The 47,313-nt window shown below is 63.7% G+C and carries 46 protein-coding genes; 35 read left to right on the top strand and 11 right to left on the bottom strand.

Annotation, left to right across the window (positions count from 1 at the left end; translation table 11 throughout):
* The 9 genes from AC2FL1_RS16920 to AC2FL1_RS16880 form a co-directional block, all read left to right on the top strand.
* Window positions 1-545, top strand: a 545-nt coding sequence (locus tag AC2FL1_RS16920; protein ID WP_496877723.1) for an enolase C-terminal domain-like protein, incomplete at its 5' end; no start/stop codon positions are given.
* A 109-nt stretch (window positions 546-654) separates the two neighbouring features.
* Window positions 655-1,920: an NAD(P)/FAD-dependent oxidoreductase gene (locus AC2FL1_RS16915; RefSeq protein WP_496877722.1), complete on the top strand. Its 1,266-nt coding sequence runs from the start codon at window positions 655-657 to the stop codon at window positions 1,918-1,920.
* Between the two features lie 37 nt (window positions 1,921-1,957).
* Window positions 1,958-2,932, top strand: coding sequence for a TRAP transporter substrate-binding protein (locus AC2FL1_RS16910; protein WP_234165550.1), 975 nt, complete (start codon window positions 1,958-1,960; stop codon window positions 2,930-2,932).
* An 81-nt stretch (window positions 2,933-3,013) separates the two neighbouring features.
* On the top strand, window positions 3,014-3,547 hold the full coding sequence (locus tag AC2FL1_RS16905; RefSeq protein WP_234137140.1) for a TRAP transporter small permease: 534 nt from the start codon (window positions 3,014-3,016) through the stop codon (window positions 3,545-3,547).
* Between the two features lie 6 nt (window positions 3,548-3,553).
* The gene (locus AC2FL1_RS16900) at window positions 3,554-4,867 is read left to right on the top strand and encodes a TRAP transporter large permease subunit (protein WP_234216134.1); all 1,314 of its coding nucleotides are present in this window, start codon (window positions 3,554-3,556) and stop codon (window positions 4,865-4,867) included.
* Window positions 4,868-4,894: 27 nt separating this feature from the next.
* A complete protein-coding gene (locus AC2FL1_RS16895; protein WP_496877721.1) occupies window positions 4,895-5,815 on the top strand; it encodes a hypothetical protein in 921 nt (306 codons plus the stop codon).
* Window positions 5,802-6,551 (top strand): 5-oxoprolinase subunit B family protein, encoded by a 750-nt coding sequence (locus tag AC2FL1_RS16890; protein ID WP_496877720.1) that lies wholly within the window; start codon window positions 5,802-5,804, stop codon window positions 6,549-6,551. Before AC2FL1_RS16895 ends, AC2FL1_RS16890 begins: the two co-directional genes overlap by 14 nt.
* Entirely contained in the window at window positions 6,548-7,546 is a 999-nt protein-coding gene (locus tag AC2FL1_RS16885; RefSeq protein WP_496877719.1) for a 5-oxoprolinase subunit C family protein, read from the top strand. The genes AC2FL1_RS16890 and AC2FL1_RS16885 overlap by 4 nt, the downstream gene beginning before the upstream one ends.
* Before the next feature lie 10 nt (window positions 7,547-7,556).
* Complete coding sequence (locus AC2FL1_RS16880) at window positions 7,557-8,318, top strand: LamB/YcsF family protein (RefSeq protein ID WP_496877718.1); 762 nt, start codon at window positions 7,557-7,559, stop codon at window positions 8,316-8,318.
* Between the two features lie 71 nt (window positions 8,319-8,389).
* On the opposite strand, the gene AC2FL1_RS16875 is transcribed toward AC2FL1_RS16880, so the two are convergent.
* Window positions 8,390-9,823, bottom strand: coding sequence for a D-alanyl-D-alanine carboxypeptidase family protein (locus AC2FL1_RS16875; RefSeq protein ID WP_496877717.1), 1,434 nt, complete (start codon window positions 9,821-9,823; stop codon window positions 8,390-8,392).
* A gap of 258 nt (window positions 9,824-10,081) precedes the next feature.
* Window positions 10,082-10,783 carry an HAD family hydrolase gene (locus tag AC2FL1_RS16870; RefSeq protein ID WP_496825300.1) on the bottom strand — a complete coding sequence of 234 codons (702 nt, stop codon included), beginning with the start codon at window positions 10,781-10,783 and terminating at the stop codon, window positions 10,082-10,084.
* Between the two features lie 90 nt (window positions 10,784-10,873).
* Here AC2FL1_RS16870 and clpS point away from each other — a divergent pair, with 90 nt between their 5' ends.
* The 4 genes from clpS to hemF are packed head-to-tail and all read left to right on the top strand — an operon-like array spanning window position 10,874 to window position 13,960.
* A complete protein-coding gene (gene clpS, locus AC2FL1_RS16865; protein ID WP_496825299.1) occupies window positions 10,874-11,215 on the top strand; it encodes an ATP-dependent Clp protease adapter ClpS in 342 nt (113 codons plus the stop codon).
* A 45-nt stretch (window positions 11,216-11,260) separates the two neighbouring features.
* A complete protein-coding gene (locus AC2FL1_RS16860; RefSeq protein ID WP_496877716.1) occupies window positions 11,261-12,226 on the top strand; it encodes a class I SAM-dependent methyltransferase in 966 nt (321 codons plus the stop codon).
* Window positions 12,227-12,263: 37 nt separating this feature from the next.
* Window positions 12,264-13,064: an SDR family NAD(P)-dependent oxidoreductase gene (locus AC2FL1_RS16855; RefSeq protein WP_496825297.1), complete on the top strand. Its 801-nt coding sequence runs from the start codon at window positions 12,264-12,266 to the stop codon at window positions 13,062-13,064.
* An 11-nt stretch (window positions 13,065-13,075) separates the two neighbouring features.
* Window positions 13,076-13,960: an oxygen-dependent coproporphyrinogen oxidase gene (gene hemF, locus AC2FL1_RS16850; RefSeq protein ID WP_496825296.1), complete on the top strand. Its 885-nt coding sequence runs from the start codon at window positions 13,076-13,078 to the stop codon at window positions 13,958-13,960.
* A gap of 90 nt (window positions 13,961-14,050) precedes the next feature.
* Here the strand turns inward: hemF and AC2FL1_RS16845 are convergent, their stop codons facing one another.
* The 4 genes from AC2FL1_RS16845 to hemC all read right to left on the bottom strand — a co-directional run bounded on the left by AC2FL1_RS16845 (window position 14,051) and on the right by hemC (window position 18,387).
* Window positions 14,051-14,470 carry a hypothetical protein gene (locus AC2FL1_RS16845; RefSeq protein WP_496825295.1) on the bottom strand — a complete coding sequence of 140 codons (420 nt, stop codon included), beginning with the start codon at window positions 14,468-14,470 and terminating at the stop codon, window positions 14,051-14,053.
* An 86-nt stretch (window positions 14,471-14,556) separates the two neighbouring features.
* Window positions 14,557-15,501 (bottom strand): fatty acid desaturase family protein, encoded by a 945-nt coding sequence (locus tag AC2FL1_RS16840; RefSeq protein ID WP_496877715.1) that lies wholly within the window; start codon window positions 15,499-15,501, stop codon window positions 14,557-14,559.
* Between the two features lie 64 nt (window positions 15,502-15,565).
* Window positions 15,566-17,338, bottom strand: coding sequence for an adenylate/guanylate cyclase domain-containing protein (locus AC2FL1_RS16835; RefSeq protein ID WP_496877714.1), 1,773 nt, complete (start codon window positions 17,336-17,338; stop codon window positions 15,566-15,568).
* A gap of 89 nt (window positions 17,339-17,427) precedes the next feature.
* Complete coding sequence (hemC, locus tag AC2FL1_RS16830) at window positions 17,428-18,387, bottom strand: hydroxymethylbilane synthase (RefSeq protein WP_496877713.1); 960 nt, start codon at window positions 18,385-18,387, stop codon at window positions 17,428-17,430.
* 106 nt (window positions 18,388-18,493) lie between these two features.
* On the opposite strand from hemC, the gene hemE reads away from it, so the two are divergent.
* A complete protein-coding gene (gene hemE / locus AC2FL1_RS16825) occupies window positions 18,494-19,528 on the top strand; it encodes a uroporphyrinogen decarboxylase (RefSeq protein ID WP_496877712.1) in 1,035 nt (344 codons plus the stop codon).
* A 64-nt stretch (window positions 19,529-19,592) separates the two neighbouring features.
* On the opposite strand, the gene AC2FL1_RS16820 is transcribed toward hemE, so the two are convergent.
* Window positions 19,593-20,687 (bottom strand): CaiB/BaiF CoA transferase family protein, encoded by a 1,095-nt coding sequence (locus tag AC2FL1_RS16820; RefSeq protein WP_496877711.1) that lies wholly within the window; start codon window positions 20,685-20,687, stop codon window positions 19,593-19,595.
* 136 nt (window positions 20,688-20,823) lie between these two features.
* Here AC2FL1_RS16820 and AC2FL1_RS16815 point away from each other — a divergent pair, with 136 nt between their 5' ends.
* Window positions 20,824-21,684, top strand: coding sequence for a crotonase/enoyl-CoA hydratase family protein (locus AC2FL1_RS16815; protein WP_496877710.1), 861 nt, complete (start codon window positions 20,824-20,826; stop codon window positions 21,682-21,684).
* A 2-nt stretch (window positions 21,685-21,686) separates the two neighbouring features.
* Here the strand turns inward: AC2FL1_RS16815 and AC2FL1_RS16810 are convergent, their stop codons facing one another.
* Complete coding sequence (locus AC2FL1_RS16810; protein WP_496877709.1) at window positions 21,687-22,670, bottom strand: DMT family transporter; 984 nt, start codon at window positions 22,668-22,670, stop codon at window positions 21,687-21,689.
* Between the two features lie 144 nt (window positions 22,671-22,814).
* Between AC2FL1_RS16810 and AC2FL1_RS16805 the strand changes: the two genes are divergently transcribed.
* The 11 genes from AC2FL1_RS16805 to AC2FL1_RS16755 all read left to right on the top strand — a co-directional run bounded on the left by AC2FL1_RS16805 (window position 22,815) and on the right by AC2FL1_RS16755 (window position 32,728).
* On the top strand, window positions 22,815-23,327 hold the full coding sequence (locus AC2FL1_RS16805; RefSeq protein WP_496877708.1) for an SRPBCC family protein: 513 nt from the start codon (window positions 22,815-22,817) through the stop codon (window positions 23,325-23,327).
* A 72-nt stretch (window positions 23,328-23,399) separates the two neighbouring features.
* A complete protein-coding gene (locus AC2FL1_RS16800; protein WP_496877707.1) occupies window positions 23,400-24,329 on the top strand; it encodes an ABC transporter ATP-binding protein in 930 nt (309 codons plus the stop codon).
* Complete coding sequence (locus AC2FL1_RS16795) at window positions 24,326-25,087, top strand: ABC transporter permease (protein WP_496825285.1); 762 nt, start codon at window positions 24,326-24,328, stop codon at window positions 25,085-25,087. The genes AC2FL1_RS16800 and AC2FL1_RS16795 overlap by 4 nt, the downstream gene beginning before the upstream one ends.
* Window positions 25,088-25,200: 113 nt before the next feature.
* Window positions 25,201-25,998 carry a S49 family peptidase gene (locus AC2FL1_RS16790; RefSeq protein ID WP_496825284.1) on the top strand — a complete coding sequence of 266 codons (798 nt, stop codon included), beginning with the start codon at window positions 25,201-25,203 and terminating at the stop codon, window positions 25,996-25,998.
* Between the two features lie 168 nt (window positions 25,999-26,166).
* Window positions 26,167-27,126 (top strand): calcium/sodium antiporter, encoded by a 960-nt coding sequence (locus AC2FL1_RS16785; RefSeq protein WP_496825283.1) that lies wholly within the window; start codon window positions 26,167-26,169, stop codon window positions 27,124-27,126.
* On the top strand, window positions 27,069-27,932 hold the full coding sequence (locus AC2FL1_RS16780; RefSeq protein ID WP_496877724.1) for an SDR family oxidoreductase: 864 nt from the start codon (window positions 27,069-27,071) through the stop codon (window positions 27,930-27,932). The genes AC2FL1_RS16785 and AC2FL1_RS16780 overlap by 58 nt, the downstream gene beginning before the upstream one ends.
* Window positions 27,933-28,222: 290 nt before the next feature.
* The gene (gene uvrC / locus AC2FL1_RS16775) at window positions 28,223-30,094 is read left to right on the top strand and encodes an excinuclease ABC subunit UvrC (protein ID WP_496877706.1); all 1,872 of its coding nucleotides are present in this window, start codon (window positions 28,223-28,225) and stop codon (window positions 30,092-30,094) included.
* Between the two features lie 50 nt (window positions 30,095-30,144).
* On the top strand, window positions 30,145-31,305 hold the full coding sequence (locus AC2FL1_RS16770) for a serine hydrolase domain-containing protein (protein ID WP_496825280.1): 1,161 nt from the start codon (window positions 30,145-30,147) through the stop codon (window positions 31,303-31,305).
* Window positions 31,306-31,362: 57 nt separating this feature from the next.
* Entirely contained in the window at window positions 31,363-32,034 is a 672-nt protein-coding gene (gene pgsA / locus AC2FL1_RS16765; protein WP_496825279.1) for a CDP-diacylglycerol--glycerol-3-phosphate 3-phosphatidyltransferase, read from the top strand.
* Window positions 32,034-32,279: a molybdopterin converting factor subunit 1 gene (gene moaD, locus AC2FL1_RS16760; RefSeq protein WP_496877705.1), complete on the top strand. Its 246-nt coding sequence runs from the start codon at window positions 32,034-32,036 to the stop codon at window positions 32,277-32,279. Before pgsA ends, moaD begins: the two co-directional genes overlap by 1 nt.
* 5 nt (window positions 32,280-32,284) lie before the next feature.
* Window positions 32,285-32,728 carry a molybdenum cofactor biosynthesis protein MoaE gene (locus AC2FL1_RS16755; protein ID WP_496825277.1) on the top strand — a complete coding sequence of 148 codons (444 nt, stop codon included), beginning with the start codon at window positions 32,285-32,287 and terminating at the stop codon, window positions 32,726-32,728.
* An 18-nt stretch (window positions 32,729-32,746) separates the two neighbouring features.
* On the opposite strand, the gene AC2FL1_RS16750 is transcribed toward AC2FL1_RS16755, so the two are convergent.
* From AC2FL1_RS16750 to ubiA, 3 genes are all read right to left on the bottom strand, one after another.
* Window positions 32,747-33,058 (bottom strand): hypothetical protein, encoded by a 312-nt coding sequence (locus tag AC2FL1_RS16750; protein ID WP_234142427.1) that lies wholly within the window; start codon window positions 33,056-33,058, stop codon window positions 32,747-32,749.
* The gene (locus tag AC2FL1_RS16745; RefSeq protein ID WP_496877704.1) at window positions 33,059-34,972 is read right to left on the bottom strand and encodes an OmpA family protein; all 1,914 of its coding nucleotides are present in this window, start codon (window positions 34,970-34,972) and stop codon (window positions 33,059-33,061) included.
* Between the two features lie 62 nt (window positions 34,973-35,034).
* Entirely contained in the window at window positions 35,035-35,997 is a 963-nt protein-coding gene (ubiA, locus tag AC2FL1_RS16740) for a 4-hydroxybenzoate octaprenyltransferase (protein WP_496877703.1), read from the bottom strand.
* Window positions 35,998-36,009: 12 nt separating this feature from the next.
* Between ubiA and AC2FL1_RS16735 the strand changes: the two genes are divergently transcribed.
* From AC2FL1_RS16735 to AC2FL1_RS16695, 9 genes are all read left to right on the top strand, one after another.
* Complete coding sequence (locus AC2FL1_RS16735) at window positions 36,010-36,735, top strand: 16S rRNA (uracil(1498)-N(3))-methyltransferase (RefSeq protein ID WP_496877702.1); 726 nt, start codon at window positions 36,010-36,012, stop codon at window positions 36,733-36,735.
* The gene (locus tag AC2FL1_RS16730; protein ID WP_496877701.1) at window positions 36,732-37,259 is read left to right on the top strand and encodes a hypothetical protein; all 528 of its coding nucleotides are present in this window, start codon (window positions 36,732-36,734) and stop codon (window positions 37,257-37,259) included. The genes AC2FL1_RS16735 and AC2FL1_RS16730 overlap by 4 nt, the downstream gene beginning before the upstream one ends.
* Window positions 37,260-37,398: 139 nt before the next feature.
* A complete protein-coding gene (locus AC2FL1_RS16725) occupies window positions 37,399-38,769 on the top strand; it encodes a glutamate--cysteine ligase (RefSeq protein ID WP_496877700.1) in 1,371 nt (456 codons plus the stop codon).
* Window positions 38,770-39,526: 757 nt separating this feature from the next.
* Window positions 39,527-42,982, top strand: coding sequence for an indolepyruvate ferredoxin oxidoreductase family protein (locus AC2FL1_RS16720; protein WP_496877699.1), 3,456 nt, complete (start codon window positions 39,527-39,529; stop codon window positions 42,980-42,982).
* A 393-nt stretch (window positions 42,983-43,375) separates the two neighbouring features.
* Window positions 43,376-43,867 (top strand): Lrp/AsnC family transcriptional regulator, encoded by a 492-nt coding sequence (locus AC2FL1_RS16715; RefSeq protein ID WP_496828383.1) that lies wholly within the window; start codon window positions 43,376-43,378, stop codon window positions 43,865-43,867.
* 161 nt (window positions 43,868-44,028) lie between these two features.
* A complete protein-coding gene (locus tag AC2FL1_RS16710) occupies window positions 44,029-45,171 on the top strand; it encodes a glycine cleavage T C-terminal barrel domain-containing protein (protein ID WP_496877698.1) in 1,143 nt (380 codons plus the stop codon).
* Window positions 45,172-45,200: 29 nt separating this feature from the next.
* A complete protein-coding gene (locus AC2FL1_RS16705) occupies window positions 45,201-45,650 on the top strand; it encodes an OsmC family protein (protein ID WP_496828387.1) in 450 nt (149 codons plus the stop codon).
* A 21-nt stretch (window positions 45,651-45,671) separates the two neighbouring features.
* On the top strand, window positions 45,672-46,472 hold the full coding sequence (locus AC2FL1_RS16700) for an enoyl-CoA hydratase (protein ID WP_496877697.1): 801 nt from the start codon (window positions 45,672-45,674) through the stop codon (window positions 46,470-46,472).
* 4 nt (window positions 46,473-46,476) lie between these two features.
* The coding region (locus tag AC2FL1_RS16695; protein WP_496877696.1) for an AMP-binding protein at window positions 46,477-47,313 on the top strand (837 nt) is incomplete at its 3' end.

Genomic DNA, 47,313 nt, shown 5'->3' with positions numbered 1-47,313 from the left:
TCGACTACAATCAGGGGCTGGAGATCGAAGAGGCGGTGCCGCGTGTGCTGGATGTGGCGCGGTTCCGGCCCGATTTCATCGAACAGCCGGTGCGCGCGCATCAGTTCGAGCTGATGGCCCGGCTGCGTGGGATGAGCGATGTGCCCCTGTTGGCGGATGAGAGCGTCTATGGCCCCGAGGACATGGTGCGGGCCGCACGCGAAGGGATCTGCGACGGCGTCTCGATCAAGATCATGAAATCCGGTGGGCTGACGCGGGCCCAGACAGTGGCCCGGATCGCCGCAGCCAATGGGCTTATGGCCTATGGCGGTGACATGTTCGAGGCCGGGCTGGCGCATCTGGCCGGCACCCATATGATCGCCGCCACTCCGGAAATCACCTTGGGATGCGAGTTCTATCAGGCCAGCTATTTCCTAAAGGAGGACATCCTTGAAACCCCGTTCCGGGTTGATGCGGGACAGGTCATCGTGCCTGACGGGCCGGGTCTGGGCGCCCGGGCTGATCCCGACAAGCTTGATTACCATGCCGTCAGGAAATCGGAATGACTTATTCGATGGCAACTTATCGACATTTTGTTGACGTTTTGGAAATGTGTGGCATGCTGACACTTAGGGAATCGGATATGGCCCGTGCTTTTGCCGGTTGGGGAGAAACATGACGGATACCGCAAAGACCATTGCGATCATCGGCGCTGGTATCGTCGGGGTGTCCACCGCGATCTGGTTGCAGCGCGACGGGCACAAGGTGGTGCTGATCGACCGCGCCGGTCCCGCCGAAGGCACGTCATACGGAAATGGTGGCGTGCTGGCCTCTTGTGCGATCGTACCGGTGAGCACGCCGGGCCTGATCGGCAAGGCGCCCAAGATGCTGTTCAACCCGAACGAACCCTTGTTTCTGCGGTGGGGATATCTGCCCAAGCTGACACCTTGGTTATTGCGGTTCCTTCGCCGGGCCAATGCAAGCGACGCGGCGCATACAGCAGCGGCGATGGCGCCCATCATCGGCGACAGTCAGGCCGACCATCTGGCGCTGGCACAAGGAACCGGCGCCGAGAAATGGGTGGTGCCGTCTGACTATCTGTTCCTCTACAACGACCGCGCCCACTATCAGGGGGATGCGTTCACCTGGGACCTGCGGCGGCAGAACGGCTTTGCGTGGGATGAGATGGAGGCCGAGGAGTTCCGTGGATATGATCCGGTCTTCTCCTCCGATCTGCGCTTTGCCATCCGCCTCAAGGATCACGGCCGCATCACCGATCCGGGCCAATACGTCAAGGATCTGGCCGCGCATGTGGTCGCCTCGGGTGGGCAGCTGATTCAGGCCGATGTCGAGGATATCGCGCGGGAAAACGGCCGTGTCACCGGGGTGCGCGCCGGTGGCCAGACCATTCCCTGCGACGCTGCAGTTGTCGCCACCGGGGTCTGGTCCGGGCCACTGGCCAAGAAATTGGGGCTCGAAGTGCCGCTCGAGGCTGAGCGCGGCTATCATATAGAGTTCTGGAACCCAAATTTCATGCCGAAATCGCCGGTCATGGTGGCAGCGCGCAAGTTTGTCGCCACCCCGATGGAGGGTCGCTTGCGCCTGGCCGGGGTGGTCGAGTTCGGCGGGCTCGAGGCGGGGCCGTCCCGTGCCCCGATCGAGTTGCTCAAGCGCAGCGCGGCGGCGGTGTTTCCCGGCCTCAAGGCCGACGAGGTGACCGAATGGCTGGGCCACCGTCCGGCGCCTGCGGATTCGATCCCGGTGATCGGCGAACTGCCGCATCTCAAGGGCGCCTATACCGGCTTTGGTCATCACCATGTCGGCCTGACCGGCGGCCCGAAAACCGGCCGCATCCTGGCACAGCTCATCTCGGGGCGGCAGCCCAACATTGACCTGAGCGTCTATTCACCGGCACGCTACACGAAGGCCGGGCAAAACTGAGAACCATAAAACGAACCAACCAACTAGGGAGACTACGATGAAAAAACTGACAACTCTTCTTGCGGCGACGGCGCTGACCTCGGTTGCGGCCCTGTCCGCCACTGCTGAAACGTGGGACATGCCGCTGGCCTATTCCGGCTCGAACTTCCATTCGGTGACCGCGGCAGAGTTCGGCAATTGCGTCACCACCGGCACCGGCGGCGAGATCGAGATCGTCACCCATCCGTCGGGCTCGCTGTTCAAGGGCGCCGATATCAAGCGCGCCGTGCAGACCGGTCAGGCGCCGATCGGCGAGCGTCTGCTGTCGGGCCACCAGAACGAGAACGCGCTGTTCGGTTTTGACTCGGTGCCCTTCCTCGCCACCTCGTTTGACGATGCCGACAAGCTGTGGAAGGCCGCCAAGGAACCGCTGTCCGCGCTTCTGGCCGAGCAGAACCTGACCCTGCTCTATTCGGTGCCGTGGCCGCCGCAGGGCCTGTATTTCAAGAACGAGGTGAATTCGGTCGCCGATATGAAAGGCATCAAGTTCCGCTCGTACAACAACGCCACCTCGCGGCTGGCGGAACTGACCGGCATGCTGCCGGTGACCATCGAGGCGGCCGAAATCAGCCAGGCCTTTGCCACCGGTGTGGCGGATTCGATGATTTCGTCCGGTTCCACCGGCTATGACCGCAAGGTCTGGGAATCGCTGAACTATTTCTACGAGGTCGATGCCTGGCTGCCGCGCAACTACGTGTTCGTGAACTCGGATGTCTGGTCGGGCGTGAGCGATCAGAACAAGAACGTGATCCAGGCCTGTGCCGGGCTGGCCGAGTATGCGGGCAACTGGCGGTCCAAGGAATACACGGGCTTTACCCTTCAGGGTCTGCGCGATGGCGGCATGACCGTCGGTCCGGCTTCGGATCAGCTGGTGGCCGAGCTGAAAGAGATCGGTGTGACCATGACCAGCGAGTGGCTTGAAGCTGCCGGTGATCAGGGCCAGGCCATCGTCGACGCCTTCAAGGCCGACTGAGCGACGGGATACGGCGCGGGCGGCGGATCAACCCGCCGCCCGCACTGATCCGGCTGATTTTTCCGAAACGGAGGATGTGTCATGGCGCTACTGAGAGGTTTGCGCAGCGGACTGGATTTGCTCTATCTCATCGCAGGCGTTCTGGCCGCGATGTGCCTGGTCGGCATATTGGGGCTGATCGTGGTGCAGATGCTGGCCCGCTGGACCGGCGAAGTGTTTCCGGGTGCGCCCGACTATGCGGGTTACGCCATGGCAGCGGCCTCGTTCCTGGCCTTTGCCAACGCGCTGAACCGGGGCAGTCATATCCGCGTTTCGATCCTGCTCAACGCGGTGCCCGACGGGCTGCGCCGCTGGATCGAGGTCTGGTGTTTCGGCATCGGCACGGCGGTGATGTGGTACTTCGTCTGGTACGCCTATCGCTTTGTCTATTGGAGCTGGAAGTTCAACGACATCAGCCAGGGACAGGACCGCACTCCGCTGTGGATCCCGCAGTCGGCGATGCTCTTGGGCGCCGTGATCCTGGCCATCGCGCTGACCGACCACCTGATCCACGTCATCTTCAAGGGCGATCACCGCATCACGCGTGACCTCGCCGACCAGAGCCACGGGGAGTAGGCGGCGATGGAAAACCTTTCGGTCATCATTCTGTTTCTCTTCGTCCTCTTCACCCTTCTGGGCACTGGCGTCTGGGTCGGGCTTGCGCTGATGGGTGTGGCCTGGGTCGGGATGGAGCTGTTCACCACCCGCCCCGTGGGCGATGTCATGCTGACCACGATCTGGTCGGCCTCCTCCAGCTGGACTCTGACAGCGCTACCGATGTTCATCTGGATGGGAGAGATCCTGTATCGAACGCGCTTGTCCGAGGACATGTTCAAGGGTCTTTCCCCATGGATGGCACCGCTGCCCGGTGGGCTGGTGCACACCAATATCGTCGGCTGTACCGTCTTTGCCGCCGTGTCGGGTTCGTCCGCGGCCACGCTGACCACCGTGGGCAAGATGTCGATCCCTGAATTGCGCAAGCGCAAATACCCCGAGCGAATGATCATCGGCACGCTGGCCGGGGCGGCAACGCTGGGCCTGATGATCCCGCCCTCGCTGACGCTGATCGTCTACGGCGTCACCATCAACGAGTCGATTACCAAGCTGTTCTTTGCCGGTATCCTGCCGGGGCTGGTGCTGGCGGCGATGTTCATGGGCTATGTCGCGATCTATTCCCGGATCGGCAAGGACTGGAGCCCCAATCCCGAACCCAAGCTGAGCTTTGCCGACAAGATCCGCAACTCGCGGTTTCTGGCGCCGGTGATAACGCTGATCGTGGTGGTGATCGGGTCAATGTATCTGGGCTATGCCACCGCGACCGAGGCTGCTGCATTCGGTGTCATCGGTTCGCTGCTCTTGGCGCTGGGACAGGGATCGCTGAGCTGGAAGACCTTTGCCGAAAGCCTGATGGGCGCCACCCGCACCAGCGCGATGATTGCGCTGATCCTTGCAGGCGCTGCCTTTCTGTCGCTGTCGATGGGCTTTACCGGCCTGCCGCGCGGGCTGGCCAACCTGATCGCCGCCTGGGATCTGTCACGGTTCGAGCTGCTGATGGTGCTTCTGGTCTTTTACGTCATCCTTGGCTGTTTCCTTGACGGCATCTCCTCCGTGGTGCTGACCATGGCGGTAGTCGAGCCGATGATCCGCGATGCGGGCATCGACCTGATCTGGTTCGGCATCTTCATCGTGGTGGTGGTCGAGATGGCGCAGATCACGCCGCCGATCGGCTTCAACCTCTTCGTTTTGCAGGGGATGACCAATCACGAGATGAGTTACATCGCCCGCGCCGCCATTCCGATGTTCCTGATCATGGTGCTGATGGTGTTCGTACTGATCCTGTTCCCCGATCTGGCCACCTGGTTGCCGGACAATCTGAGGGCGGGTCCGGGGCAATAGCGCCCAGACGGCGAGGGAGCAGGGACGATGCAACAGGCGCTGGCCTTTGTTGCCCGGCATGGCAGGCTGGGCCTGATGGTGGGGCTGGCCGCTGGCCTGGCGCTGCCCGGGCTGGCGGCGCTGATGCGGCCCTGGATCCCGCAACTGGTGGCGCTGTTGCTGTTCCTGACTGCCTTTCGCATCGGCCCGGTCGATGCGGCGGGCTCGCTGGCGGACCTGACCCGCACCGCCCGCCGGGTTCTGGTGCTCCAACTGGCACTGCCAATCCTGTTCCTGTTGGGTCTGCGCCTGCTTGGCCTGCCGGTTACGCCGCTTGCGCTGGTAGCGGCGCTGGTGCTGGCTGCGCCCTCGGTCACTGGCTCGGCCAATTTCACCATCCTGCTGGGGCATGACCCGGCGCCGGCGCTGCGGCTCTTGATTCTGGGCACGGCGCTGTTGCCGCTGACCGCGATCCCGGTGTTCTGGCTGTTGCCCGCCTTTGGCGACCCGGCCGAGGTGTTTGGCGCCGCCCTGCGCCTGCTGGCGGTCATCCTTGCGGCGGCGGGCTGCGGTTTTGCCCTGCGCCATTGGGGTGCGCGGCATCTGAGTGACCTCAACCGCCGCGCGATGGATGGGCTGACAGTGATCGCGCTGGCGGTGATCGTGATTGCGCTGATGTCTGCGGTCCGCCCTGCCATGACCGAGCGCCCGGTCGAACTGGCCTTTTGGCTGCTGGCAGCCTTTGCCATCAATCTGGGCGGGCAGACCCTGTGTTATCTGACCCTGCGCGCCAGAGGCGGGGCCGATCCGGTGCCCACCTCGATCGTTGCGGGCAACCGCAACTTCGCTCTGTTCTTTGTTGCGCTGCCCAGCGAAGTGACCGAGCCGCTCTTGATCTTTCTGGGATGCTACCAGTTTCCCATGTACCTGACCCCGACCCTGATGCGGAGGCTATATGACCCGCGCTGATCCCTTTCCCCTGATACGGACCGTTGGTCTGGATGGTGTGCTCGTCACCTTTGCCGACACCATGACCGAACCGTCGAACCGGGCCGCGCTGGCCTTTCGCGGCGCGCTACACGAGGCTGGGTGGGAGGGCGTAGTGGAAAGTTCGACCTCGCTCGCCTCGGCCTATCTGCGCTTTGACCCGCTGCGGCTGAGCCATGCCGAGGTGCAGGCCCGGCTGGCTGCCCTGCTGGCCGAACGCGACTGGTATGCCGCGCCGCTGCCCTCGGGCCGCAAACTGTGGCGGGTGCCCACGGTCTATGGCACCGATCTGGCGCCGCAGCTTGAAGATGCCGCAGCCGCAGCTAGTCTGGACGTGGACGAGGCGGTCCGCCGTCTAGGCAAATCGCGCGTGCGGGTGCTGACCATCGGTTTTGCCCCCGGCCAGCCCTATCTCGGTCCGCTCGCGCCCGAGTTCGACATTCCGCGCCTGCAACAACTGACCCCGATGGTGCCCGAGGGCGCGCTGGTCTGCGCCATCCGCCAGCTCATCGTCTTTGCCGGGCCCACACCCACCGGCTGGCGTCATATCGGACAGACCGCGTTCCGCTGTTTCCGACCGGGGATGGAGCCGACATTTGCCCTCAACCCCGGCGACGAGATGGTGTTCGAACCGATCGAGCGGGCCGAGCTGGACCATATCCGCGCCCAAAACGAGGACGGCACCGGCGGCGCCAAGGTCGAGGAGATCGCGGTATGAGCCTGATTGTCCGCCGCATCGGCCCCGCCTGCACCATTCAGGACCAGGGGCGCGAAGGCTACCTGGATCAGGGCCTGTCGCGCTCGGGCGCGGCCGATCTGCGCGCACTGCATGAAGGGGCCGCGCTCTTGCGTCAGAAACCCGACCTGGCGGCGCTGGAGATGGCTGGCATGGGCGGCGAGTTTGAAGCCACCGCACCTGTGCGCATCGCGCTCACCGGCGCGCCCATGCAGGCCAGCATCGACGGCAGCCCGGTCGCCTGGAACGCCTCGCACGCGCTGGCCAAGGGGCAGCGGCTGAGCATCGGCGCGGTGCTGCGCGGCGGCTATGGATATCTGCATCTGGGTGGCGGCATTGCGAGCGAGCCGTTCCTCGGCTCACGCTCGGCCCATCTGGCGGCGCGGGTCGGTCGCGCGGTGGCGGTGGGCGATACGCTGGAAAACGGGCCGGACAAGGGCGAGGCGGGCATGAAGATTGCCGCCGAAGACCGGTTCGGTGGCGGCACCCTGCGGGTGGTGGCCAGTTTCCAGACCGCGCTGTTCGATACAGAGACGCTGGCCCGGTTCGAGGCGACCGAGTTCCGCCGTGGCCCGCGCGCCAACCGGATGGGCATGCAGCTGGACAGCGACGGGCCGGGCTTTGCCGCCAAGGGGCAGCTCAACATCCTGTCCGAGGTGATCTCGCCCGGTGACATCCAGATGACCGGCACCGGCAACCCGTTCATCCTGCTGCCCGAATGTCAGACCACCGGTGGTTATCCCCGCATCGCCACCGTGCTGCCCTGCGACCTGCCGCGCGCGGCGCAGACGCCGCCGGGGGGCGCGGTCCGCTTTCAGTTCGTGTCGCTGGACGAGGCCGTAAGCTTGCATGCGGCCTGGCTCAAGGATCTTGCGCGTCTTTCCTCGCGGGTCGAACCGCTGGTGCGCGACCCGCATGACATTCCCGACCTTCTGTCCTACCAACTGATCAGCGGCGTCGTGTCCGCCACCGACTGAGGAGCATACCATGACCCAAGTGGACCTTAACGCCGACATGGGCGAAAGCTTTGGCCCCTGGAAAATGGGCGACGATGACAGCCTGTTGAAAATCATCACCTCGGCCAATATCGCCTGTGGCTTTCATGCCGGTGACCCGGACGTGATGGCGAAAACCATGGCGCTCGCGGCGGAAAACGGCGTGGGTATCGGTGCGCATCCGGGTTTTCCCGACCTGCAAGGCTTTGGCCGCCGCAACATGAAGGTGCCCCATGACAGCCTGCGAAACCTTGTGCGCTATCAACTGGGCGCGGCGTTGGGCATGGCGCGGGCGGTGGGCACGCAGGTCCGGCATCTGAAACTGCACGGGGCGCTGGCCAACATGTGCTCGGTCGATCAGGACATGGCGCGTGCCTGTTATCAGGGCGCGCTGGATGTGGACCCCGATATCATCATCATGGTGCTGGCGGTCACCAAACAGGAACAGGCGGTGCGCGAACTGGGCTGCAAATGGGTGGGCGAGATCTTTGCCGACCGCGCCTATAACGATGACGGCACGCTGGTCGACCGGTCGCTGCCCGGCGCGGTGATCCATGACCCGGGCGTGGCCGGGCCGCGCATGCTCGAAATGGTGCGCGCGGGTGCCATCATCACCGAAAGCGGCAAGCATCTGGAGACCTCGGTCGACACGATCTGCCTGCATGGCGATGGGTCGACCGCCGTCCAGATCGCCCGCTCGGTGCGCCGGTGTCTTGAAGCGGGCGGCGTCAGCGTCACGGCGTTCGAACGCTGAGCGAGCGGGCAAAGAAAAGGCCGCAGCTTGGGACTGCGGCCAATATTCACGAGGTCGTCGTGTGCCGGGCCTTATGACGGCCCGATCATGAAACAGGTGACGTTGCGGGCCTGAAGCCGACGGCAGGCGCGGTCGGCCTGATCGCGGGTCATGCCCTGGAACGTCGCTTCGAACCCTTTCGAGGACTGGTGCACCTTGCGCAGCGAACCGTCCAGTGTCGACACTTCGGCCAGCGCGGTGCGCAGCAATACCTTTTCCGCGTCATATCGGTTGGGATAGCGCCCGATATTGATGCCCCAAAGATGCCCGCCCGAGGTCGACAGGCGGGTAACCACCTCGCGCTCGGGTTCTGGTTCGACATCGGGTTCCGACACGGCCAGGATCAGGTTCTCGGGCCGCATGCTGGGCCGAACGCCAGGATCCGGTGTGTCCGGCGCCTGTCGTGTCACGACATCGGCCTCGGCCATGGCGGCGTTGATGCCAGCCTGAATGCGGTCTTCGTCCTGGCGTGCGGTTTCGGCAACCGCCTGTGCCACCACGGTGGCGATCGCGCCGCCCGGCCGCTGATTGGGGCGCAGGCTGCTGGTGGGGGCACCGGCCACGCGAACGGTTTTCGACGTTTCCCCGACTTCGCCTGCATATAGCGGCATGTCGGGGCGGCGGATTGGCGCACGCGACGGCGCCTTGCGGAAACCGAGATCAAGCAACTCGGCGACCTTGGCGTTACGCGCGGTGCTCGATTTGCCACCAAAAACGGTGGCGATCACCCGTTCGTCGCCGCGCTTGGCCGAGGCGACAAGGTTGAAGCCAGCCGCCTGAGTATAGCCCGTCTTGATCCCGTCGGCACCCTGATAGGCGTCCAGCAAGCGGCGGTTGGTATTGGCAACGGTCTTGATCCCGGCGCTGGTCTGCCGCCGCGAGAACAGGTTGTAATATTGCGGGTAATCATAAAGCAGATGCCGCCCCAGCGTGGTCATGTCACGCGCGGTGCTGAGATGGCCGGATTCCGTCAACCCATGGGCGTTCTTGAACGTGGTGCGCGTCATCCCCAGCGCCTTGGCGGTGCGATTCATGCGCCGGGCAAAGGCCGCCTCGGACCCGGAGATCGCAATCCCGATAGAGGTGGCGGCATCATTTGCCGATTTCACCGCCGCGGCCCGCACCAGATAGCGAAAGGCGATTTTCTGACCCGCACGCAGGCCCAGTTTCGAGGGCGGCTCCTTGGCGGCGAAAGGGTCGATCCGCACCTGGGTATCCATGGTCAACTCGCCATTCCGGACCGCTTCGAAGGCGATGTAGAGCGTCATCATCTTGGTGAGAGAGGCCGGGTGCAGGCGGGTGTCGGCATTGGTGGCATGCAGCACCTCTCCGGTGCGGGCGTCTATCACCATCGCGGCATAGGGGGCTGCCCTGACCACGCCGGCTAGAGCCGCGATCATCCAGACCGCGAAGAAAAAAATCAGGCCCAAACGGGCCGGCATTGTTTGCCGAACCTGCACGATCATTGCCTCTGTCTGCCTCAGGCCGCCGGTTTCCGGCTGGCTCGGTTATTCTTCTTGGAGCAAGGCTAACACAGTGGATTCCCGAAATAAACCCGCTGGCTGCACGCTTGGGCGGAAATTCCTCCTCTCTGATTAACTACATTTAGGGTAGGATGTCCTGCCTGCCCCAACACCGGCGATCATGGCATTTTTATGGCGCCTGAAGCCGCGATTCGAACCCGACGGTTTCGTGACTCAGATCACGCTGGCCCCGGTTTCGGCTCAGCCCAGCTGCGCCACAAACTCTGCCAGAGCGCCCAGGTCGGGAAGGCTGTGAAACCGGGACCGATCCGACGGCGGATCGGCTTTCTCGATCTCCCATTCCAGCCCGTGTGGCACAAAAACACCCCAGGCCCCGGCCTGGATTGGCGCGATAACGTCCGACCGCATGGAGTTGCCCACCATCATCGCCCGCCCGGCCCCATCACCATGGCGAGCAAAGACGGTCTGATAGGTGCGGGCCGTCTTTTCCGAGACGATCTCGACCCCGTGGAACAGCTCACCCAGCCCTGACTGCGCCAGCTTGCGTTCCTGATCGATCAGATCACCCTTGGTAATCAATAGAACGCGATGGGTTTCGGCCACTGCCTCGACTGCGGCGCGGGCATGCGGCAACAGCTCGATCGGGTGCGCCAGCATCTCTTGCCCGGCCTCGATCAACTGCCGGATCACGGCTGCGGGCACCCGGTCGTCGGTCACCTCAATTGCTGTTTCGATCATCGACAGGGTGAACCCTTTTACCCCGTAGCCGTAGTGACGGATGTTGCGCTTCTCAGCGGCCAACAGCCGCTCCATCAAGTGGTCGGCCTCAGCGAAATCGGCCAGCAAACCGGCGAAATGCGCCTGTGTCATCTGAAAGAAGCGCTCGTTATGCCAGAGCGTATCGTCCGCGTCGAACCCCACCGTTGTCAGATTCTGCGCCATCTGTCGCGTTTGCTTTCTCTTTTCCATTTCCACGCTAAGGTTATATAAGCTTGCGACCAAACCGAACCCGGAATCGGATACGCGCACCCCATGAACGCACAACTGCACATGATGTCGGACAAGCATGACCAGGACAACGATGCCTCGGTCCTGTTGCAGACGCGCCCCAGGACCAAGCGCCCGCCGCTGTACAAGGTGCTGCTGTTGAACGACGACTACACGCCGATGGAATTCGTCGTGCATGTGCTGGAACGGTTCTTTGGCATGAATCACGCCCAGGCGTTCGAAATAATGCTCACCGTGCACAAGAAGGGGGTCGCGGTTGTCGGTGTGTTCAGTCACGAGATCGCCGAGACCAAGGTTAGCCTGGTGATGGATTTCGCCCGCCGTCATCAGCACCCGCTGCAATGCACCATGGAAAAAGAGGACTGATGCCGCGCCATTTGCGCCGCTGCGTCCCGGAACGGATATCCGAACATGTCTTCGCGACTTGAGCTTGCACTGGCCTCGGGGCTGGACCTGACCGCGCCTGTTTCGGTGCTGGGTCCGACGCCCGAGCATGACCTGTCGGCTTTGCCACCCGATACCGAGGTGGTGCAACCCTATCGCCCATGGCACGACCATTTCGCCGCGCGCGGGTTTCGCACCGTAGCGCAGTCGGATGCGCCCTGTGCTGATGCGGTGGTATTCCTGCCGCGCGCCAAGGCGCTGGCGCGCGCGATGGTGGCCGAGGCCTGCCGCCGCGCCTCCGGGCGGGTGGTGGTGGACGGGACCAAGACCGACGGGGTCGACAGCCTGCTGAAAGACATCCGCAAGCGGGTCGTGGTCGAAGGGCCGCTGTCCAAGGCGCATGGCAAGATCTTCTGGTTCCGCGCCGATGCGGCGGATTTTTCAGACTGGACCCCGCCCGGCGATCAGCGGGTCGCGGGGTTCCGCACCGCGCCCGGCGTGTTTTCCGCCGATGGGGTCGATCCCGCCTCGGCCATGCTTTTGGCCGCGCTGCCGGCCAAGCCGGGTAAGGTGATCGCCGATCTGGGCGCGGGCTGGGGATTTCTGTCGGCGGGGATCCTCTCGCGCGAGGGCGTGCGCGCGCTGTATCTGGTCGAGGCCGACCATGTCGCGCTGGCCTGTGCACGCGAAAACATCGACGATCCGCGCGCCAGCTTTCATTGGACCGACGTGCTGAACTGGCAAGCACCCGAGCGGCTGGATTGCGTTGTGATGAACCCGCCGTTTCACACCGGGCGCGCCGCCGAACCATCGCTTGGCCAGGGCTTCATCGCTGCGGCCGCGCGCAATCTGACCGGGTCGGGGCAGCTGTGGATGGTGGCCAACCGGCACCTGCCCTACGAGGCAGCATTGAACGAACGGTTCCAGCAGGTGGCCGAGGTCGCCGGCGACAACCGGTTCAAGGTTTTCCACGCCTCTCGCCCCCGGCGTTGAACCCGGCTAAGTTGCGCCCAAAGTCAGGAGACAGCCCATGTCCTTTTCCATCGCAGGCAAGACCGCCATCGTCACCGGCGCGGCCAACGGTATCGGCCTTGCCATCGCGCGCCAGTTCGCCTCGGCCGGGGCCAATGTCATGTTCGCTGACATGGACGACAAAGGGCTGGAGGAGCAGCTGGGTGATTTCGCCGAGGATGGCAACATCCGCTATTTCGCCGGTGACCTGCGCGAGCGGCTGACAGTCGCCAACCTGCTGTCCGCCACGATCGATGCGTTCGACCAGATCGACATTCTGGTGAACGGTGCGCGGCAGGTGATCCCGACCGATCCGCTGGACACGGAGGACGATTCGGTGCGCGTCGCCCTGAACCAGAACCTGTTCCCGGCCTATCGCCTTAGCCAGGCGGTGGCAAAACGGATGATCAAGCAGGCTGGCGAGAATGGCGAAGGGCAGGCCGGTGCGATCATCAACCTGAGTTCGGTCGCCGCCCGGCGGACTCACCCCGACCTGTTGGCTTATTCGGTCTCGACCGCCGCGCTGGACCAGATGACCCGCGCCATGGCGGTGGCGCTGGCGCCGCAGCGGATCCGGGTCAATGCCATTGCCATCGGCTCGGTGATGAGCGCCTCGCTACAAGTGGCGCTGAAGGACAACCGTGACTTTCGCAAGGATATCGAGCGGCACACCCCCCTGGGCCGGGTCGCCGCCGCGAACGAATTGGTGCTGACCGCGCAATATCTGGCCTCGGATGCCTCCAGCTTCATGACCGGACAGATCCTGACGGTCGATGGCGGTCGAACCCTGCTGGACCCGGTGGCAGCACCCGCGCATTGAAGGAAGACCATATGTTCGAGACCGAGAAATCCACCGCTTCGGCATGGTTCCGCGATCTGCGCGACCAGATCGTTGCCGCCTTTGAGGGGCTGGAGGACAGCCATGCCGAAGGGCCGTTCAGTGACATGGCGCCGGGCCGGTTCGAGGTGACCGAGACCACGCGGCAATCCGACGACGGCTCGGACGCGGGCGGCGGGCTGATGAGCGTGATGCGCGGCGGCCGGGTGTTTGAAAAGGTCGGCGTCAATATCTCGACCGTCTACGGTACGCTGGGCGAGCGGGCGCAGGCGGCGATGGCCGCGCGCAAGGGCATTCCCGGCATGGCGGACGATCCGCGTTTCTGGGCCTCGGGCATCAGCTTGGTGGCGCATATGCAGAACCCGAATGTACCGGCGGTGCATATGAACACGCGGATGTTCTGGACCCCGCATGCCTGGTGGTTCGGCGGCGGATCGGACCTGAACCCCTGTATCGAATACGCCGAGGACACGGCGCATTTCCACGCTACGCAAAAGGCGCATCTGGATCCGCACGGGAGCGAGCATTACCCGCGTCTCAAGGCCTGGGCGGACGAGTATTTCTATATCCCGCACCGCAAGCGGGCGCGAGGTGTCGGCGGTATCTTCATGGATGATCTCTGCACACATGACTGGCAGGCGGATTTCGCGCTGACGCAGGATATCGGTCGCGCCTTCCTGCCCGCCTATCTGCCGCTGGTGGAACGCCGCCGGGTGCAGCCGTTCGATGAGGCCGAGAAGGAGGCTCAGCTGGTGCATCGTGGGCTCTATGCCGAATACAACCTGGTCTATGACCGGGGCACCAAGTTCGGGCTGGAGACCGGGCATGACGCCAACGCAGTGCTGATGAGCCTGCCGCCGATGGCGAAATGGATCTGACCGGGTTCAGGGGGCTCTGCCCCCGTCACCTGCGGTGACTCCCCCTGAGTATTTTCGGCAAAGTGAAGGGGCGGGCCGGTTTCCCCTTTGTCAGGGACGGAGCCAGAAATCGTCGGTCAGCCGGTCGTAGCAATAGTTCTGTGCCATCGACGCCGTCATGTTGTCGCCGACCTTTTTGACGCTGATCGAATAGCCCGGGTTGGTATCGGCGCCTTGGGGTGGTTGCAGTGAGAACTGCACGCCCTTGCGGCCCTTGACCGTAACCGCCGGTCCCACCGCCTGCCACAGATAGATGCGCTGGGTCGCGCTGGTACGCAGCACGCGGATGGCATAATCGCCAGCGCCGCACCAGAAATCCTTGGGCGCCGATCCATGCCGGTTGACCACTTCGAACACGCCCTTGCTGACGGGATAGACCTCGAACCGGTTGAAGGCCTGAAACCCCATCGCCATGCCGGGCAGCAACAGCGCCGCGGTTAAGAGGGTCCAGCCTGTCCTGCGCCGTGTCATGATATTACTCCTGCGCGACAATGGGTTGGCTCTTGCAGGATAGAGGGATTCGCGGCGTACGCCAATGCGTGCCCTGTGGTGTGCCCTCAGGCGCTGCGCCAGCCGGCCTCGCGCAGGGCGGCGCCATAGCTGGGGGCGGTTTTCATCCGGGCGCCGAGCCCCTTTTCCAGCAAGAGCGCGTGCATCCGGGGCAGGTTGTAGCAGGGCACATGCATGATCATGTGGTGTTCGAGGTGGTAGTTCACCCAATAGGGCGCCACCAGAAGGCGGGCGATGGGCCCGGCAAGGGTGGTGCGGACGTTCCGGAACGGATCCTCGGATTGTTCGGTGGCGCCGTGCTCGGCGATATTGCGGATGCGCAGGACGAACTGGAACCAGGTGAGATAGGGCAGCACCCAGAAGGCCAGCCCCCACCACCAGTCGCCGACAAGGCTGATCAAGAGTGCCACGCCAAGGAAAACCGGCAGCGATTTCCACAATTGCGGCGCCTTGAAGCTTTGCGCGAAATCCGAAGCCGCGGCCTTGATCGCCTCGTCATCGCCAGCGAGGCGGAAGGACATCAGGATCTGGCCGGTCAGTTGCTTTATTCCGGTACGCCCGGTCAGGTCGCGGGCGAACTTGCGTTGCATCGAGGCATGCGAGGTGGGGAATTTCGAAGACAGGACAAGGTCGGGGTCCTTGTCGGTCTGGGTAAAGCGGTGGTGGGTCAGGTGGTAATGGCGATAGGCCGCCAGTTCCGCCAGGATCGGGCGACCGCAGAGCCATTCGCCCACCAGATCGTTGAGCCGCCGGTTGCGGAACAGCGCGTTATGCGCCGCCTCGTGCATCAGGATGGCAAGGCCCAGCTGGCGCGAGCCGATCACGATCACCGCCAGCACAAAGGTCAGCGGATTGGGCCAGAGACCGAAGAGCGACACCGCCAGCGCTATGGTGCCCCAGCAATGGGCGACCAGCCAGACGCCCATCAGGTTCGACCGTTCCGCCAGCGGACGGATTTCCTCGGTGTTGAGATAGGCCTTTCCCGGTGTCATGCGTGGTCCTCCATGGCGGAAAGGGTCTCAGGTCGGGGACGGGCCTGTCAAACAGAGCGCCACGTCATTCCGGGGGCAGGCCGAGATCGATCAGGATCTGGAGATTGGCTTCGTCGGCCGCAACCCAGCGCGCCCAGATCGGAAAGCGGAAGGCGCGGCGCCAGAATTCAGCTGTCAGGGCCGGGTATCTTTCGCGCGCTTGGGCAAGATAGTGGGCGGCCTTGTCCCGGTTGCCAAGCTTGGCGTGTTTCAGCGCGGTGGCCATGAAGACGAAGTAATCCGCGTTTGCGAACCGGCAGGCGGTTTCATAGGCGGCCAGCGCCTCGGGATCGGCGGCGTCGATGTCGCGAAAGGTGAAGGCATTGCCAAGCTGGAACCAGAAGCCCCAGGCCATCGGGTCCTTGGGGTTCAGGCGCAGTGCGGTGCGGGCGGCCCGTTCCAGCCGGTCGCAATCGAGCCTTTGCATGAACAGGCAGGCGTGGCAGCGACCGAAATGCAGCACCGCGTTGTTGGGATTGAGCGACTCGGCCTTGTCCAGCGCGTCGGCGGCATCCTGTTCCCGCCCGGTTATGGCCAGCAGGACGCCCAGCGCGACATAACCGATTTCAAGGCGATCGTCGCGCTCGATGGCTTGCGCAGCATGGTCTAACCCAGTCGAGATTTCGGCGGCCGGGTCGCGCGTCCGCCCGGTAATGACCTTCACCCAGGCGAGGCGCGCCAGCAGCGCGTGCGGCAAGGCGAAATCCGGATCGGCGGCAATGGCGCGGGTGTAGTAGGCATGTGCCTGCGAATAACCCTCGTCGGTGTAGCGGGTGAATTCGGAATAACCCTTTTGGCACATCTCCCAGGCGGTCAGGCTGTCGGTGGGTTTGCGGCGCGCCAGATTACGTTCGTGCGCGCCCAATTCCGGCTCCACCCCGGACACGATGGCGGCGGTCAACTCGTCTTGCAGGTCGAACAGATCGGCCATGGTCCGGTCCCAGCGTTCAGCCCAGACATGGGCGCCGGTCCGGGCATCGATCAGCTGCGCGGTGGCGCGCAGCCGGTCGCCCGCGCGGCGGACCGAGCCTTCGACCACATAGCGCACGCCCAATTCTTCCGCGATCTGCCGCACGTCCTTGTGGCTGCCCTTGTAGGCAAAGGCAGAGTTGCGGGCGATCACGGTCAGGGTGCGGAAGCGGCTGAGTTCGGTGGTCACGTCCTCGACAATGCCGTCGGCCAGGAAATCCTGTTCCGGGTCGGCTGACATGTTGTCAAAGGGCAGGATGACCACGGCGGGCAGTTCGGCGCGCACCGCAGGTTTCTCCGCGGCGCAGGCGACGCCCTCTGCGCCCACCCGCCAGACCTCGACCGGGTCGGGAATGTTTTTAACCGGCTGCGGGCCCAGTTCGATCAGTTCGGCGGTGACCTTGCCGCGCACCTGGTCGTGGACGCTGCGGGAAATGCAGATGCCGCCGGGGGTGGCCAGGCTTTCCAGCCGGGCGGCGATGTTGACCGCGTCGCCAAGGATATCGTCGCCATCGCTGATCACGTCGCCCAGGTGGATACCGACCCGGAACAACATCCGGGTGTCGGGGGCGGTTTCGGCCTGGTCGCGCGCCACCCGTTGCAGGATGGCGACGGCCGACCGCAGGGCGGCGACGGGCGAGGCGAACTCGACCAGCATGCCGTCGCCCATGGTCTTGATCAGCCGCCCGCCCTCGCGGGACAGGCCGGGCCGGACGATGTCGGCAAAGAGGTGGCGCAGGCGGGTGATCGTGCCTTCCTCGTCCGCAGCCATTAGGCGCGAGTAGCCCGACAGGTCGGCGGCGAGGATGGTGGTCAGGCGGCGGTCCATGCGGGGTCTCCGGGCGGGCGCAGCAATGCGCCCCGCCTACTATGCCCCGGGAACCGGCGATGACAAAGCGGGAAAGGCCGCGCGGGTGGTCAGCCGCGCCAGTCGAAAAAGCCCGGCCCGGCCTGTGCCAGCAGATCACGCGCCATCTCGGTGCCCAGCGCCGGGCCGTCGGTCACGTCGCCGCTGCGGTCGAGCGTGATCGCCTCGGACCCATCAGGGCGCAGCACCTCGCCGCGCAGGCGCAGGGTGGTGCCGTCCAGCTCGGCCAATCCGGCGATGGGGGTTTCGCAGGACCCGTCGAGCGCGGCGAGCAGCGCCCGTTCGGCGGCCAGCCGCTGATCGGTCTCGACATGGTGGATTGCGGCGAGCATCTCGGCGGCGCGGGTATCGTCCAGGCGCCGTTCGATCCCGATGGCGCCCTGCGCGATAGCAGGCAGCATGTCGTCAGGTGAAATCGCGGTGGCGGGCACTTCGGCCATGTTCAGCCGCCGGATTCCTGCCATGGCCAGGAAAGTGCATTCAGCCACGCCCTCGGACAGTTTGCGCAGACGGGTCTGAACATTGCCGCGGAACTCGACAACCTTGAGGTCGGGCCGACGATTGAGCAGCTGCGCCTTGCGGCGCAGTGACGAGGTGCCGACCACGGCGCCCTGCGGCAGGTCGCGGATCGCCGAATGGCTCGGCGAGATGAAGGCATCGCGCACATCCTCGCGCGGCAGGAAGGTGTCGAGCACCAGACCCGCAGGCTGTTCCACCGGCATGTCCTTGGTCGAGTGCACCGCGATGTCGATATCGCCGCGCAACATCGCCTCTTCGATCTCCTTGGTGAAGAGGCCCTTGTTGCCGATCTCTTTCAGCGGGCGGTCGGCCTCGATCATCGCGCGGTTGTCGCCGGTGGTGGTGATCACCACGATCTCGAATGCGTCCTCGGGCAGGTCGAAGGCGACGCCAAGGCGGCGGCGGGTCTCGAACGCCTGCGCCAGCGCCAAAGGCGAGCCACGGGTGCCGATCTTCAGCGGCGATGCGGGAGAGGGAAGTGCGATTTTCATGGACGTCAGCTTTAGTCGCGTCACATTGCCCTGACAATGGGGGCGGCGCTTGACAAATTGCCGCCGAACGCAGACCCGTGGCGCAAAGTGAAGGATGGGGGCGGATATGGCCGAGACAAAGAAACTGCTGCGGGTGCTGGCGGGCGAGGTGCTGGACACCCCGCCGATCTGGATGATGCGGCAGGCCGGGCGGTATCTGCCGGAATACCGCGCCACCCGCGCGCAGGCAGGCGATTTCCTGTCGCTGTGCTATAACCCCGAGCTGGCCGCCGAGGTGACGTTGCAACCGATCCGCCGCTATGGGTTCGACGCCGCGATCCTGTTTGCCGACATCCTGTTGGTGCCGCAGGCGCTGGGGGCCGATCTTTGGTTCGAAACCGGCGAGGGGCCGCGCCTGTCGACCATCGGGGCGCAGGCTGATTTCGACCGGCTGAAGCCGGTGGAGGCGATCCACGAGACGCTGTCGCCGATCTATGAGACGGTGCGCATCCTGACCCGCGAATTGCCGTCGGAGACGGCGCTGATCGGCTTTGCCGGGGCGCCCTGGACGGTGGCCACCTATATGATCGCCGGGCGTGGAACGCCCGACCAGGGCCCGGCGCATGCGCTGCGCGAGGGCAATCCGGCGCTGTTTGACGCACTGATCGAACGGCTGACGGCGGCTACCATCGAATATCTGAGCGCCCAGATCGAGGCAGGCGCCGAGGTGGTCAAGATATTCGACAGCTGGGCCGGGTCGCTGAAGGGTGAGGCGTTCACCAAGTATGCGCTGGAGCCCTGCCGCGAGATCACCCAGGCGCTGAAGGCGCGCCATCCCGGCATCCCGGTGATCGGTTTCCCGCGCGAGGCGGGTGAGGGCTATGTCGGGTTTGCCAGGGCCACCGGCGTCGATTGCGTGGCGCTCGACAATTCGGTGACGCCCGATTGGGCGGCGGCGCATGTACAGGTGGATGGCTGCGTGCAGGGCAACCTGGCCTCGTCCCACATGGTGACCGGCGGTCAGGCGCTGGTGGACGAGACGCGGCGCATTGTCGAGGCGTTTTCCAAGGGGCCGCATATCTTCAACCTGGGTCATGGCATCACGCCGGATGCCGATCCTGCAAACGTGCAGCTGATGATCGACACGGTGCGCGGGCGGTGAGTGCAGGAGCGAGGGGCGCTGCCCCTCGCACTCCCCGGAGTATTTTCAGCGAAATGAAGGGGGGTCAGGGAGTCCCGGGCTTGGCCAGTTCTGCAAGGATCTCCGCCGTGTGTTCCCCGCGCGCGGGACTGGGTTTCGGCTGCCAGTCGCGGCCAGCGAAACGAGGTGCGGGAGCGGCCTGAAGCGTGCCGTCGACCTCGGCCCAGGTGCGGCGGGAGGCGTTCATCGGGTGGTGCTGCGCCTCTTGCGGGCTGAGGACGGGCGCGACACAGGCGTCGGTGCCGAGGAAGAGATCGGCCCAGTGGTCGCGCGGCTGTGTCGCGAAGAGCGCCGCGAGGCGGGTGGTGAGCGCGGGCCAGAGCTTCGGGTTGAACTGCTGCGAGAACTCGGGGTCGTCCGACAGTCCGAGCCGGTCGAGGAAGAGGGCGTAGAACTTGGGCTCGAGGCATTGCACGGTGACATGGCCACCATCAGCGCAGGTATAGGTGCGGCTCCAATGCGGGCCGTCAAGCAGGCTGCGGCCGCGCGTCTCGGACAGACTGCCGGTCTGCCCGAGGCTCATCAGCAGGTTCATCATATGGGCCGAGCCGTCATAGATCGCGGCATCGACCACGGTGCCCTGCCCGGTGGCGCGGGCGTTCAGCAGGCCGGCCAAAATCCCTGTCACCAGATACATGGCGCCTCCGCCGATATCGCCCACCAGCGTAGCGGGTGTCTGCGGCGCGTCGCCGGGGGCCGAGCCGTACCAAAGCGCGCCCGAGAGGGAGATATAGTTGAGGTCATGCCCGGCGGCATGGGACAGCGGCCCGTCCTGGCCCCAGCCGGTCATCCGGCCATAGACAAGCGCCGGGTTAAGGGCGTGGCAATCTTCGGGGCCGAGGCCAAGCTTCTCCATCACGCCGGGGCGGAAGCCTTCGATCAGCGCATCGGCGCCGGCGATCAGGGCGCGGGCGGTGGCGATGTCGGCGGCATCCTTGAGGTCGAGCGCGATGGAGCGTTTGCCGCGATCCAGAAGCGAACGCTCCGGCATGCCGGGTGTCACCGCCCCGCCCTTGCGGTGCACGGTGATCACATCGGCGCCCAGATCCGCCAGCAGCATGGCGGCAAAGGGTCCGGGGCCCAGCCCCTCGATCTCGACGATGCGGATGCCGTTCAGCATGATGCTCTCCTTCTCTTTGCGGCAGGTTCCCGGCCCCGCGCGCCGAAATCAAGCGCAGCGGTGACGCATGACGTGGCGTTGCGTTTTGTACGCGCCGTTTCGCATGCTCTGCTGGGGTTCAATCAGGGAGAGAGACATGTCCGTTGTCGCATATGAAAAGGACGGGCGCATCGCTCGTATCACGCTGAACCGGCCAGAGGTGATGAACGCCATCAATGACGAGCTGCCCGGCGCGCTGGCCGCTGCCGTGGCGCGGGCGGATGCCGATCCGGGTGTGCATGTGATGGTGCTGTCCGGGGCGGGGCGCGCGTTCTGCGCGGGCTATGACCTGACCTATTACGCGGAGGGTAACGGGGCGGGTGACGTGACCCAGCCGATGCCCTGGGACCCGATCAAGGATTACCGTTTCATGTGGGCCAATACTCAACACTTCATGTCGCTCTGGCGGGCGGTGAAGCCGGTGGTGTGCAAGGTGCACGGCTTCGCGGTGGCGGGCGGGTCGGATATCGCACTGTGCGCCGATATGACCATCATGGCCGAAGACGCACAGATCGGGTACATGCCGACGCGGGTCTGGGGCTGTCCGACAACGGCAATGTGGGTCTATCGGCTGGGGGCCGAGCGGGCCAAGCGGATGCTGTTCACCGGCGACAAAATCACCGGGCGTCAGGCGGCGGATATGGGGCTGGTGCTGGAGGCGGTGCCGGCGGAGCATCTGGATGACAGGGTCGAGGAGCTGGCCGCGCGTATGGCCACGGTTCCGATCAACCAGCTGGCGATGCAGAAACTGGTGATCAACCAGGCAATCGAGCAGACCGGGCTGATGCAGACGCAGCGGCTGGCGACGATCTTTGACGGCATCACCCGGCACAGCCCAGAAGGCATCCATTTCAAGGAGCGTGCCGAGGCGGTGGGCTGGAAACAGGCGGTGGACGAGCGCGACCAAGGCACCTGGGACTGGACCGCGAACGAGGCGATCCCCAAGCGAAACCGGTAGGGTCAGACCCTGCCGGCGCGGCTGCCCGACCTTACGCCTGTGCGGCGCTGGCTTTGTTCGCGCAGGAACACGAACAGGCCTGAACCTGCGATGAGCGCCATGCCGGCCCAGACCTCCCAATCCGGCAGATCGCCCCAAATCATCCAGCCCCAGAATACCGCCAACGGCAATCCGACATATTCGAACGGCGCCACAGTTGCCGCGTCAGCCTGGCGATAGGCTTGCGCCAGGCAATAGCCGATGATGGCCGAGTTGAGGCCCAGACCGGTCAGAAGCAGCCAGTCCTCTCCGCTGGGCCATGTCCAGGCGCGCAGCAGAAAGACCATGCTGGGGTCCGAGCTTTCGTCAACGAACCGGCCATCGCCCGCGACCAGATAGAACAATGCCCCCACCAGGATGAACATCATCTGGATATAGACCGACAGGGCCGAAGCCTTGCTGCTGACCCCCAGCTTGCGGGTCATCAGTTGCAACAGCGCATAAGTCAGTGCAGACAACACTGGCAGCAGCAGGACCAACCGGCTTGCCTCGAGGCTTTCTGCCCCCTGCCATGGGCGCTGCATCAGGATCACGCCGGAAAAGCCGACCAGCACCGCGCCCAGGCGCATCGGCCCGACACGTTCCTTCAGGATTGGCACCGACAGCAGCGTGATGAACAGCGGCGCGGCAAAGAACAGTGCTGTCACATCCGCCAGAGGCGCCACCGCCAGCGCGGCGAAAAAGCTCATGTTCGAGATCACCACCAGCAGGCCGCGCAGGGCGTGCAGGAAGGGATGCCTGGTTTTCAGGATGCGCCACCCGCCCTCGGCCCAGACCAACCCAAACGACAGCACGATCCCCACAGCCGAACGCGTAAAGACGATCTGGTGCAACGGATAGGCGCCCGACAATTGCTTGACCAGCATGTCGTTGAGCGAAATGGCAAGCATTCCGGCCATGATAAAGGCAATTCCGGCACCTGGCCGGTGTTGTGCGGTCTCGGTCATTTCGTGGATCCTGTCCGGGCGCCCGCGCCCTGCCTCTGGCTATCACGGTTTGGCCCTTGCGCCATGCCTATTTTCGATACCCCCGACGGTTGCCCCCATCGGAGGGCGGCGTTAGCACGGTCCCGTCACAAAGGGAGCGAGCCCATGCAGCTGCACGACACACGTACCATCGCGGCCGACCCCGCGACGGTTTTTGCCGCGCTTCTCGATCCGGCAGTGCTGTGCACCTGCGTGCCCGGCGCGCAAGAGGTGACCGGCACCGCCGATGAAGGCTTCGAGGCGGTGGTGGTGCAAAAGGTCGGCCCGGTAAAGGCGACCTTTCGCGGTACCGTTACCCTGTCCGAACTGGTGCCGGGCGCTGGCCTGACCCTGACGGGCGAAGGCAAGGGTGGCGCGGCGGGTTTTGCCAAGGGCGGCGCCGAGGTGCGGCTTGCCCCCGATGATACGGGAGGAACTCTGCTGTCCTACCGGGCCGAGGCGCGGGTGGGCGGCAAGCTGGCCCAGCTTGGCAGCCGCATCATCGACGGGTTTGCCCGCAAGATGGCGGACCAGTTCTTTGACAACCTGCAAGCGCAGTTCACGGCCGATGCCAACGAGGACCCTCAAGGGGCCGAAGAGGCCGCCGCGCCTCGCAAGACTTGGTTCAGGCGCGGCTGAACGGGGCTGCATATTCGCTCTGTTCCCCTGCGGCGGCAGATTGTAGGGTTCCGGCCAGAACGGGACCAATACATGACGACCATTCTTTCGATCCGGGACTTGCGAAAATCCTATGCTGACGGGTTCGAGGCGCTCAAGGGCGTTTCGCTCGACATTCGCGAGGGTGAGATTCTGGCGCTGCTCGGCCCCAATGGCGCCGGCAAGACCACGCTGATCTCGACCATCTGCGGCATCACCACGCCCACTTCTGGCAGCGTCACCGTGGGTGGGCACGATATTCAGTCCGACTACCGCGCTGCCCGCCGGATGATCGGCCTGGTTCCGCAGGAAATCGCGCTGGAACCCTTTGAAAAGGTGATGAACACGGTGCGGTTCTCGCGCGGGTTGTTCGGAAAGCGTGCCAATGATGGCCGCATCGAGGAGGTGCTGCGCAAGCTGTCGCTCTGGGACAAGCGTCGCAACGCGATCAAGGAACTGTCGGGCGGCATGAAACGCCGGGTCCTGATCGCCAAGGCGCTGGCGCATGACCCGCGGGTGCTGTTTCTGGACGAACCTACCGCCGGGGTCGATGTGGAACTGCGTAAGGACATGTGGGAGATCGTGGCCGAGTTGAAGGCCGCCGGTGTCACCATCATCCTGACCACCCATTACATCGAAGAGGCCGAGGCCATCGCCGACCGCATCGGCGTCATCAACAAGGGCGAGCTGCTGCTGGTCGAGGACAAGGCCAAGTTGATGGCACGGATGGGCCGCAAACAGCTGGACGTGCTGCTGACCCGACCGATTTCCACGATCCCGGCCAGCCTCGCCCGTCACAACCTGTCGCTGGGCGCGGCGGGGGATGTGCTGATCTATACCTATGACACCCATGCCGACCGGACCGGGATCACCACGCTCTTGAACGACGTGGCCGAGGCCGGTCTGGTATTGCGCGACGTGGTGACCCGCCAATCGAGCCTCGAGGAGATCTTCGTCACCCTCGTCAAGGGAGAGACACAATGAACTGGGCCGCCATTGCCGCCATCTACCGGTTCGAAATGGCCCGGTTCTTTCGCACCCTGGCGCAGAGCTTCATTTCGCCGGTGCTCAGCACCTCGCTTTATTTCGTGGTGTTCGGCACCGCCATCGGCAGCCGCATCCAAGAGATCGAAGGTGTCTCTTATGGCGCCTTCATCGTGCCCGGGCTGATCATGCTGTCGGTGGTGATGCTGTCGATCTCGAACGCCTCTTTCGGCATCTATTTCCCGAAATTTCTGGGCACCGTCTATGAACTGCTCTCGGCGCCGGTCAATTTCATCGAAATTGTCATCGGCTATGTCGGCGCGGCGGCGACCAAGGCGCTGTTTGTGGGACTGGTGATCCTGGTCACCGCCAGCTTCTTTGTCGATCTCAGGATCGAGCATCCCTTTGCCATGGCGGCCTTTCTGGTGCTGACCTGTCTCAGCTTCTCGCTGCTTGGCTTCATTGTCGGCATCTGGGCCAGCAATTTCGAACAGATGTCGCTGGTGCCGCAACTGGTGGTGACGCCGCTAATCTTTCTGGGCGGTACGTTTTACAGCATCTCGATGCTACCGCCGGCCTGGCAAACGGTGACCTTGTTCAACCCGGTGGTCTATCTGATCTCGGGGTTTCGCTGGTCGTTCTACGGGCTGGCCGATGTGCCCGTTGGGTTGAGCCTGTTGGCGATTGCCGGGTTCACGGGGCTTTGCCTGGCGGTGATCTGGTGGATCTTCCGGACCGGCTGGCGCATTCGCAGTTAAGAGGAGGAGCACGTTGCAAATTTGCCCGTTCGCTGTGGGAAATATGTTGCCGTCGCGTATCTGTCATGCCGCGCGTCTTGTTTGTCGGCAGGGCGCGCTCTACATCGGCTGCCATGACACTCGCCCTTCCGTTTAAGAAAAAGCCGCCTCTGGTGGCCGTGGTTCGCCTGTCCGGTGCGATTGGTCTCGCCGGGCGCGGGGCGCTGAACGACACCACGCTTGCTCCCATGCTCGAGCGCGCCTTTCGCAAGGGCAAGCCTGCGGCCGTTGCCCTGGAAATCAATTCGCCAGGCGGATCGCCGGTGCAAAGCTCGCTGATCGGGGCGCGTATCCGGCGTCTAGCGACCGAGCATGAGGTCCCCGTCTATGCCTTTGTCGAAGATGTGGCCGCCTCGGGCGGGTATTGGCTGGCCTGCGCCGCTGACGAGATCTGGGCCGACGACAGCTCGGTTCTCGGTTCGATCGGGGTGATCTCGGCCAGCTTCGGCGCGCATGTGTTTCTGGCGCGCCAGGGGTTCGAGCGGAGGGTGCACACGGCGGGCAAGTCGAAATCCATGCTCGACCCGTTCAGCCCGGAAAAGAAAGAGGACGTGACCCGGCTCAAGGGATTGCTGGGCGACATCCACCAGAACTTCATCACCCATGTCAAAGAACGTCGCGGCGACCGGCTGGATGCCACCGAAGACCTGTTCACCGGCGAGGTCTGGCTGGGCGCGCGGGCCCGCGATCTGGGGCTGATCGAAGGGATCGCCCATATGAAACCCAAGATGCAGGAACGGTTCGGCGACAAGGTGCGGTTCCGCCGCTACGGCATCCGCCGCCCGTTCTGGTCACGGTTCGGCGTGCATCTGGCTGAGGATGCGCTTGCCGGCATCGAGGAGCGCGCGGCCTTTGCGCGTTTTGGCCTCTGACATGTTGGTCAAGATCGTCGCCCTTTTCCTGGTTGGCATGATGGTTCTCGCCATGTTCGGACGTTTGCGGTTTCCGGGCGCGTCCCGGCTGAAATCGGCAAAATGTCCGCGTTGCGGGCGCTACAGGATCGGCAAGGGCCCCTGCGTCTGTGGACATGGAGGCCGCACATGATGCCATGGATCCTATCGGCGCTGGGGCTGGTCATCCTGCTTCTGGCCGGGGACGCGCTGGTACGGGGCGCGGTCAATCTCAGCCTGCGGCTGGGCGTGCCGGCGCTGATCGTCAGTCTGACCATCGTCGCCTTCGGTACCTCGGCGCCGGAGCTGCTGATTTCGATCAAGGCCGTGCAGGAAAACGCGCCGGGCATCGCGCTGGGAAATGTCGTGGGGTCGAACACCGCGAATATCCTTCTAGTGCTGGGGCTGCCGGCCCTGTTGGCGACGCTGCACACCAGCGAGTGCAATACGAGGCGCAACTATGTGCTGATGATCCTGGCCTCGGTCCTGTTCATCGGGCTGGCCTTTTATGGCACATTCACCGCCACCAGCGGCCTGATCCTGCTGACCGGTCTGGGGTTGATGCTGGCCAATGCCTTTCGCGAGGCGCATGCCCATCGCAAAGCCTGCGGGGATCCCTGCGCCGATGACGATCTGGAAGCATTGGAGGAGGCCGATCCCGACATGCCGTGGTGGCGCATCGGGATCTATCTGCTGCTGGGCCTGATCGGCCTGCCGATGGGGGCGCATCTGCTGGTCGACAATGCCTCGATTATCGCGCGTACCTACGGGGTCAGCGAGACTGTGATCGGCCTGACCCTGGTGGCGGTCGGCACCTCGCTGCCCGAACTGGCCACCACCGTAATGGCCGCGCTCAGGCGTCAGGCGGACGTGGCACTGGGCAACGTGATCGGGTCGAACATGTTCAACCTGCTGGCCATCATCGGTGTGGCCACGCTGTTTGGCCCTATCCCGGTTGATCCCGAGTTCCTGCGGTTCGATCTTTGGGTGATGCTCGCGTCTTCGCTGATGCTGATCCCGTTCGTGTTCTTCAAGTTGGACATCACCCGCACCTGGGGTGTGTTCCTGACGGGCATCTATGTCGTCTATATCGTTGTCGTCCTGCTCTAGACGACACACAACAAAGAGGTGCTGACATGGCATTGGCTCTTGTCACCGGGGCTGGCCATCGTCTGGGCCGAGCCATGGCGCTTTATCTTGCCGGGCGCGGCCATGACGTGGCGGTGCACTTTGCCAGTTCCGAAAGCGAGGCGACCGAAGTTGCGGAGCGGATCCGGCGGTTGGGCCAGCGCGCAACGGCGCTTCAGGCCGATCTGCTGGATGAGGACCAGATGCAGACCCTGCTGCCCCGCGCAGCAGAGGCACTGGGCGCCCCGGTCACCTGTCTGGTCAACAATGCCTCGATCTTTGAATATGATAGCCTGACCAGCGCCAGCCGGCAAAGCTGGGACCGGCATATGGAAAGCAATCTGCGCGCCCCTTTCGTGCTGACCCAAGCGATGGCAGCGCAGGGATTGGAAGCGATCTCGGACGACAATGGCGAACCCATGGCGACCGGTTTGATCATCAACATGATCGACATGCGCGTGCGAAAGCTGACGCCAGAATTCATGACCTATACGCTGGCCAAGGCCGCGCTGTGGACCCTGACCCAAACCAGCGCCCAAGCGTTGACACCGGCGATCCGCGTCAATGCGATCGGCCCCGGACCGACGTTGAAGGGACACCGCCAGTCGCCCGAACATTTCGCAAGCCAGCGCGCCCGCACCATCTCGGGCCGGGGTGCCAACGCCGAAGATATCACCGCCGCCTTGGGATATTTCCTCGATGCCCCTGCGGTCACCGGGCAGTTGCTTTGCGTCGATGGCGGTCAGCATCTGGGTTGGCGCACCCCTGATGTTCTGGGGGTTGAATAGAGGTTCAGGCTGCAAGTTTTGCACCGGCTTGGTTGACGTAACGAAAGCGTTACAAAAAGACCTTTGTTTTCATTTACTTGCAGCGCATCTGGAAAAGTTTTCTTTGAAATCAGAGGATTGCAGTGCTGCCTATTTTTTAGGCAACTCGGAAAACTGCCCGCGAAACAAGGGAAATTTCCACGTGTCGTAAACTTGTCTTCAGACTTATCCACACAATCCGTGGATTTGTTTCCTCTTGAAACGGACGCCACAAGATTGCAGCCGGGTCCAGAGAATCATATCTCGGTCCCATGCAAGACACGAACCCGTCCCAACCTGATTCCCCGGCCACCGGATATGCTTGTATCCAGGACTATTTGCGCAGTCTGACCGGCGCGCCCGGTGTCTACCGGATGCTCGATGCGCAGGCGCGGGTGCTCTATGTCGGCAAGGCGCGCAACCTGCGCGCCCGAGTGTCGAACTATGCCCGCCCCGGCCATAGTCCAAGAATCGAGCGGATGATCCGCGAGACCGCCTCGATGATGTTCCTGACCACGCGCACCGAGACCGAAGCGCTGCTGCTGGAACAGAACCTGATCAAACAGCTCAAGCCAAAATACAACGTGCTGCTCAGGGATGACAAAAGCTTTCCCAATATCCTGGTGGCCAAGGACCATCCCTTTGCGCAGATCAAGAAACATCGGGGCGCGAAAAAGGAAAAGGGCACCTATTTCGGCCCCTTCGCCAGTGCCGGTGCGGTCAATCGCACCCTGAACCAATTGCAAAAGGCGTTCCTGCTGCGCAACTGCACCGATGCGGTGTTCGACAGCCGCACCCGGCCCTGCCTGCTCTACCAGATCAAGCGGTGTTCGGGGCCCTGCGTGGGGCTGATATCCGAGACCGATTATGCCGCCGCCGTTAAGGATGCTGAACGCTTCCTTTCGGGCCGCTCGACCCGAGTGCAAGAGGAACTGGCGGACCAGATGATGGAAGCGTCCGAGGCGATGGAGTTCGAACGTGCAGCGGCGTTGCGCGACCGGATCCGGGCCTTGACCACGGTGCAGGGCGCACAGGGCATCAACCCGCGCGGCGTGGCCGAAGCGGATGTGGTGGCCCTGCATCTGGAGAACGGCCAGGCCTGCGTGCAGGTCTTTTTCATCCGGGCCAACCAGAACTGGGGCAACCGCGATTTCTATCCCCGCGTGGGCGAGGACGTCTCGGCGGCCGAGGCGATGGAGGCCTTTCTGGGCCAGTTCTATGACAACAAGGAACCGCCCCGGCAGCTGATCCTGTCGGACGCGATCGAGAATGCAGACCTGATGACCGAGGCGCTGAGCGAGAAGGCCGGGCGCAAAGTGGAACTGCTGGTACCCCAGCGCGGCGAAAAGGCCGAACTGGTTTCGGGCGCGCTGCGCAACGCGCGGGAGTCGCTGGCCCGGCGGATGTCGGAAAGCGCCACTCAGGCCAAGCTGTTGCGCGGGCTGGCCGAGGCGTTCGACCTGGATGGCCCGCCCCAGCGGATCGAGGTTTATGACAACAGCCATATCCAGGGCACCAATGCAGTGGGCGGCATGATCGTGGCGGGACCTGAGGGGCTGATGAAGAACCAGTACCGCAAGTTCAACATCCGGGGCGATGACCTGACCCCCGGTGACGATTTCGGCATGATGAAAGAAGTTCTGACCCGCCGGTTTACCCGCCTGCTGAAAGAGGATCCCGACCGTGACAAGGGGCTGTGGCCCGATCTGTTGCTGATCGACGGCGGCGCCGGGCAGGTCAGCGCGGTGCAGGAGATCATGGTGGCGCACGGGGTCGAGGATATTCCGATGGTGGGCGTCGCCAAGGGCATCGACCGTGACCACGGCAAGGAAGAGTTCCACCGCATCGGGCAGCGCCCCTTTGCCCTGAAACGCAACGATCCGGTGCTGTATTTCATCCAGCGGCTGCGGGACGAGGCGCACCGCTTTGCCATCGGCACCCACCGGGCCAAGCGGGCAAAAGCGGTCAGCGCAACCCCGCTCGACGATATCCCCGGCGTCGGTGCCGCCCGCAAACGCGCGCTGCTTGCGCATTTCGGCAGCGCCAAGGCGGTGAGCCGCGCCGATCTGGCCGACCTGACCGCGGTCGAAGGTGTCTCCGAGGGGCTGGCGCAGAAAATCTACGACTTCTTCCACGAAAGCTGACTTGCCATTTGCTTTGCCCTGCGCTTGGCTGACGCGGGGAGGACGTTTCGATGACATTGATGCAGGGGTTTCCGCCAGCCGAGGCCGACCGCGCCACATTGGCGAACTGGCGCACCCGACCCTATTCGGCCTGGGCCTTTCATCATGTGCGCGAGATCGTGCCTTCGGCCCGGATCGCCAATGCGCCGGGCGATGTGTGGGCGCTGGAGCAGGGTGCGCCGCTGCTTTCCGAGGATACGCTGAGCGATATCCTTGCACCCACCTGCACCGATGCGCTGGTCGTGCTGCATCAGGGCCGTGTCGTGCACGAGGTCTATCGCAACGGCATGGGGGCCGATGATCCGCATATCCTGATGTCGGTCTCGAAATCCGTGCTGGGCCTCCTGGCCGGGATTCTGGCGGACAAGGGGCTGTTGGACCTGAATGCGGCAATCACCGACTATGTTCCCGAGCAGGGAGAAACCGCCTATGCCGGTGCGACGGTGCGACAGGCGCTGGATATGCGGGTGGGGGTCGCGTTCTCCGAAGACTACACCGCCACCACCGGCCCGATCATCGCCTATCGCAAGGCGGCCAACTGGAACGTGGTCGAGCCGGGTGACACGGTACCCGATCTGCGCGGGTTCCAGCAGATGCTGACCGAGCGTGACGGTCCGCATGGCGGGCGGTTTCACTATGTCTCGCCGGTAACCGACCTTTTGGCCTGGGTGTTCGAACGGGCGGCGGGGCTGCGCTATGCCGACCTGATGTCCGAACATCTGTGGCGGCCGATGGGCGCAGAGCAGGCGGCCTATATCACTGTCGACCGTATCGGCGGGCCACGGGCGGCGGGTGGTATGTGCGTCACCGCCCGCGATCTGGCGCGGGTGGGGCAGTTGATCTGCCGGGGCGGCGCACGCGCGGACGGGCGTCAGGTGATCCCCGCCGACTGGCTGGACGATATCGCCACGCAGGGTGATCCGGAGGCCTGGGCGACCGGTGATTTCGCCGACCGTTTCGCGGAATATGACATGGTCTATCGCAGCAAGTGGTATATCCACCCCGGAGCCAAACCGCTGATCCATGGCATGGGCATCCACGGTCAATACCTCTTTGCCGATCCAGCCCGCGACCTGGTCGTGGCCTGGATGGCATCCGAGGCGGACCCCACCAGCGACCGCGCCTTTGGCCTGCGCTATCGCCTGATCGAACAGTTGCGCGCGGTTGTCTGAGATATGCGGTGCTTCTGTCCTCTTTCCCATTCGCTCGGGGCAGGATAAACCCAGCGCATGAAGTGGAACCTGCCCAATATCCTGACCCTGCTGCGCCTGCTTGCCGCGCCCGGCCTGGCAGTCATGTTTCTCTATTTCACGCGGCCCTATGCCGACTGGTTCGCGCTGATCCTGTTCGTTTCGGCGGCCGTCACCGACTGGTTCGACGGCTATCTGGCAAGGGCCTGGAAACAGGAAACCAAGATGGGCGCGATGATGGATCCGATCGCCGACAAGGCGATGGTGGTGATCGCGCTGATGATCCTTGTGGGTTATTCAACAGAACATTGGACACCTTGGCTGGTATTGCCCGCCACGGTGATCCTGTTCCGCGAGGTCTTTGTCTCGGGTCTGCGCGAATATCTCGGTGATGTGGCCGGTACGCTCAAGGTAACCAAGCTGGCCAAGTGGAAGACCACGACCCAGATGATCGCCATCGCGGTGCTGTTCAGCCAGGGCATTTTCGAACACTACCTGGTGATGTCCTCGTTCGGCATGGATCAGGGGATCGTCGATCAGATCATGGCGGGCGAGGTCGCGGACCTGCACGGCCTGCGTTGGAAGCTGGATGGCATGATCTGGTCCGGACGCGTGGGCCTGTGGCTGTTGTGGGTCGCGGCGGCGCTGACATTGATCACAGGCTTTGACTACCTACGTAAAGCCATGCCGCACCTGAGGGAGACGCGCTGATGGATGTTCTCTATTTCGCCTGGGTCCGCGAGCGGATCGGTGTGCCGCGAGAGCGGGTCGAAACCGGGGCCGAGACCGTGGCGCAACTGGTCGAGGAGTTGTGCGCCCGCGAGCCGCGTTACGAGGCGGCATTCGCCGATCTGAGCGCCCTGCGGGTGGCGCTGGATCAGGATTTGGCCGATTTCGACGCATCGCTCAGCGGCGTGCGCGAAGTGGCCTTTTTTCCGCCGATGACCGGAGGCTGAGTCCGATGCGGGTGCTGGTCCAGAAGGAACCCTTTGACCTTGGCGCCGAGGCCAACGCCTTTGCCGCCGCCGATACCGGCATGGGCGCCATCGTGACCTTTACCGGCGTGGTGCGCGATCTGGCGCAGGGCGATCTGGATGTGATGGAGATCGAGCATTATCCGGGCATGACCGAAAAGGCACTGACCAGGATCGCATCAGAGGCGCAAGAGCGCTGGTCATTGGGCGACGTGCTGGTGATCCATCGCTTTGGCCGATTGTCGCCGGGTGATCGGATCATGATGGTCGCCACCGCCGCACCCCATCGCAAGGATGCGTTCGAGGCTGCCGAATTCCTGATGGACTATCTGAAGTCCCGCGCGCCGTTCTGGAAAAAGGAAATCACCGGGGCTGGCGCAGGCTGGGTCGCCGCCAAGGACGAGGATGAAGACGCCCTGACCCGCTGGTAGGCACCTCGCGCCGATCGCTCAGCCGCGATGATGGCGCAGCTCTTCGGCCTCTTGCCGGGCCGCGCGCAACCCGTCCATCGCTGCAGCCAGTTCCGCCTCGGTCTGGGTCAGCTGGTTGGTCAGTTCCGCCTCGCGCTGCTGCAGATAGGTGATCGCCTGATCGCGGGCCTCCTCGGCCTCGTGCAACTCCTGGCTCATTCGGTCCAGATCGGCCACATCGCTTTGCCGGACGCGGGTGAACCGGTGCACCAACCAGTTCGCGAACCATCCCATGGAAAAGGCCACAAACAGGATGATGGCGGTTGCGATGATGAAGTTGGTTCTATCCACTTACTGATCCTCCCCGGCGGCCCCGGTGGTGCTCTGTTCAGCCTCCGCATCAGCGGATTGTTCTGCCTCGACCTGCTCCAGCGCGGTCGTGTGATCGTCCACCGTTTCCGGTCGGATCAGGTGGAACTCGATGCGGCGGTTGGCTTCGCGCCCCGCTTCGGTGCCATTGTCGGCGATCGGCTGGCTTTCGCCATAACCGACGGCGGCGTAGCTTGCGGTCAGCACCCGGCGGGCCCGCAACTCGTTCAGAACCGATTGGGCGCGGGCCTGGCTGAGCTGCTGGTTCATTTCTTCGCGGCCCTGGCTGTCGGTGTGACCCTGGATTTCCAGACGGATCGGGCCGCAGCTTTGCAGCAGGTCCGCGATCCTGTCCATGGTACCTGATGCACTGGCCGCAATTGTCGCGGAACCCGGCTCGAAGGCGATCTTGTCGTTTGCTTGCACCTCGGCCAGCAACGCCTCGCACCGGTCCGGGTCAAGGCTGGTTTCCTCAGGCTCTGGCGGCTCTTCGTAGGTAATCTCCAGATCGAAATTCTGGTTCTCACCCAGCTTGTCGGCCAACAGCCGGGCAATCTCGGCACTGGCCTCCTCCACATGGGTGGTACCCCGAAGCATTACCTGATCGGGTGTCACGACCAACGCACCGTTCTTCAAGGTTGCCAGCGCCTCGAGCCCGGCCAGCACCCGGACGGGCCAGTCCGCCGGCAGATCGGGAGCGATCCGCGCGGCGGTATAGACCGCTCTTGCCCCGAATGCCGCCTTGGCATAGCTGTCCACCATGTCGCGGGCATAATCGCTGCCAAGGCGCCCGCGCAGCTGCACCAGCCCTTCGGGGCTAAGCGTGGCGGTGAACTCGGGCGGGCCGATGGCCTTCTTGGTTTCGGGTTCGGGCAGGACCGCGTGCAGGGCAAACACATCGGGCAAGCCGGCTTCCAACTCTCCGACGACCCGGTCGAACAGAGCTGGGTCGGTGCCCGGCGCAACGACCAGCGTAATGTCGGCATCGGCGATGGTCACCGTGCCCCGGCCCAGTTCGGCCAGTGCGGCAAGGCTCAACTCGGCGGCCTTGGCCCAGCGGGGCGACGGTACGCCCATCCCGATGGTGCACGAAGCATTGCCCTGCATCCCTGCATTGCGGGCGGCGTTCAGGATACGGTCGCGGGCGGCCTCGGTGTCGGCGGCGCAGGCATCGAAGCGGGCGCCCTCCTCGTCGATCAGGAATCGCAGGGTGAACGGCGTCAGTACCGGACGCGGGGCCGCGATATCAAGGCCGATCCGCAGCGAAGGCGGCGCGGCACGGTTCAGCGCCTGTTCCAGCCGTCTCTTGTCCGCACCGCTGTCCGAGATGGCGCGTACCGTCACCCGCCCGGCGCTGACCGAGATCTTCGAGCGCGGCAGCATACCCAGAGCGACCACGGCATAGTCCAGCGCATCCTGCCAGCCATCGGGCACCGGATAGCTCGCGGTCTCCAAGAGGTCGGCGACCTGCTGCCCGTCGGCCAGCCGCTTGAGCGCATTCAGCAACGCCTGCCGGTTCATCGAGGCGGGCACCAACCCGATGATCGAGACACCGGAATCATTGCGCAGGATTTCGATGGAGAATTTCGGAGCCGCCAGGCCTGCCGAGGGTCGTACCTGCATCAGGTCGATCACGCGCGAGGCGTCAACCTCGCCTCCGACCACCGACAGCGCGTTGAACCGTGTCGCCTCGTCGGGGGCCATGCCGGTCATCTTGACCTGCAACCCGTCGGCCTCGACCTCGGCCCAGTCGTGCCCCTTCAGGTCCAGGGCGCGGCGCACGGCGATTTCCGAGTTTTCCTCGACAGCGGACACCGCAAAACTGGCGGCGACACCGCACAACGCCGCAGCCAGAACAAAGGTCAGCGCGACCACGAGGGTCAGGGGAAGTCGCATGAGCAGGTCGTGTCTCTCCGGTCTTTGGCAGAGTTCTTAACTCTCAAGGGTCGGTGGTGCAATCATGCGAGCAGTGCAACCAGAAAGAAGATGAGCGGAATCAGGCCGGTGTCGCGATTGACCCGGAACAGCTGCAACAGTTTGCCATTGTCATTCAGGTCCAGCCCGCGCAGCTGCCACGCCATATGCCAGCCCATCGCCCAAGGCCCTGCAAGCGCCAGCACCAACGCCAGGATCGAGGCATCGGGCAACGCCGCCTCGATCACGGCGATCCCCATCAGGCTGACGGTTGCGACCAGGAAATAGGCCATCCAGCGCGGCGTCTGGTCGCCAAACAGCCGGGCGGTCGACTTGACCCCGATCAGCGCGTCGTCCTCCGTATCCTGATGGGCATAGATGGTGTCATAGAATAGCGTCCAGGCAATACCCGCCAGATAGAGGAACACCGCGCCCCATCCCAACGAGCCGGAATGCGCCGTCCAGGCCAACAGCGCGCCCCAGTTGAACGCCAACCCCAGAAAGACCTGCGGCCACCAGGTGAAGCGTTTCGCATAGGGATAGATCGCCACCGGCAACAACGACAGCACGCCCATGGCAATGGCCGCTCGATTGAACGTCAGCAGGATCATCAGCGCCAACAGCGCCTGCGCCACCATCCAGACCACCGCCATCCGCACGCTCACCTGCCCCGATGGGATCGGGCGCGAGCGCGTGCGCTCGACCCGCCCGTCGAACTCTCGGTCGGTGATGTCGTTCCAGGTACAGCCCGCGCCCCGCATCAGGAACGCGCCCATCCCGCAACCGACGGCGATCCACAGATCGCCCCAGCGCGCATCCTGCCCGTCAAGCATGGCCAGCGCCAACCCCCACCAGCAGGGGATCAACAACAACCAGGTGCCGATGGGCCGATCGGCCCGGCTGAGCCTGAGATAGGGGCGCGACCAGGCCGGGGCATGGATATCGACCCAGTTGCCGGTCACCGCATCGGCAACCTGACCATCTGGTGTTGGGGCTTGGCCTTGCATATGTAGTCTTCCATGAGTGCAAAGATCAGACTGTATGTAGAGCAGGCGCTGGGCCAGGGGCAACCGGTTCAGGTGTCGCGCGATCAAGCCCATTACCTGTTTGGGGTGATGCGGCTGGGTGTCGGCGATCCGGTGGCCCTGTTCAACGGGTGCGACGGCGAATGGCTGGCTCATGTAACCGAGGCCGGCAAGCGCGGCGGCACGCTGGTTTGCGAGACGCAGACCAGACCGCTTCAATTGCCGCCCGACCTGTGGCTGCTCTTCGCGCCGATCAAGAAGGCACGTACCGACTTCATCGTCGAGAAAGCGGCCGAGATGGGGGCTGCCCGGATCGTGCCGGTGCAGACCGATTTCACAAATTCCGAACGCATCCGCCAAGACCGGCTCCAGGCCCACGCCATCGAGGCCACCGAACAATGCGGCGGCACCTTCGTGCCCGAGGTAGCGGATCTCCAAAAACTCTCCCGCCTGCTCGATACCTGGCCCGCCGAGCGGCAGCTGATGTTCTGCGACGAGGCCGAGGCCGGGTCCGCCCTGCGCCTCGCCTCGGAGGCGCGGAACAAACCCTGGGCCATCCTGATCGGCCCCGAAGGCGGCTTCTCCGAAGCCGAGCGCAAGCGCCTGCACACAATGACCGAGGCCCATGTGGTAAGCCTTGGCCCCCGCATCCTGCGCGCCGATACGGCGGCGGTGGCGGCCATGACCCTGTGGCAACAAGCGCTAGGGGATTGGGCATGAGTTTTGTCCGACCCGAAGCGCGCGCAGCGCTGTGGCGCTGGCGCGAGGTGGTCGCAGGGCTTGCGCTGGTCCTTCTTGGGTTCAGCTGGATCGCGGGACCGGGTGGTCTGTTGGGCTGGACCGGTTGGCCGGTCGCGGCGTCCGGCGTGATACTGGCGGTCGTCGGGGTCCAGCGCGCACGGTTCCGCACCGGTGGTGGCGGTCCGGGCATCGTGCTGCTGGACGAGGGCGAGATCACCTATATGGGGCCGCTCGGAGGCGGTTCGGTCGCTTCGGCCGAGATCGAGCGGCTGACCTTTGACCCCACGGCCACCCCGCCGCATTGGCTACTGGAACAAAAGGGGCGCGACGTGCTTGCCATCCCCGTCAATGCCGAGGGGGCAGAGGTCCTGTTCGACAGTTTTTCGGCGTTGCCCGGTCTCAGGACCGAGCGCATGCTGACCGCGTTGAATACCGAAGCCCGCCATGCGGTGGTAATCTGGGAACGTACACCCTCACGCCCTGCCGCGCTGCCATTGCACTGATCCTGTCGGAGTGTTGCATCATTTCCGGTGATGGGCAGGCCAACACAACCGCGTGAGTTTCTGCCCCCCATTCCATTGACACTTGCGTCAAATGTGCCACTTGTCGGCAGATCTAGTAAAGCCAAGACGGAGCCCGAGCATGTCCATTCCCCAGTCCGGCGGCGGACCGATCGAACGCCACGAACAGCTGGCCGAATACCTTGCCTCGGGCTGCAAGCCCAAGTCCGACTGGCGCATCGGCACCGAGCACGAGAAATTCGGCTACTGCAAGGACACGCTGAAACCGCTTCCCTACGAGGGTGAGCGTTCGATTCTCGCCGTGCTCCAGGGTCTGCGCGACCTGCACGGCTGGGCCCCGCTGGAAGAGGGCGGCAAGCTCATCGGCCTGACCAAGGACGGCGCCAATGTCAGCCTTGAACCGGGCGGCCAGCTGGAACTCAGCGGCGCGCCGGTGGAAACCATCCACCAGACATGCGACGAGGTGAACGACCACCTGCGCGACGTCAAGGATATCGCCGACAAGATCGGCGTCGGCTTCATCGGCCTTGGCGCCGCGCCGATCTGGACCCATGAGCAGATGCCGCTGATGCCCAAGGGCCGCTACAAGCTGATGGACAATTACATGCAACAGGTGGGCACATCGGGCACCACCATGATGCGCCGCACCTGTACCGTTCAGGTGAACCTCGATTTCGCCTCCGAGGTGGACATGGTGCAGAAACTGCGCGTCGCCATCGCGCTGCAACCGGTCGCCACCGCGCTCTTTGCCAATTCGCCCTTCCTCGAAGGCAAGCCCAACGGCCATAAAAGCTGGCGCGCCCGCGTCTGGCGGCATCTGGATGACGACCGCACCGGCATGGTACCCTTCGTGTTCGAAGAGGGGTTCGGGTTCGAACGGTGGGTGCAATACGCGCTCGATGTTCCGATGTATTTCGTCTACCGAGACGGCAAGTATATCAACGCGTTGGGCCAGTCCTTCCGCGATTTCCTCAAGGGTCAGCTGCCCGCGTTGCCGGGCGAGACGCCGACGCTCAGCGATTGGGCCGATCACCTGACCACGCTCTTCCCCGAGGCGCGGATCAAGAAATTCATCGAGATGCGAGGTGCCGACGGTGGCCCGTGGCGCAGGCTTTGTGCGCTTCCCGCCTTCTGGGTCGGGCTGATGTACGACCAATCGGCATTGGATGCTGCTTGGGACCTGGTTAAGGGTTGGGATGCCGAGACGCGCGACACCCTGCGCATCGAGGCGAGCCGCCAGGGCCTGCAAGCGCAGGCTGGCGATGTCCGCATGCACGACCTCGCACGCGAAGTTCTGGCGATTTCCGAGGCCGGGTTGAAGGCGCGCGCACGCCCCGGCGCGGGTGGCCTCGTGCCCGACGAGACCCATTTCCTGAACGCGCTCAAGGAAAGCGTCGAGTCGGGCAAGGTTCCCGCTGACGAATTGCTCGAGCATTTTGACGGTGACTGGAACGGCAATCTGACCCGGATTTACGGGCAATACAGCTATTGACCCTGGTCTCAGGTCCCATTGGTTTCCGGCGAGCCGCACGCGACACGAAGGCGAAAAGCATGCGGTGAGCACACCTGAAACTCTTTTTGCAAAGGTTCCACGGCAAACCTCAGACCGATGACAGGCGCACTTGGGTTGGCGGTATGATCGGCAACCGCAACAGAGTGCGCAGGCATGACGCCAACGGACCAGGGACCATACAAGACGCGACTCTCTGGTTGTGCGATAGAGCGGCAAGGGCCTCTTTACCGGCTGACAGCCTGTCCGGCCTCCATGGAAGGGTGGCCATGACGCTGGTTGGTTCAAAGGCCTATTGAAAGAGCGCCCCCCTGCCCCGCATCTCCGTGCGTGGTTTCCGATGGCGCCAACGCCGATCTCTTGCTGATCATTGACAGGGCGGTCGCCAACATCGCGGTTTTAGCCCCGCCACAAGCTTCCTGACGGACTCATTAAACCACACCTCACACGACAGCGTCCCGGGCCCACACGCGGTACGGGCACCTTTTCGACAGCATGACCGAGGCGGTCCGTGCATATGTCCGCATATCGGACAAACAGAGGCCTTCGGATTGCAGCTGAGCCGATAGCGATTTCAATAAGGGCGGGTCGATGGATCGGCAGGCCGCTGACCTGCCTGCCAAGGATGCTGTCATCGAATATTTCTCGACCACATCCTGCATTCGGATGACACACTATTTGCGCCCGAGCGCGATCTCGGGCCTACTGGATCGACCCGAACACAGGAAAGGACGACGCAATGACTGTTCATGTCCCCGCCAAACGCCTGGATATGACCCTCGAAGACCGTCTTACGAAGGAAGAAGGCTGGGTCTACATGACCGGAATGCAGGCACTGGTGCGGCTTCCGATCCAGCAGCGCAAGCGGGACATGGCGAAGGGTCTGAAAACGGGAGGCTATATCTCGGGCTATCGTGGCTCGCCTGTCGGCACCTATGACATGAATCTGTGGCGGGCCGAAGCCGTGCTCAAAGAACACAACATCGTTTTTCAGCCCGGCGTGAACGAAGACACCGCCGCCACGGCCACTTGGGGCGCGCAGATGGTCGGACTGTTTCCTGGCGCACGGGTCGATGGGGTCTTTTCGATCTGGTACGGCAAGGCGCCAGGGCTGGATCGATCGATGGACCCGATCCGGCATGCCAACCTTTCGGGGACCAATCCCAAAGGCGGTACGCTGCTGCTGGTGGGTGATGACCACGGCGCGAAATCCTCGACCCTGGCCTGCTACTCGGATCTGAACTTTGCCTCGCTTGGGGCGCCGCTGCTGGCGCCCGCCAATGCGCAGGATGTGCTGGACATGGGTCTGCACGGCATCGCCATGAGCCGTTATTCCGGCACCGTTGCCGGGATGAAGTTGGTGACCGACGTGGTCGAGGGCGGCGGCTCTGTCCACGTGTCGCCCGACAGTCCGACGATCGTGCTGCCCGATGGCGAAACACCGGATACGTCGATCAAGCCCTTCATTCCTGTGCCCGAGCAGGAACGGTTGTTGTGGGACGTCAAGCTGCACAAGGTGCTGGCCTACGCGCGCGCAAATGGCCTCAACCAGCTGGATGGCCCCGAGGCGGCGCGCATCGGCATCGTCGCGGCAGGGAAAGCCTGGCAGGACCTGGCGCAGGCGCTGGCAGGCTTGGGATACCGTGACGGAACGATCCGCGGCATGCCCGTCAGGCGGCTCAAGGTCGGGATGGTCTGGCCGCTTGATGCCGAAATCATCCGCGACTTTGCCAAGGGGTTGGACACGATCATTGTGGTCGAGGAAAAGCGCCCGCTTCTCGAAGATCAGATTCGCGCGATCCTCTACGGGTCCGAGATGGCCCCGCGCATCGTGGGCAAGACCTTTGCCGGGCAGGTCTATGCGCCCGATGCGGCCGAATGCGCCTTTCCGAATACGGGCGAGATCGATCCGGGATTGATCACCCGCGTACTGGTGCGGGTGGCGAACGAAACTGATCCAGGCAGCGGCCTGTCGCTCCCGAACAGCCCCGAGGCACCGGTCGCCCTCGGGACAGGGGCGCTTCGGCTGCCGTCATTCTGTGCCGGTTGCCCGCATGGACGGTCGACACAGGTGACCGACGGCAGCCGGGCACTGGCGGGGATCGGTTGTCACACGATGGCGATGCTGCGCGATCCGACCAAGACGAACTCGGTCAGCCACATGGGCGGAGAGGGCGCGATGTGGTTGGGACAGTTCCCGTTCACCGATGAACAACATGTCTTTGCCAACATGGGTGACGGTACCTATTTCCATTCAGGGCTGATGGCGATCCGGGCCGCAGTCGCGGCCGGCGCCCCGATCACCTACAAGCTGCTGCACAACGGGTTTGTCTCGATGACCGGCGGCCAGCCGCATGATGGTGAGATCAGCCCCGAGAAAATGGTGCGCCAACTCAAGGCCGAAGGGGTCGGACAGATCGCGTTGGTGGCCGATGAACCCGAAAAATACGACGGCAAGGATCTGGGTTTCGGCGTGAGCGTGCATCCGCGCACCGAACTGGACATGGTCCAGAAGGAATTGCGCCAGAAACCGGGTGTAACGGTCATCATCTATGATCAGCCCTGCGCGACCGAGCGCCGCCGCCTGCGCAAGCGCGGCAAGTGGGCCGACCCCGACAAACGGGTATTCATCAACCCTGAGGTCTGCGAAGGCTGCGGCGATTGCTCGACGGTCTCGGCCTGCATGGCAATCGAACCGTTGGAAACCTCGTTCGGACGCAAGCGCAGGATCAATCAATCCTCGTGCAACAAGGATTTCTCCTGCGTCGAGGGATTCTGCCCGTCATTTGTGACGATCAGCGGCGCCAGGCCGCGTCGGGCCAAGGCCGCCGAGGTCGAAATTGACGTAAGCCACCTGCCGATACCGGCCGCTCGGGCCATCGATGGGTCGTGGTCGATCCTCGTCTCGGGCATCGGCGGCGCCGGGGTGGTGACCGTTGGCCAGACACTCGCCGTGGCCGCCCATGCGGACGGGTATTACTCGTCGAACCTCGACATCACCGGGCTTGCGCAGAAATACGGCGCGGTCCACAGCCACATCAAGATCGCGTCGCGACCCGAGGACATGCGCGCGACCCGGATCGCCACGGGCGAGGCCGATGCGCTGATCGGCTGCGATCTGGTGGTCGCGGCGGGTGACGAGGCTTTGTCCAAGCTGACCGCAGGCAAATCCGTAGCGGTGACCGACACGACGGTGGTGCCGACGTCCGAGTTTGCAAGCAACCCAGACTGGCAGCTGAACGGGGATGAGCAATTGGAGCGCATGAGCCGCGTTCTGGGTTCGAAAGCTCGCGGCCTGGCGGCGCAGGACCTTGCGGAAAAGGTAATGGGCGACCGGGTTTTTGCGAATATGGTGTTGATGGGGGCCTCGTGGCAACAGGGCGGCATCCCGCTGTCACTCGAAGCGATCCACCGCGCCATTGAGCTGAACGGCGTTGCTGTCGACCGCAACAAGCAGGCCTTTGATCTGGGACGCCTGGCTCTCGCCGACCCTGAACAGGCCCGGACCTTGGCGGGAGACGATGCGCCGGTGCAGCTCGACACCCATCGCGAACTCTCTCTTGACGAGGTCGTGGCCCGACGGATTGAGGAACTGACCGCCTATCGGAACGCCGAATTCGCCCAGCGCTACGCCGACCGCGTCGACGAGGTTCGGACCGCTGGCCTGCCGGATGCCGCCGTTTTGGCGATCGCGCGCGGGCTCTACAAACTGATGGCGGTGAAAGACGAGTGGGAGGTAGCGCGGCTCTACACCAAGCCAGCGTTCAGCAAGGCACTGACCGAGACCTTCGAAGGCGACATGGAACTGACCTTCCATTTCGGTGCCTGGCCCTTCGGCGGCACCGATCCAAAAACCGGTAAAGCGGTCAAGGGTCCGGTGAAAGGCAAAACGGCTCTGCGGTTCTTTGCCTGGATGAATCGCCTGCGTGTGCTGCGCGGCACGATCCTCGACCCGTTCCGTAACTCCGACGAGAACCGGCTGGCTCGAAAGCTGCTGGCGGATTATCAGGCCGATATTGATTTTGCCGTGGCCAATTCCGTTACCGCCGATTCCGAGGCCATTACCAAACTGCTGAATCTGCCGGACCAAATCCGCGGATATGGACACGTCCGCGAGCGTCACGCCACAGCGGCAGACCAGATACGCACGGACCTACGCGCCGCGATCCTGACCGACAGGGCCGACGCTGCTTGATCGGTGGATCGGACATGCAACCGAGCGGAAACTAACCTCGCCTCGGGGACCATAAAAACTGGTCCCCGAACCCACTGACGGGTGTTGCGGACCCATTCGCGCGAGGTCTGGCGACCGAGGACGCTCTCAGGGCGCGCGGGCCAATTCGGTTCGACACAGCTTCTAAAGGTAGGCGCCGACCCCCGCGATGGCGGGCCTCCCGCCATGCCGCACAAAAAACAGTGGCACCGTTTCACTGAGGGCAAAGTGTTTTGCCCCTCTCGGATTGATGCCGACCAGCGGTCAGCTTAACCTTTTCGTCCATGGCGCAAGTGTGATTCGGCGAAACGAGATGTCGGTTCCAAGATCCCGGTGCTGAATACCCTGCACAGGGCGAACACGGGTTCCAAAGAAATGAACAAATCTGGCCTCGACGCGACAGATATCCGGATTCTCTCTGCCGTGCAGAAACACGGTCAACTCAGCAAGACCAGACTGGCCGAGATCGTGAACCTGTCACCCACGCCATGCTGGGCGCGTTTAACCCGGCTCAGGGAGGCGGGTTACATCTTGGGCTATCATGCCGACATCGCGCTGGACCGGGTTGTCGATTTTACCCAAGTGATCGTCACGGTTTCACTGACTCATCACCGCAAGGCCGATTTCGATCGCTTCGAGGCCTTGATCAAAGGGATCGACGAAATCACCCAGTGTGTCGCAACCGGAGGCGGGATGGACTACGTGATGCACGTGTTCACCGCCAACCTCGCCGCGTTTCAGGATTTGATGGAGCAGCTGCTGTCGGCGGATCTCGGGATCGACCGCTACATGACCTACATCGCGACCCGCAGAATCAAGTCGCAGCCGCCCGGTGTCGCAATGCTTATAGCGCGTGCCGCGAACTGACATCGCGCGTCTGAACGGTCCGGATCGGGTGGGAAAACAGTCCGATCAGGCTGAGTTACACGCGTTTTTCAGACCACTATCCAGCCATCTCTCGGACTAGACACTCGTCAGTTTTCCACACCGGCCAATCACACCGGTCCCGTGCAAAAAAGGCGACAGACATGACCCAGGCAGACGATTTCGGCTTCGGCACCCAAATCCGGAAATCTCCTTATTTCGACGCCACCGTGCGTTGGGGCGCGAAAGGATTCTCGGTCTACAACCACATGTACATTCCGCGCGATTTCGGTAACCCGGAACAGAACTTCTGGAACCTCGTGAACGACGCGATCCTGTGCGATGTCGCCGTTGAGCGGCAGGTCGAGATCACCGGGCCCGACGCGGCGCGATTCGTTCAGATGCTGACCCCGCGTGACCTGACCAAGATGGCCGTGGGCCAGTGCAAATACATCCTGATCACCAATGCTGATGGTGGCATCCTGAACGATCCGATCCTGCTGCGGCTGGCCGAGAACCACTTCTGGATCTCGCTCGCCGACAGTGACATCCTGCTTTGGGCGCAGGGCGTTGCCGTGCATTCGGGCATGGACGTGACCATCGGTGAACCCGACGTGTCACCGCTTCAGCTGCAGGGCCCGAAATCGGGCGAGATCATGCGCGCGCTTTTCGGCGACGACATCATGGATCTCAAGTATTATTGGCTGCGCGAGGTGAACCTCGACGGGATGCCGCTGATCGTGTCGCGCACCGGATGGTCGAGCGAACTGGGCTACGAAATCTACCTGCGCGACGGATCGATGGGCGACGCGCTCTGGGAGCGGATCATGGCTGCGGGCCTGCCCTTTGGTCTGAAACCCGGCCATACCTCGTCGATCCGGCGGATCGAAGGCGGGATGCTATCCTACCATGCCGACGCCGACATTCACACGAACCCGTTCGAACTGGGCTTTGATCGTCTGGTAAACTTGGACATGGAAGCCGAGTTCATCGGCAAGGCGGCGCTGCGTCGTATCAAGACAGAGGGTGTTGCCCGCCAGCAGGTTGGCCTGATCATCGACTGCGATCCGTTCAGCGGGCCCAACACCAACTTCTGGGCGATCAACAAGGGTGGCGAAACGATCGGCAAGGTCACTTCGGCGGTTTACTCTCCGCGTCTGGAACGGAACATCGCGCTGGCGATGGTAGCGGCCGAACACGCCACGCTGGGAACCGAAGTCGAGGTCGTGACCAAATCCGGCCCGGCCCGCGCCACCGTGGTCGAACGCCCGTTCTACGACCCGAAAAAGCAAATCGCCGCTGCCTGAGCGCCGGATCCGGAACGGAGTTACCTGACATGTCCGACCTCGCGATCCAGCTGCACTGGCACCGGGCGACCCCGGTCTTGCAGACCGGCGCCTATTCGAACGCGCATGTGGTTCAATACAACAGCCAGTATGACGTCACCGTGGACTCCGCCCCCGACTGGGGCGGAGATCCCGCCAACACCAACCCCGAACAGGCCTTGGCCTCGGCGCTTTCGAGCTGTCACATGATGACCTTCCTGGCGCTTTGCGCCAAGGCAGGTTGGCCGGTGGCAAGCTATCACGACTATGCGGTGGCGCATCTGGGCAAGAACCCACGTGGGCAGATGTCTGTGACGCGCATCGACCTGCATCCGGTGGTGCGTTTCGACACCGGTTTCTCGGTCAGCGGCACCGAACTGGCGCAGATGCAGGAGCGTGCCCATCGCTATTGCTTCATCGCCAACACGCTCGCCGACAGCGTCGAAATCAACATCCTCTGACCTGCGAAAGTTCCCTGGCCCATGCAAACCGGCGATATCCTGCTGCGCGATCTGGATGCAAACGGCATCCTCCGTCTGACCCTGAACGACGGAGCGCGGCGCAATCCGCTCTCCGAGTCGATGCTTGTGGCCCTTGCAACCGCATTTGCCGACGCCTCAACCGATCCAGCAACACGGGTGATCGTGCTGGCCGCCAATGGCCCGGCCTTTTCGGCAGGTCATGACCTGAAGGAAATGACTGCCGGGCGCGATGATGCGGATCGGGGCCGCGCCTATTTCACCAAGGTCATGACGATGTGCTCGGGCGTGATGCAGGCCATCGTTACCTGCCCCAAACCTGTGATCGCCGAGATCGACGGCATCGCCTCGGCGGCGGGATGCCAGCTGGTGGCAAGCTGCGATCTTGCCATCGCGTCGGACACCGCGCGGTTCAGCACGCCGGGCGTGCATATCGGGCTGTTCTGTTCGACACCCATGGTGGCCCTGTCGCGCAGTGTCTCGAACAAGCATGCGATGGAGATGCTGCTGACCGGCGACATGGTCCCGGCCGCCCGCGCCGAGGCATTTGGGCTGGTGAACCGTGTGGTCGCTCCCGAGGCCTTGCGCGCCACCACGATGGAGATTGCCGCCAAGATCGCCTCGAAATCGCAGCTGACGCTCGCCACCGGCAAGCGTGCCTTCTACGCCCAGCGCGAGATGCCTCTGGCGCAGGCCTACGACTATGCCTCGCAGGTCATGGTCGACAACATGCTCGCCCGCGATGCCGAAGAGGGTATCGGAGCCTTCATCGAGAAACGCAGCCCCAAATGGCAGGACGCCTGATCCCATGGTGCAGAACCCTTATAACATCGACCTGGACCGGACACCGGCGAACTATCAGCCGCTGACCCCGCTGAGCTTTCTGGAACGCGCGGCAACCGTGTTTCCGCAGCATATCGCGATCGTGCACGGCGCGCTGCGGCGCAACTATGCCGAGTTCTACGCCCGTTCGCGCAGGCTTGCGTCGGCACTGGCCCAACACGGGATCGGGCGCGGCGATACCGTGTCGGCGCTGTTGCCGAACACGCCGACGATGCTGGAATGCCATTACGGCGTACCGATGTCCGGTGCGGTGCTGCATTCGATCAACACCCGCCTCGACGCCGCCATCATCGCATTTCAGCTCGATCACGCGATGTCGAAACTGGTGATCGTGGATTCCGAATTCATGCCGCTGATGCAGGAGGCGCTGAAGCTCGCCAAGGTCGATCCGGTGTTGATCCAGAGCGTCGACCCGGAGTTTGACGGCCACTCCACGCCGTCCGGCATGGACGACTACGAAGAATTTCTCGCCAACGGAGATCCGGAGTTTGCCTGGCTGATGCCAGAGGATGAGTGGGACGCAATCTCGATCAACTACACCTCGGGCACCACCGGCGACCCCAAGGGCGTGGTTTCGCATCACCGTGGCGCGTATCTGCTGGCGCAGGGCAATGCGCTGACCACGTCGATGAACAAGCACGCGGTCTACCTGTGGACCCTGCCCATGTTTCATTGCAATGGCTGGTGCTTTCCCTGGACGATGTCCGCCCTCATCGGGACACATGTCTGCCTGCGACAGGTACGGGCCGAACCCATCTGGGCCGCACTGGCGGATGAAGCGGTGACCCATCTCTGCGGTGCG

This window comes from Ruegeria sp. YKSF070 (assembly GCF_059612725.1).
This window is presented reverse-complemented; position numbering and strand designations above follow the sequence as displayed.

Bases quoted from the DNA above. Each gene is read 5' to 3' on its own strand.
- AC2FL1_RS16915 (WP_496877722.1), top strand. From the start codon at position 655: ATGACGGATACCGCAAAGACCATTGCGATCATCGGCGCTGGTATCGTC.
- AC2FL1_RS16910 (WP_234165550.1), top strand. From the start codon at position 1,958: ATGAAAAAACTGACAACTCTTCTTGCGGCGACGGCGCTGACCTCGGTT.
- AC2FL1_RS16905 (WP_234137140.1), top strand. From the start codon at position 3,014: ATGGCGCTACTGAGAGGTTTGCGCAGCGGACTGGATTTGCTCTATCTC.
- AC2FL1_RS16900 (WP_234216134.1), top strand. From the start codon at position 3,554: ATGGAAAACCTTTCGGTCATCATTCTGTTTCTCTTCGTCCTCTTCACC.
- AC2FL1_RS16895 (WP_496877721.1), top strand. From the start codon at position 4,895: ATGCAACAGGCGCTGGCCTTTGTTGCCCGGCATGGCAGGCTGGGCCTG.
- AC2FL1_RS16890 (WP_496877720.1), top strand. From the start codon at position 5,802: ATGACCCGCGCTGATCCCTTTCCCCTGATACGGACCGTTGGTCTGGAT.
- AC2FL1_RS16885 (WP_496877719.1), top strand. From the start codon at position 6,548: ATGAGCCTGATTGTCCGCCGCATCGGCCCCGCCTGCACCATTCAGGAC.
- AC2FL1_RS16880 (WP_496877718.1), top strand. From the start codon at position 7,557: ATGACCCAAGTGGACCTTAACGCCGACATGGGCGAAAGCTTTGGCCCC.
- AC2FL1_RS16875 (WP_496877717.1), bottom strand. From the start codon at position 9,823: ATGATCGTGCAGGTTCGGCAAACAATGCCGGCCCGTTTGGGCCTGATT.
- AC2FL1_RS16870 (WP_496825300.1), bottom strand. From the start codon at position 10,783: ATGGCGCAGAATCTGACAACGGTGGGGTTCGACGCGGACGATACGCTC.
- clpS (WP_496825299.1), top strand. From the start codon at position 10,874: ATGAACGCACAACTGCACATGATGTCGGACAAGCATGACCAGGACAAC.
- AC2FL1_RS16860 (WP_496877716.1), top strand. From the start codon at position 11,261: ATGTCTTCGCGACTTGAGCTTGCACTGGCCTCGGGGCTGGACCTGACC.
- AC2FL1_RS16855 (WP_496825297.1), top strand. From the start codon at position 12,264: ATGTCCTTTTCCATCGCAGGCAAGACCGCCATCGTCACCGGCGCGGCC.
- hemF (WP_496825296.1), top strand. From the start codon at position 13,076: ATGTTCGAGACCGAGAAATCCACCGCTTCGGCATGGTTCCGCGATCTG.
- AC2FL1_RS16845 (WP_496825295.1), bottom strand. From the start codon at position 14,470: ATGACACGGCGCAGGACAGGCTGGACCCTCTTAACCGCGGCGCTGTTG.
- AC2FL1_RS16840 (WP_496877715.1), bottom strand. From the start codon at position 15,501: ATGACACCGGGAAAGGCCTATCTCAACACCGAGGAAATCCGTCCGCTG.
- AC2FL1_RS16835 (WP_496877714.1), bottom strand. From the start codon at position 17,338: ATGGACCGCCGCCTGACCACCATCCTCGCCGCCGACCTGTCGGGCTAC.
- hemC (WP_496877713.1), bottom strand. From the start codon at position 18,387: ATGAAAATCGCACTTCCCTCTCCCGCATCGCCGCTGAAGATCGGCACC.
- hemE (WP_496877712.1), top strand. From the start codon at position 18,494: ATGGCCGAGACAAAGAAACTGCTGCGGGTGCTGGCGGGCGAGGTGCTG.
- AC2FL1_RS16820 (WP_496877711.1), bottom strand. From the start codon at position 20,687: ATGCTGAACGGCATCCGCATCGTCGAGATCGAGGGGCTGGGCCCCGGA.
- AC2FL1_RS16815 (WP_496877710.1), top strand. From the start codon at position 20,824: ATGTCCGTTGTCGCATATGAAAAGGACGGGCGCATCGCTCGTATCACG.
- AC2FL1_RS16810 (WP_496877709.1), bottom strand. From the start codon at position 22,670: ATGACCGAGACCGCACAACACCGGCCAGGTGCCGGAATTGCCTTTATC.
- AC2FL1_RS16805 (WP_496877708.1), top strand. From the start codon at position 22,815: ATGCAGCTGCACGACACACGTACCATCGCGGCCGACCCCGCGACGGTT.
- AC2FL1_RS16800 (WP_496877707.1), top strand. From the start codon at position 23,400: ATGACGACCATTCTTTCGATCCGGGACTTGCGAAAATCCTATGCTGAC.
- AC2FL1_RS16795 (WP_496825285.1), top strand. From the start codon at position 24,326: ATGAACTGGGCCGCCATTGCCGCCATCTACCGGTTCGAAATGGCCCGG.
- AC2FL1_RS16790 (WP_496825284.1), top strand. From the start codon at position 25,201: ATGACACTCGCCCTTCCGTTTAAGAAAAAGCCGCCTCTGGTGGCCGTG.
- AC2FL1_RS16785 (WP_496825283.1), top strand. From the start codon at position 26,167: ATGATGCCATGGATCCTATCGGCGCTGGGGCTGGTCATCCTGCTTCTG.
- uvrC (WP_496877706.1), top strand. From the start codon at position 28,223: ATGCAAGACACGAACCCGTCCCAACCTGATTCCCCGGCCACCGGATAT.
- AC2FL1_RS16770 (WP_496825280.1), top strand. From the start codon at position 30,145: ATGACATTGATGCAGGGGTTTCCGCCAGCCGAGGCCGACCGCGCCACA.
- pgsA (WP_496825279.1), top strand. From the start codon at position 31,363: ATGAAGTGGAACCTGCCCAATATCCTGACCCTGCTGCGCCTGCTTGCC.
- moaD (WP_496877705.1), top strand. From the start codon at position 32,034: ATGGATGTTCTCTATTTCGCCTGGGTCCGCGAGCGGATCGGTGTGCCG.
- AC2FL1_RS16755 (WP_496825277.1), top strand. From the start codon at position 32,285: ATGCGGGTGCTGGTCCAGAAGGAACCCTTTGACCTTGGCGCCGAGGCC.
- AC2FL1_RS16745 (WP_496877704.1), bottom strand. From the start codon at position 34,972: ATGCGACTTCCCCTGACCCTCGTGGTCGCGCTGACCTTTGTTCTGGCT.
- ubiA (WP_496877703.1), bottom strand. From the start codon at position 35,997: ATGCAAGGCCAAGCCCCAACACCAGATGGTCAGGTTGCCGATGCGGTG.
- AC2FL1_RS16735 (WP_496877702.1), top strand. From the start codon at position 36,010: ATGAGTGCAAAGATCAGACTGTATGTAGAGCAGGCGCTGGGCCAGGGG.
- AC2FL1_RS16730 (WP_496877701.1), top strand. From the start codon at position 36,732: ATGAGTTTTGTCCGACCCGAAGCGCGCGCAGCGCTGTGGCGCTGGCGC.
- AC2FL1_RS16725 (WP_496877700.1), top strand. From the start codon at position 37,399: ATGTCCATTCCCCAGTCCGGCGGCGGACCGATCGAACGCCACGAACAG.
- AC2FL1_RS16720 (WP_496877699.1), top strand. From the start codon at position 39,527: ATGACTGTTCATGTCCCCGCCAAACGCCTGGATATGACCCTCGAAGAC.
- AC2FL1_RS16715 (WP_496828383.1), top strand. From the start codon at position 43,376: ATGAACAAATCTGGCCTCGACGCGACAGATATCCGGATTCTCTCTGCC.
- AC2FL1_RS16710 (WP_496877698.1), top strand. From the start codon at position 44,029: ATGACCCAGGCAGACGATTTCGGCTTCGGCACCCAAATCCGGAAATCT.
- AC2FL1_RS16705 (WP_496828387.1), top strand. From the start codon at position 45,201: ATGTCCGACCTCGCGATCCAGCTGCACTGGCACCGGGCGACCCCGGTC.
- AC2FL1_RS16700 (WP_496877697.1), top strand. From the start codon at position 45,672: ATGCAAACCGGCGATATCCTGCTGCGCGATCTGGATGCAAACGGCATC.